Raw genomic sequence first — 57,671 nt, forward strand, 5'->3', positions numbered from 1 at the left:
GTTTTCTTTCCGTAATGCAATAAGTTCATTTTCTTCTGGAGAGCGGTTGTCCTTCTCTGAGAAGGAACCTGTTTGGTGGGCTTGTTTAATCCAGCGATCCAATGCAGATGCACTCAACTCATACTCACTTACAATGTCTGCTCTTGATTTCCCATTTTCGTATAGCTGAACCATCTGTTTCTTGAATTCATCTGTAAATGTGCGTCTTATTCTTGGCATAGTAGATCCGCTCCTTGTTATGATGTGTTAATTCTACTAGCCCTTAATTTTTCTGTCCAACTAAGTGTAGCCGATCTAATGTATCCTGTAGACAAACGAGTAACGACCATCGGGATTATTAGTACGGGATTTTTGATTGCAGGAATTGTTGGGCAAGTGATCAGCAGTTCGATTAGTGAGCAGTATGGTTGGAATGCCGTTTTTTATTTACTAGCCGTTGTGTATGCTGTGACCGCAGCTTTCGTGTTCTTCTTCCTCCCAAAAGGAATTCGCCACTCTGCCAGTGCAAGTATATGGGAGCCTATCAAGCAAATCGGACACGTAATTGTGCAAAAACAACTGGTGAATTGTTATCTAGTGGCATTCGTTCTGTTGATGTCTTTTGTTAGTATGTATACCGTGCTGGGCAGCTATTTGTTCCAATCTCCATTTGAATTGAGCAAACAAGACATCCTCTATGTTCGTTCCTTCGGCATAATAGGCATGCTCGTTTCACCATGCGCGGGGGGGATTTCCAAGCGTATTGGCATACGTGCTACGCTGCGTGGGGGATTATTGCTGGCGATTGTCGGATTGGCCACTATGGGGATGATCTCGAATCTACCATTGCTCGTTGTATTGAGCATCCTGTTTGTAGGGGGGATTGCGTTAGCCGTTCCTTCACTTGTATCTCTTGTTGGTCAGTTGAGTGGCAAAATGCGTGGGATAGCCGTATCTGTTTATACGTTTATCTTATTTGCGGGCACAAGCTTTGGCCCAATTATCTCGCTCTATTTTATGAAGAGTGGCAGTTATCTGATTACGTTTATCCTGCTGGCAATGATACTGTGCGTTGGATTGCTGGCTGCCTGTCTCATTAATCGCGAAGAGGCAGTGGAAGGGTAATGATAAGGGTGAGGTAACATTCACGTCAGGTTTGAAGAGGAAGAACGGAAATAGAATGGAGCTGCCTAGAGCTGCCCCTCTATTTCCGTTTTTTATTTATATAGTGATGGAAAATAGTATTTATCAATGATGCCGAGCTTCTTCAATTTCCTACCGCTTAAGCAGACAGCTGTTGCTGCCTCCCCACGTATAGCGCTCTTGTCATCAATCCCATGGAAGCAACGATAAGCGCAGCCGGAATCCAGAAAATTTGCGGCGTGACACCATCAATGAAGAGCGGCAGGAAATAGCCGATTAAGGATGCTGTTTGCGAAATGAACACGTACAAACTAGCGCCGAAGCCTGCTTTATGTATAAACATGCGCTGTACGTAGCCCATTGCTACGCCGTATAGAACCGAAACGAAGAAAGAGTATAGCGGCTGCATGAGGAAAAACACAGTCAAGGAATCGCTCGTGCTGTAAGCAATATAGGTGATGAGAGCGAACAATCCACCAAGCATAATAACGGGCTTGCTTCCATACTTGGCGGCCCAATACCCTGCCATGGTCATGAACAGGAGCTCGAATACGGCTTGTATGCTCCATATGAAGGACATTAATCGCGGATCGCCGAATTGCTCGTTCACCACAAGCGGCAAATACAAGCCGCGTATGGCATCTGCGCACGATAGGAGCAGAATGGCAAAGAGCATGATGAGGGAGAAGGGCTCGCCTGCTTTGGCAGATGCAATTGACGAATCGAGCGTAATCTCCTTATAGAACAAGAGCAGCAGGAACAAGGAAGCGTATCCTGCAAGATTGCCCCACAGTACGCCGTGGAAGGTCGCCAGCAAGTACAGGTTGGCTCCGACGAGCAGCCCGGTAAAGAATCCGACGCTGTACGTGGCGCGCATCCAGATTTGCGCCATCTCTACAATATCAGGAGCAAGCCGCGTGACATGATTCCGCGCCATTGCGAACAGCTGCCCCATAATCATGCCAGAAGGAGCAGTCGCGAGGGCCATTCCGATCAGCGCCTGCGCATAGCTGTCTGCATTCATATAGATGACGAGGCCGATCATACAGACGACGGACGCGAACAGTGGAATCGTCTTCTTGCGTTTCATGGAATCGCTAACAATGCCGACACCAATCGTAAGCACCATGTTCAGAAATAGGGATATTGCAAAAATAGACGCAATCTCTACCTTGCCAAGCCCTAATGATTCCCGCAAATAAATCGCGTTCATGGGGGCTAGAATACCCATGCCGATGCCGTACAGGAACAAGGTAAGGACGAGATGCAGAGCGCCTTTTATTCGCAGAAATAGCTTGAAATCGTGCCATATGCGCATGGAGAAGAACACCTCGGATTCTGAAATAGATTCAGAGCGAGAGAGGAGGTGTCTTGCGAGCTTCCGCTCTTGCTTCTGTCTTATTCTCCCATTATGCGGCAGTAGAACGGGGAGAGCAATACGTTATTGCGATAAAAAAGCAGTAGAAGCGGGATGCTTCTACTGCTTTGCTTGCTCAATATTAGATTGCCCAGTTGCCCTTGCGGAAGATTGGCTCTGTTGTGCCATCCTTAAGAATGCCGTCGATGTCCATGTCCGCAGAGCCGATCATGAAGTCCACGTGCGTAATGCTGCGGTTCACGCCGCTCTCTTCCAGCTCTTCCTGAGACATCTTCGTTCCGCCTTCTACGTTGAATGCATAGCCGCTTCCAATTGCCAAGTGGTTGGATGCATTCTCATCGAACAACGTGTTGTAGAACAAGATGTTCGATTCCGAGATTGGGGATTGATGCGGCACAAGTGCCACTTCACCCAAGAAGTGCGAGCCTTCGTCTGTGTCGACGAGCTGCTGCAGGATCTCTTGGCCTTGTTCAGCTTCTACCTTCACGATGCGGCCATTTTCGAACGTGATCTTGAAGTTGTCGATCAGGTTGCCGCCATAGCTAAGGGGCTTCGTGCTGGACACATAGCCGTTTACGCCCAGCTTATGAGGCACCGTGAATACTTCTTCTGTTGGCATATTCGCCATGAACGGCACGTCCTTCTCGTTGACGCTGCCTGCGCCTACCCACAGATGCTTCTCAGGCAATTCGATCGTCAAGTCCGTTCCAGGAGCTGTGTAGTGCAGCTTGTGGAAGTGCTTGCTGTTCAATACTTCAACTTTCTTATGCAATGTTTCGTTATGTTCCGTCCAAGCTTGAACCGGGTTGTCGGAATTCAGACGGATGGATTGGAAGATCGCTTCCCACAGCTTCTCTACTGCTTCTTCTACAGCTACGCCAGGGAATACTTTGGCTGCCCAATCGCGGGAAGAAGCTGCAACAACTGTCCAGCTTACTTTGTTCGCTTGAACGCAGCGGCGGAAGTGCTCCAGTGCTTGTCCAGATGCCTTTTGGTTATTGCCGATCCGCTGTGGATCCACACCCTTCAGCAAGTCCGGGCTGGAGGAGACGATAGAGATGAATGCAGCACCCTTATCCACGAAGGTATTGCGCTTCAATGCTTCCCATTCCGGGAATTGAGTGAACATGTCGTCTGATGCCTTCTCGAATTTCAAGCGAGTTGTAGCCTCATCCGACCAATCGATATGTACGTTGCGTGCGCCTGCTTCATATGCCTTGCTGGCAACGAGGCGGGCCAGTGGAGCGACTTCGATAGAACTATTAACGAATACATCTTGATCCTTCTGTACGTTGACGCCGACCTTTACGATAAGTTCAGCATACTTTTCTAATTGTTGCTCGAAATTTACCATGGGTAGCCACCTCTGTTCCTTGAATTCATAAATCTGAAGTCATTCCTCAGTATGTTCTCAATATACCATTATTGGAGGGGTTGCAGCAAAGTTTCTGGTGCAATAGTCTGTAGGCTGTAACATGAAAAAGGGGCTGAACCTCAGAACATGAATTCTGAGATCCCACCCCTCTACAGGCTTACACACCCATACGCTTGCGTTGATTGTTAATCTTCTTCGTATTCTGGCTCTTCATTGTTGGTTGGCCAGATTCCTGATGCTTGTGCACGCCTTGCGATTTCCCTTGGGCCTGCTTCTTCTGCTGCAGCATGCGCTTCGCGGCATCCGCCAAGCTTACTTTCTTGCTCTCCGTTGCTTCAGCATTACCCTGGTTCTCCATGTGCTCAGTCATCGTATCACCCCCGTGCGGCAAATAGATCGGTAAGATGTTGACTCCATCTCATCCCCATTATGAATGATTCTAACTGAAATGAATAGTAGGAGTTGTCGAAACTTACTTCTCAATTGTACTTTATCGGATTTTACCGTAACGGGACTTGGAATTCAAGCTCCTTATAAAAGGTCGCTTTGCGCAGCTTGCTTGAATACAGCTTAATGGGCATGTCTTTTTGGAACGGATATTCGCCAACGTACGAATATACGCCGTTGTTCACACGCAGCAGCTTGGAATTGTCGCTAAATACTCGTTTTCCGTCTTGGATGAACTCCATGGCAAGTTTCTGGCCTACAGGGTCGTTGCCGTTCACATCATATTGAATAATGACTCTGTCCTCTTCGAATGCCATGCTGTTCACCGTAACGGAGCCAACCTCTCCCTGCTGCAGCGTCAGTGGAAGCGCACTTGGATTCAGCGTGATCGCTGCATCGCCATAGCGTCTTCCCGATTTATAGGGCTTGAATATGAGCGTCTTGGAGTGCTCGGGTATTGGATCATACTTTTTCGTATGTATCATCTCTGCAATATTCGTTTGCATTTGATTGCCTGGCCCGCCTGAACCGCCTGCAGATGAAATAATATATCCGTTCTCATCCACAACCATATAGTCGCTGTTGAATCCGCTCCAGCTAGAAGAAGTCGAAGGGTAGGCTTCTGCGGTCTTGAATCGAATCTCGGTTCCTAGCGGCGAAGTAACGACGGACTGAAGCGTGATGGAGCCAATGCCGTCAGGCGCCTTATTGGTCTTACTAATAGGAATTTTTTTCGTCAGGGACGCATTCCATTTGACGGGAATTTCGAATTTCCAGTTTCCTTCCACATCTCCGACTTTCTTAATCGTGATCGGCAGTTGGAATTCTTTCGATATTTTGGCGTCTCGATCCGGTTCCGTGCCGTGCATCGACTCAAACGATAATATTCCGATGTTTTGCGTGGAGGTTTCCGAGCGCACATTTGACCAAGCATGGGACCAAATATCCAGGGCATGTGCTGGATCCTCCTGAGTTCTGTTTTTCACAATTTCATATCTGTTCGACCGATCCAAAATAATAGGAAGCTTGCTCATCGAGCTTTCCTGTATGCCAAGCTTAATTTCCACGCCGTCATACAACACCTCGGTAATGGTCAGCGTAATGCCTTGATCCGTTGCGCTCAGATTAACGGGAAGAGACAATCCTTTCCGATTCGCATCCTGCAAGGCGTTATCGCCGAGTGCCTCAAAGATTTGACCGATGAACGGCACCTTTCTAAGCGTTTCAGCCATAGCGGGTGAAATGAATCCGGAAGCTAATGTTCCCCCGATTGCGAGCACGGCTGCGGCCGCAACGAACCAAGCTTTCCGATGGCGGGAATGAGTCCGATGCTGCATCGGCATGGATTCTGTCTCAAGCAATTGCAGCGTTTGCTCCAAACGTGATTTTACGAGCTCTGGGATTTCGGAGCTGAGATTGTCGGTTAGGTGTGTACGGATTTGTTCGTCGATATTCGAATCCATTAAATCATTAGCTCCTTTCCATTCTCACGTGAGATATGAAGCATGTCCGCGAGCTTGTTTCTGGCCCGGAACAGGCGAGATTTCACAGTACCAACAGGCTGATCCAGCATATCGGCTACCTCCTTGAGCGGTAAATCCTCAATATAGAACAGTGTTACAACGATTCGCAGGTCTTCTTCCAACGCGTTGACGACTTCCAGTGTTTCGATATGCTCGTACTCGCTAGCTTCGGCTTTCGAGTGCTGAAGTTCAACGAAGGGTACGGTTTGTTTTTTCTTTCGCAGCAATGTTCGGCATTCATTCACAAGGATGCGAACGAGCCAGGTTTTAAAATATTTCGGCTCGCGCAGCGAATGGATGGATCGATATGCTTTAAGCACGGCTTCTTGTATGGCATCTGCACAATCTTCATCGGAATGTACAATTGACTTGGCCACTCTGTATAGGGGGGCTTCATAGGCGCGAATGAGTGTGCCAAATGCTTCCTTGTCCCCCTTGCAAGCTCGTGCTGCGAGTTGTTCTGGCTGCTGCACAGTGGTGATCTCCTTTATTTGTAGTGGGCGCCAAGACCCGTATCATGGTGTGCGATAGAGGCCGAGACGCAATCCCTATATGCTTGATTCATTTGTTCAGGATGCTGTTGGAGCAGTAAGGGACATGCTCCAGAACTTTCCTTTCTCATTGATCTTACCATAGACGCTTGGTTTTCCTTGTTTTGTGAATGTATACTGTTCTTGCTTGACTTGAACCTGATAGCCTTTCAAGTCTAGGTCGAAATATTGCTTGACCGTTGGAGCAGCCGCTGCAATGGCTTTGTCACTCGTATAAAAAGGCTTGGCGAATGCCTTCTTGCGTGCTTCTTCCGATGCATAACGGGTAATTTCCTCAGAGTTGGCAAAGGACATCAGCTTGCCTGTAGCAGCATTGATTTTGATAAGATAGCGGCCGCTTTCATCGGAGAAAGAGGCTGTTTTTTGGTTTTCTGCTTCCATGTTTATGTACACTTGGACGAAATTGCGGAGTTGCTTGCTTTTGTCTGCTGACAGGGATTGAATTGTTTTCTTGGCTAGCGCGCTCCACTTTGAATCGATTTTCGCCAAGTCATAATCCGTTGACACGTACGTTGCTTTGCCTGTGACTGCATCAATCACGCCTGAAATATTGCTGCCGTTGAATGTCCAATGGTTCATGTCTGTATCGGTTTTAACACGAGTAATTTGCGTAATCTTGAATTTCTGTTGTGCATCCAAACTTTTCATTGCTTTTTGGATAACGGACTGAAGCGAAGTATCGAGCTCTTGCCATGTGAAGTTGATTTCGCATGCTAAAATATCGCCCTTTGCCTTGCCGATCATGACGCGCGCCTGATTGTCTTTGTCTTCGATTAACAGCCGATCCTCTCCAAGATATTCATAGCCAGCCTCGGTACCGTTGTGCAAAGCAGCTAGTTCCATCGTTCTTTTAGGAGCTAGCTCCTGCAGAGCCTTCTTTGCTTTTTCGAGCATTGCGGGATCAAGCTTGTCCAATGCCGATGCTTCGATTGCAGCTTTTTTTGCAGCTTCGTTTGTCGGCTGTTCCGCCGCATATGCGGTATGAAGCGTGAAGTTAGCTGGCAGGCTTGTGATGAGCAAGCTTGCAGTGATAGCAGCGAGCATGAGTTTATAAGATTTCATATTGAATCCTCCTGAATCGATTGGTTTTGGTTGATGTACCCATTAGATGGCTCGAAATGGTGAGGAGGTTCACGAGAAAATAAAAAATGATTTTATAATAGAATAGATGAATGAATGGGTGCGTTTATTTTTGGTAAGGTAGAAACGGAAGGAGGATGGAATATCATGCATATACGATCATTTGAATTAGAAGATATCGCGCAGATTGTCGCCTTATTCTTCGATACGGTACACACCGTTAACGCACAAGATTATACTGCCGCACAATTACAAGCCTGGGCGCCGGCCGATGAACAGGAAGAGAAGCTGGTTCACTGGACAGCTTCGTTAAGCCAGCACATGACGTATGTAGCGATTCGGGACGGCGAATTGGTCGGATTTAGCGATATGGATGCTGGCGGGTATTTGGATCGGCTCTATGTTCATAAGGATGTTCAGAAGCAAGGTGTTGCAACGGCATTGTTGTCCAAGCTGGAGCAGGAAGCGAGGAGGCTGGGGCTGTCCGAAATGAGAACAGATGCAAGTATTACGGCCGTTCCCTTCTTCGAGCGGCACGGGTTCTGCATCCTTCAAGCTCAGACGGTGCAGCGCAGAGGGGTTGACTTGGTGAATTACAAGATGAGCAAGCGATTGTAAATCAGGTCAACAGAAGAGAAGAGGCCCAACAAAGGAAAGAAAATAGCCGCTCCCTTAATTGTAAGGAGAACGGCTATTTGTGTTGTTCGTTTGCGATATCATATCGTATTCTGATTCGAGGAGATTAGCGGCGCTCTCTTCTTGGCGCGGGTACTCCGTCTTGCTGCAATAAGCGGGTAAATGGCTTCGGAATGCCTGTATCGAATCGCATTGGCTTGCCTGAAGTTGGATGAGTGAATGCCAGGATGCGCGCATGCAGACCTAGTCGTCCCAATCCTCTTGATTTGGCGCCGTACTTCTTGTCACCTACGATCGGATGACCGAGATCCTCCATGTGAACGCGAATCTGATTTTTCCGCCCTGTTTCGAGATGAACCTCCAGCAGGGAGTAAGCGCTGTTCGCTTCCAGTGTTTTATAGTGCGTAACCGCATGCTGGCCATCGTTCTGATACGGACTGGAATACATTTTTAATGTTTTCATTTCCTTCAGCCAGGAGGAAATTGTACCTTCCGGTTGGCGAACCTTGCCTTCAACTAGCGCAACATAGGATCGTTCCTGTATGATTTCTTTCCAATTATTTTGCAGTTGCTGCTTGATGTCTTCCTTCTTAGCGAACATCATGACGCCGGACGTATCCCGATCGAGACGATGTACGACAAATATCCGGTTGCTCGGATGCTGCAAGCGGACATGCGTCGTCAACTGGTGGTAGGCAGTCAATTCCTTCTCATGCTCGGAGGCAATAGACAACAATCCGGCCTCTTTATGAATGACGATGATATCGTCGTCCTCATGCAGGAGCGACAAACCTACAAATGGAGGAGCTTCAACGATTTTCTCCTTCGACAAGCTTACAATTTGTCCAGGCTGGAGCGGATGATTATAGGCTGTTACGGCTTGTCCGTTGACAGAAATTTGACCGCGGGCAAGTACGGATTTGATGGAGTTTCGCCCCATATTTTCCACCGTATTTAATAAGAAGCTGAGCAATTCGGCCGGTTCCTGAACCGTATATTCGCGAGCCTTCGGCGGTGTATGATGGGTCGGTTTAGTTGGCTTAGTTGGTTTGACTGGTTTGGCGGATTGGTAAGCTTTCGCCGGTTGATTCTTCTGCGGGCCTTTTCTCGGTTTATGGTTCTCTCGCTTACGCATTCGTAAGACCTCCTTGATTGAGTGACAACTCTATACAGAACAGTGCGCTTCATAGATGGCGCTGATGGCGCGCTGTAGGACATGTTCTATGGAATGCTATCACTATAGCAGAAAGTTCGGGCAGATTCTATTCAGAATAGGCGAAACGGCGTACATATGGGCAGGTAACCGTGAAGTGGAAGCTATTACCTCATAGGAAAAGCTCATGTTATAATGAAGGACAGGAACAACGGGTTGCCGCAAGGGAACGGGGAAAAGGAGTCTACGTACATGTTTACAATGGACCAAGCGCGAAGCGCATTACAGCGAGTATATGGCTACGATGGCTTCCGCGATGGACAACGGAAAATTATTGAACATCTTGCCGAAGGCAAGGACACAGTGGGGATTATGCCTACCGGCGGGGGAAAGTCAATTTGTTATCAGATTCCAGCGATGCTGCTGCCTGGGGTAACGCTGGTGATCTCGCCGCTAATTTCATTAATGAAGGATCAGGTGGATGCGCTGCACAGCTTGGGGGTCAAGGCTGGATTCATCAACAGCACGCTTGAGATAGGGGAAGCGGGCCGTCTTATGTGGCAGGCGCAGGAAGGACGCATTAAGCTGCTCTATGTAGCGCCGGAGCGGTTAGAGACAGAATGGTTCCGGGAACGCGCGAAATCGATTCCGATATCGATGGTTGCGGTAGACGAAGCCCACTGCGTCTCACAATGGGGACATGATTTTCGTCCAAGCTATCGGACAATAGCACCTTTCATTCAGGAACTTGTGCAGAGTGGCCGCGAGCGTCCGATTGTGGCGGCATTTACCGCAACCGCGACGCCGGAAGTAACGGAGGATCTTATTCATTCCTTGGAACTGCTGGAACCCGAGCTTGTCGTTACGGGATTCAAGCGGGATAACTTGTCGTTTACGGTGCTGCGCGGCGAGGAGCGGAAGGCGTTCACGCTTGATTATGTCCGGCAGCGATCGAGCGAGTCAGGCATTATTTATGCGTCGACGCGGAAGGAAGTCGAGGACATCTATGACATGCTGAGACGTGCAGGAATAGCTGCTGGCCGCTATCATGCTGGACTCGAAGATGAGGAGCGGGCGAAAATGCAGGAAGCCTTCCTCTATGATGATGTGCGTATCATTGCAGCGACGAACGCGTTCGGTATGGGTATCGACAAATCCAACGTACGGTACGTGCTGCATTACAACATGCCCAAGCATATGGAAGCCTATGTGCAGGAGGCAGGACGCGCGGGACGCGATGGAGAGCCGAGCGAATGCGTGCTGCTGTTCCATCCGCAGGATATACTGACGCAGAAGTTCTTCATCGAACAAAGCGAGGCGGCTCCAGAACGGAAGGCGCATGAATATAAGAAGCTGCAAGTCATGATCGATTATTGCTATACGACCGGCTGTCTGCAAAATTATATGGTTCGCTATTTTGGAGAAGATGGAGAGCAACCATGCGGCGTATGCGGCAACTGCAAGGACGAGCGTGAATCGATCGATATCACGATTGAAGCGCAGAAAATCTTCTCCTGCATTTATCGAATGCGTGAGCGGTTCGGCGTATCTATGGTTGCTTCCGTACTGAAGGGATCGCGCAACAAGAAGGTCATGCAGTATGGATTCGAGAAGCTGTCTACGCATGGCGAAATGCGGCATTTGGCGGAAAAGGAAATTTCGGATCTCATCTATGTTCTTATAGCCGAGGGGTACTTGCAGCTTAGCGAAGGGCAGTATCCGGTTGTGCGGCTGCTGCCGCTGGCAGCGGATGTATTGAAGGGCAAGCGGACTGTTGAACAGCGGGTAGCGAAGTCGTTGAAACCGAAGGCGGGCACTGCCATTGATGAGACGATATTTGAGCAGCTGCGTCTCATTCGGCGCGAATTGGCAAGCCAAGCTGGAGTACCGCCTTACATTGTGTTTAATGACAGCACGCTGCGGGAATTGGCGGAGTTGCAGCCGACGACCGAAGCGGGCATGCTCCGTATTAAAGGGGTAGGGGAAGCGAAGCTGAAGCAGTTCGGCATACCGTTCCTTGAATTTTTCCAGCAGCGGGAAGAAGAAGCGGGTCGCTACGATATGGAATAGGGTTAGGGATTGCAGATAAGGTCGAATGTTCAACCGCGAATAACAAATGAAATGATGAAACGGAAATATTTGGGCAGAAGTGGCGTATATGGACATCCGAGGATAGATATGAGACACGACGATAGATAGGAAGCTTGAAGAACGGGTACTACCATTGACATGATGAATTGCGTGAATAAGGGGTTGAATCATGATGCATGAGTTTAATCTGGATCAAATCAAGGATGAAGCAAGCATTCAGGACTTTATGAAACTCGATATACGTGTTGGAACGATCGTGGAGGCAGAGCCGTTCGAGAAAGCGCGCAAGCCCGCGATTAAGCTGTCAATCGATTTCGGGCCGCTCGGCACGAAGCGATCAAGTGCACAGATCACAGCTCGGTATACGCCGGACAAGCTGGTAGGAAGACAGGTTGTTGCTATTGTGAATTTCCCGCCGCGCCGTATCGCCGGCTTCGATTCTGAAGTGCTCGTATTGGGTGGAGTGCCTGAGGAAGGCGATGTTGTTCTACTAAATACAGATGAGATCATTCCGAACGGCACACCAATTGCATAGTGTGATTGATTACGAGGAAGAGGTACACGATGTTGAGTAATGATCAAGAGCTTGCGCACTTTTTAGTAGATGCGAAGCAACGCACGTATGCTGCAGCGGACAATAACACATCTGTCCAACCAATATTACCTGGCTCCGTGCAGTTGGAATACCGCAGTGGAGACTACGTATATCGGGATATTTACTTTGGTCAAAAGAGATCATAGCGTTTACGAGCTGCACTATAGTGGCGGCATGATTCGATAATCCGTTTTCGATTGCATTGACACAGAATAAAGCAAGCTGCTTGCAGCTTGCTTTTCTGTTCAAGGTGGTTTCTTGGATGCATGTCGAGATCTGCCTTTACTTTGGTTATAATGGTAGAGGCTGATCGAGCAGTTCGGTCACTTTAAGGTAGTGTCTGATGAGAGGAAGGTTTAGATGAAAGTCGTACTTGCAACATTAAATGCTAAATATATTCATACCTCGTTGGCAATACGCTGCTTGAAGGCGCATTGCGAAGGTGAGTTCGATGTCGACATTGCCGAATATACAATTAAAGATCCAGTGATGAATATCGTCTCGGATCTGTACCAGCGAGAGCCGGATGTGATCGGATTCTCCTGTTATATATGGAACATTGAGGAAACGATTAAGGTCGTCAACATGCTGCGCAAGGTGCGGCCGGAGATCCGTATCGTACTTGGCGGCCCCGAGGTGTCCTATGACACGAAGGAATGGATGGAGCGGCTGTCGGATGTTGACTTCATCGTTATGGGTGAGGGAGAAGAGACGCTGCTTCATTTGCTGCGGGAGATCGAAGGCGAAGGGAAGTATCATTTCGTATTCGGGGTGGCGTATCGGAACAAGCAGGGCGAGGTCGTTATCAATCCGCCCCGCCCGAAGCTGGACTTGAATGAAATTCCATCCCCCCACCGCTTTGCGGAGGATATTCCGAGCCTCGGCAAGCGTGTTGTCTATTTCGAGACAAGCCGCGGCTGTCCGTTCAGCTGCCAATTCTGCTTATCCAGTATCGAGGTTGGCGTTCGCTATTTCGATATTGAACGCACGAAGGCGGACATCTTGTACTTGATCGACAATGGGGCGAAGCTCATTAAGTTCGTCGATCGGACGTTCAACATCAAGCGTGATTACGCAATGGAGATGTTCCAGTTCCTCATTGAGAACCATCGCGGCTGTGTATTTCAATTTGAGATCACGGCGGACATTATGCGCCCAGAGGTGCTTGATTACTTGGCTGAGCATGCACCACCCGGCGTATTTCGCTTTGAGATCGGCGTCCAATCGACGAACGATCCAACGAATGAGCTTGTGAAGCGGCGCCAGAACTTCACGAAGCTGACCCGAACCGTAATGAAGGTGAAGGACAGCGGCAAGATTGATCAGCACTTGGATCTGATTGCAGGGCTGCCGCTTGAGGATTACGATACATTCCGCAAAACATTCAACGATGTATTTGCACTGCGTCCGGAGGAATTACAGCTCGGATTCTTGAAGATGCTGCGTGGTACGGGGCTTCGTCTGGATGCTGAGAAGTACGGCTATGTCTTCATGGATCATGCACCATACGAAATGCTGTCGAATGATGTGCTTCCGTTCCGTGATGTCGTGCGATTGAAGCGTCTGGAAGACGTACTGGAAAAGTATTGGAATTCGCATCGCATGGATCGGACGATGGAGTATTTGATGCATATCGAATTCGACTCACCGTTTGATTTCTTCCAAGCATTCGGCGACTTCTGGGAAGCAAATGGCTGGCAGAAGATTGGACATCAATTAGAGGATTTGTTTGTAAGACTGCATGCCTTTTTAACCGCGTACGGACTCAAAAAGCCGCATGTGGCATTGGGGTTAATGAAGCTCGACTACTTCATGAACCATAAGTATAAGCCGCGCAAAGTATGGTGGCACAGACAGCTTCAGAAAGAGGAGGCTTCGCGCGTTCTGCAATGGGCGGCAGTACAGGCTGAGCTTGTGTCTGAGCAATTCGCAGCTCTAGGTCTTTCGGAGAAGGAGCTGCATAAGCACGCTGTTGTAGAGATGATCCCGCTTGAGGCAGTTGTTCGCAGCCGTTCACTCGGAATGTCCCAACATACGGAACATGGTTTCGAGACAACCGACGAGGGGTTAACAGATGAAGTGTACGGCATTTTCTTGTATCAGCAGACAGATGATGAAAAACCGTTGCTGTTTACGGTGAACCAATCCATGATGGTTATTGTTGAATAGGACTTTAGTAGCAATCTTAGGTATTAGACCTAAGATTGCTTTTTTTATCTCTTCTCGTCTAGTCCTATCAGCAAAAATAAAATAGGATGGGGTAGGATCTGGAAATGAAAAACATACCAAAAGTCTCAAGAAAATTACGGTTTGTCACTTTGTATAATCAAAATGTGGGCATATGTACTTATTTTCATACATTCCTTCTTCCGGTATAGTTTGTCGAGAGAAAAATAGAGAGATATTCTAGGAGGTAAAAGATTGTGATGAAATGGTTCAAAAAAACAGCCGTCATAATGGGGTGTGCTGCACTTCTTATGACAGGATCGATGCCTGCACATGCTGAGGGTACTGCGAACTACACTGTCGGGGCGGGACAGGCGGTAGAGCTTGATCAAGGCATTGCGACCGTGACTTTGAAAAAAGGAATGGAATACATAAATGGCACGGAAACGAAAGCCATGATTACGAGAAATGGCGGCAAACCTTCCGGCTCCGAAATCGGTACGGTTATACCAGAAGACGGGCGCTGGTTTTTGTATTTTGAGTACACCGATTCCGGACATATCAAAGATAGCGATAAAAATGAGATCGATGCAGATGAACTGCTGCAAAGTTACAAAGACGGACAAGAAGAAGCAAATAAAGAAATGACCCCTGAAAATCATCTATTCGTGGATGGTTGGGACGTAGCACCTAAATATGATGAAACGGCACGTAGAGTTGTATGGTCGCTATTACTGCATGACAAAGACAATGCCTCAATGGTCAATTATAACGAGCGTATATTGACGCGAGAGGGTTATGTGTCAGCGATCTTGGTTTGTGATCCCAAAAAGGTAGAAGCATCGCGCAAGGAAATGAATGATTTGGTCTTGTCTACACTGAAAATCAAAGAAGGCAAGCGCTATGAGGATTTCAATGAATCGACGGATAAGGTGGCGGAGTACGGCTTGGCTGGACTTATCCTTGGCGGAGCGGGTGTTGCTGTTGCCAAAAAAGTTGGATTAATCGCATTGGCGCTCGGCTTGTTCAAAAAGTTCTGGATCGTTATCGTGGCTGTCATTGCTGGCTTGTGGAAGCTCTTAACAGGCAAGAAGCGCAACAAGGAGCAGGAAGAAGAGGAAGTGCAATCTGCTGCAGGTGATGAACAATCAGCTTCTCAGCAATCCTCGCAGCAGCCTCCATCTCAACAGCCGCCAATGTCATAAATTCAAAATGAACAGGATCGTATCCTATATGGAAAGAGGCAGACTAGACAATGATGTCTATCTGCCTCTTTTTTCTACGTCTTTACAAGAAGCAGGATGTCTTAATAAAGCTACATGTCTTTGCGGTTGAAATAAATAAGACCACTAAGTAGAAAGAGCAGGAATCCACCGACAATGACGAACAAAAGAGTGCCGAGCGAGACATTGAATGCCCCGTATTTCTCCACGCCGTTCATCGCGAGTGCAGGCTGTGCCCAAGGATACCATGGGCCGTACTTTTCCGAATTGACGATGAGCATATTCGGCAGTGTCAGCATCACGTTAATAGCAAGCGGAGCCGCGAAGCTTGACCATGATACGGACACGAACAGCTGAAGCGCGGCAACAGGCAATGTAGCCAGCCAGCCATTGGAGAAGGCTCTCAGAAGTTCAGTCCAAGGGATAGGTGCTGTATATCCTTTTAATAAGCCGACAGCAATTGCACCTAGCAGGAACAGTACTTGTGTTAGTCCCAGCAGCAGTGTAACATGGGCGAATTTAGCCATGTATAGGCTGGAGCGGGACACAGGCAAGGAAAGCATTTGTTTCCAACCGCCTCCCGCGTGCTCGTACCGGCATATAAATGCAGAGAACACGCCAGCCAACAGCGGTAAGAACAACATCGCGTGCGCGATTGACATCGTCGACCATAAATAGAGCCACTGGATTTCGGGCGGCTGCTGCTCAGAAATGAATAGGCCGACGAGCATGGCCAGCAGAGGACTGATCAGGGTAAGCAGTCCAATATGGGATTTGCCCAACTTTAAACGTTCAGATTGAAATAATCGCAGCCATGTTGCCACATCAATCCACATCCCTTCTAATGAAGTGAACAAGGCTGAACAGAAACACGACGAAGCCGATCAAGATACCTGCGATGACGGAGTACTCTGGAATATTGGCTTCATTTACAAGCAGCGGCCACTTGTACGGCATCCAATCCGGCATTCTAATCGAATACACGGATACGATCGTGCCTAGAATTCCGCAAGTAAGTGGAATGGCTTGGTTGCTGATAACGGTAGATAACCATAGCTGCAGTGCGAGTATGGGCATAGCCGCTAAGAATGGATAGAAGCTGTTCTTGAGCAGCAGAGACCAAGGGATGTCCGCACCGAAGCCGAGAAGCAGACCGAGCAGAACTGATCCGACAGCAAGCAGCAGCGATGCAGTGAACATCATGAACAAGCTCAGAATATATTTGGATGAGAATACACTGAATCGAGACACGGGAAGGGCAAGCAGCTGCTTCCATGATCGCTGGCGATGCTCGATACTTACGATCAAGGATGTCACGAGTGTAATGCCAAATAATAGGGCGAGAACCGCCAGTATTTTAATGTCGCTGAGTAGGCCGATCCATACTTGATCCTTCAGCTTAGATACGAGGTAGTCGTAGCGCAAGCTGTAATTGATCGCTTGAAGGCTGATGACGCCGACAGGCCCTAGGACAATGAGCAGCCATATCCATGTATGGCGTATTTTCACAAAGTCAGATGACAGCAGCTTCCCGATCATCGATTGTTCCCCTCTCCAGTCATTGAGAGGAAGATCTCTTCCAGCGACTGCCGCTGTTCTTCTACTCGATACACGGACAGTTGGTTATGGACGAGCAGATCAACGAGGGAGGCGACCTGACTGTCTGGCATGTAGTTCATCAAGACGCTTCCTTCCTGCTGCTCTACAGCACATCCAGATGCAGCGAGCAGATTCGCTGCCTTGACAGGGTTCGAGACCGCGAATCGAATACGATGCTGCGCCTGATCCTGCAATACGCTGATGGAATCCTGAAAGACCATACGTCCATGCTGAATAATGCCTACGCGCGTAGCCATCTGTTCAATCTCACTCAATAGATGGCTGGATACAAGAACCGTAATGCCGTGCTGATGGGGAAGGCTCTTAATCAGCTCTCTAATTTCCAGAATCCCAGAGGGATCAAGGCCATTGGTCGGCTCATCCAAGATGAGCAGCTCTGGACTGCCCAGCATAGCTGCGGCGATGCCAAGCCGCTGCTTCATGCCAAGCGAATACCCCTTAACTGGGCGATTGGCATCGTTTGTGAGACGAACGATGGTAAGCACTTCGTCGATCCGTGACTTCGGCACATCGATAATTCTGCGTATGGCCTCTAGGTTGTCCCGACCAGTCAGATGAGCATAGTACGATGGATATTCAACCAGCGATCCGACCTTGCGCAAGATTTCCAGCTGATGGGAGTGCAAGTTCTTGTTGAATATTTGAATGTTGCCCTTCGTGGGGCGAATAAGTCCAAGCAGCATGCGGATCGTTGTTGTCTTGCCTGCGCCGTTCGGGCCAAGGAAGCCGTATATATCCCCGCGTTTAATCGTAAGCCGAAGCTGATCGACTGCTCGGCGGTCAACATATGTTTTCGTCAACCCTTCGGTTTGAATGATTGTTTCACTCAATGTATATCACCTCGTCAGTTAACGATACAGATCGAAGGTTAAAACAAAGGCGGCTGCTTGTTTAAATTCTGTTTAAGAAAGGATCTGTTTAAAAAAGGAGAAGAAGAAGCCCATGAACATGATCGCGTCCATGGGCGTAATGGGGGGCGCTTATTCATACGGATACTTTAGACTTTCGGTAGTTCAGTTTTTCGAGTGGAAGTGATTAAAAATGGTCTTCGTTAACGAGTTGGGTTCATTTGATTCTTATGGTTCCTAGTATTTATTGAGTTTATAGAATTTATAGTATATTGATTTCAATGAATTCATTGAATTTCTAATTTAATTATTCCATTGAGGTCCCTTTAGAGTTTGTTCATTAGTTTGATGTGCTCATTGCCTTCATCGGCGCTATGCTCATCCTTGTCCCTTCTGGGCTGCTCGTTACTTGCCATTGCAGCTGCATTTCTGCGGTCATCAACTCGACAATCGTCAGCCCAAGGCCAACGCCTCTACTTGTGGACGCAGCGCTCATACCGGGTCCGTGATCCTCAATCACAATTGCAGTCTCTCCATGCCCATGAATCGCAATTCCAATATATCGCCCTTCTGCGGCATGGCGCACAATATTTTGAAATAAATTATCGAGGATGCGCGTCATCCACTGTGAATCGACCCTCCAAGTAACAGGCTGCTCCGGGAGCTCAATATGAATCACAAAGCCTTCTTTCTCCCAAATCGGGTACCAGCTCGCCGCAGAAGTTCGGACAAGCCGCAGCATATCCGTTGCTTCCATCTTCAGCGAATACTTGTGAGCAGACAGCAGCGTGTACGCCAATAAATTATCAACAAGCTGTCCCAAATCATTGACCTTCTTATCGATAAGAACAAGCGACTGTTGACCTTTCTCAGACAATGGCTCTCGTTGGAGTGAATGGGCATGTCCTCGAATCGTAGTTAGCGGTGTTCGAAGATCATGGGACAAATTAGCGATCAGTTCCTTGCGAAGCGTTTCTTCCTCTTGTTCCCGTTGACGGCTGGAGGTGAGCTGCTTGATCATTTGGTTGAAGGTATGCTCCAATTGACCAATTTCATCCCACTTCGTTATCTCAATTGGCGAAGGCAAGCCATTGGCGTTATCGGGAACCATCGCCTTGCCTAACCGCACAAGCCGACCCCGAAGTCTATAGAAGAACCACCAAGAGGCAACTGTAAACAGAACAAACACGAGGGCGATGATGATAAGAGCGTGTGTTGTGCTGTATCCCTGTCTATCTGATACCATCAAATTTCGAGAAATTTGCATAACCATGAATCCTTGCTTCGGATCCTGCCCGATAAAAGCTACGACGGTGAACGGATCTCCATCGTAGCTCTTCTTCATAAAGGTGATGGCGTCACCAGCATTCCATTGTGCTGGCAGGCTGGGCTGTACAGGAAGCTGAAGGCGAGTAGTACCGCTGTTATCTACCCAGAATAATTTGGTTTCTGGGTACTCCTTCTTCAGCTCATGCAGTCTCTGATCAATCGCAGCCCGATCGGCTTGCTTGAATTGAGCAGCTTCTTGGTGCCACCTCTCTTCCAACTTAGCCGCTACCGTATAACGATTCTCGACGGGTTCCCCTCCATTCTGCAAGAGAGATACATAATACAGAATCGTAGAGGTTAATGGAAAAATAATCGGCCAGATCATGAGAGCGACAAATACAAGCGTCAAGTACCGGATCAGCAGTGATTTGCGCAGTGGAATACGGGAATTCATAGCTTCACCCGATATCCGATGCCGCGAATCGTTTCAATAATTTCCGGCTGGCCTGGATCGTTCTCGATTTTCTCCCGCAGATGTCGAATATGAACCATGAGTGTCTTATCGCCCTCCATGTAGGGTTCGCCCCAGACGCTCTCATAAATTTGTTCCTTTGTTAAGATCTGATTGGCATGACGCAGCATGAAGGTGAATATATGGTGCTGCTTGCCGGTAAGTGTGATTTCTTCACCGGTCAAGGCATGCACAATGTGATTATCGGGCAGCGAAATACGTAGATGCTTCAACTCGATGGAAGCAGGGGACTGCTTCTCGAAGCGCCGCAGCAGTACCTCCACTCTTGCAGCGAGTTCATCCGGATGGAAGGGCTTCGTTACATAGTCATCGGCAAATTGCAGCCCTTGCAGCTTATCGTCAATAGACGTGCGGGCAGACAGCAGCAAGATGGGCGTAGTTGGGTATTCGCGCTTCAGACGCTGTCCTACCGTAAAACCGTCCAATCCAGGAAGCATCACATCAAGTATGATCAGATCGCTATCAGGGACGTGCACCAGTGCATGCTCGCCGGACAGCAGCCACATCACCTGATAGCCTTTATCTTGCAAATAACTGCTGGTCCATGTTCCGATTTCTTTGTCATCTTCTATGTATAATAGCCGTTGACTCATTATGAGCGATCTCTCCCTATCGTGTCTTCGTGTCATTGAACATTATAGCTCATATGAAACCAGATGATAGAGAAAGAATGCAATAGTTGGACGATAGCCGTGTAGTCATACTAGATTCATTAGCCCTCGCTATTAGGTACCGAATAGGAGGCAGGCCGAATCTACTTCTGCTGCATCGCCGCCTGACTATTGATCGGTTGCGGGCTGTGCAGCAGGCTGCGGAAGATAAACAGGGATGCTGTATAGCACAGCATCGTAGCAACTACGATGGAAGCAAACCCCGGGACGCGCGCATAGAGAACACCAGCCAGAACGGATCCAAGCATCGTTGCGAAATACATCGTGCTGTTCGCCAGCGCGGATACGGTTCCACGTGCATTCGGTTGATCCTTCTGAAGAGTTCCCATTAAGAGAGGGAACAGCATGCCGCCGCACAAGGCGATCAGCGCATAAGCGATACCAATGAATGTAATAAGTTGGCTGGTCATAACGATCACATACATCGCAATCATGCCAAGGAGTGAATATGTAACAGTTCGCCGAATGCCGAGCGTACGTTCCACCCTCGAGACGAGAAGACTGCCGAATAAATTGCCGATCCCAAAGCCAAGGATGAATAGTCCCGTTTGCTGTACAGTAAGAGAGAAGTCATCAGCGAGCCAATTCCCCAGATAGGAGAAGGTAGAAAAAGTGCCTAGCTGATATAAAAAATATCCGAGAAAAGCAAAGGTGGTGCTGCGGCGCGAGAAAAGAGCGCGATATTGTCGTCCAAGAGAGCTCAGCGAACTTCGATGTTTCGTCGCAGGTGGGATAGAAGGGAGCTTTAGCGCCAATATGATGGTAATGAGCAGCGCAGTTACTCCGATGGCATAGAAGGGCAGTCTCCAACTGCTCGCGGCAAGCAGGCTGCCAAGCGGCACGCCGAGACATTGCGAGACGGCTAGGCCAGCCGTTGCGGCGCCCATCGCTTTTACAATTTTGTGCGGTGCTACTAATTGAGGGATGGAAGCCCATATTTGCGGCGAGGCGATTGCCGCGCTTATTCCCGCCAAGGCGCGGTAGGCGAATAAGAGGGTGAAGCTTGTTGTTGAACCGCACAGTGCTGTGAACAGAGAGAATCCCAGCATCCCTCCAAGGAGACAAGACTTGCGATCCAGTCCGTCGGATAGCGGTCCGGCGATTAGGGCGAAAAGGGCGTATCCGAGTGCATAAGCAGAAATAAGCCATCCTGATTGTTCGACAGAGATATGCAGAACTACTCGCAGTGTTGGCAGCATAGGAGAGACGATAAAGGTATCTGTACCGATGATGAACATTGTGGCAAAGAATAAAGACATAATGGTACGGAATGATGATGCGGCAAGCGGTTGATTCATCGTATTGCTCATTGTAACTGGCCTCCTGTAATGAATAAGCGATCTCATGCGGCAATGATGTACGCAAGATCGTTCTTAATCGATGATTCATAGGTTACAAATGATAGTGAATATAGGTAAGATTCACTGAATATGAAGGTGCGCACCTTTGTTCAATAGTTCGAGTGTAATCGAACTATTGAATGATGTCAATCATTTCGGTACAATAATGACATGAGAACATTATTTCATCCCGCTATCGAAGATATTGAACTTTCGCAAGTGTTCTATGCGCTCAGCGAGCCGATTCGAATGAGTATCGTGCTGCAATTGATGAACATTCCAGAGCAAACCTGCGGAGGATTCGATTTATCACTGTCCAAGTCCACCATGTCCCATCATTTCAAAGTACTGCGCGAAGCAGGCATTATTCGAACTAGAATGGAGGGAACTCAGCGATTCATCTGTTTGCGCAAGGATGAGCTCGAAGCCCGTTTTCCTGGTTTAATGCAAGTAATCCTAACCCAAGCCAAAAATATGACGTCGTAGTTCGGCAAACAGAGGAAGAGTCTCGTAAAATGCCAAAGTTGAAGAACGGAGCTCAGCATGGGTATGAAAATGCATGAACAAAGACGCCTCCATCCCACAAGTATAGTGGTTTTGGAGGCGTCTTTGTTTATCTGTCATGAACTCTCTTGTTACTACACTCTTGGAACATCAACTGTTTTTATGTGTTTATGGATCGAGCATTGGTATGGTGACATAAGTGCTTCATGACCCATACCGTAAGCAGCATATAACAGAGAATGACAACGATGCTGTTGTCTCCCGCTACATATAAAGCCATACCTGAAGCTGGAACCGCAAGGCTGCGCAGAATACTCCACATTACGTTATGTGCCGAGTGGAAGATAGAAGCTGTCCATACGCTGGATGAACGTAATCGAATATAACCGATGACAGGGCCTAGGAACAGGCAGGATACGACAGTGAATAGGCATGCGAGAATCGGATTTTGATCTTGGTGGTAGATGGAGGACAGCAATATAATCGGGATATGCCATAGTCCGTGAATCAGGCCGGTGGCGAATAACGCCTTTCTCTCTCCCAAGCTGTTTACAAGAAGCGGAAGCAAATAACCTCTCCAGCCAAGTTCTTCACCAAGTGAGCTGATAAGTACGGCGCTGACAAATTGTATCGCAACAACGAACGGGAAGGCGGACCAATCATAACCTGCATAGTTGGGGGGAACCTTGATATCTAGGGCACCAACTCCCCAAGCGAATCCATAGCTCAGCGCTACAATGCCAGCTGGAACCGTGATACATAGGAGCCACCATTTGAACCCATATTTTCGTAATCCAAGCGCGGCCCATCCGGATCGCGATCGACCGTCCTTCGTCACGAACAGGAGCATAATGAAGGCAGCCACTGTTGGAGTCAGCATATAAAGTAAGGAATTGGTGTTCGGAACGATACTGACGCCTATAGCTAGAATGAAGACGATTGCTGTGTAAATCAGTGCTTTTGTATGGCTGTGTAAATTAGAAAACATGCTGCATTCCTCCGGTTTCGCTTTTTTTCATGGGCCTATCATATTACAATAAGGATGGTGCTCCCAGTGAGGAACATCTGAAATGCTGTCATATGAATATCCTATCTATCTTGGATGTAGAAAATGCCGTAAATATATCTGGCTGAGTGATTAGAGAAGTATGTTACTTACGTGGAAAGAGGCAAGTGAATGGAGCAACGACAATGGCATTGGATCGACACAGCACTAATGGGCTTATACATTCTCTGGATTGTATCAGGGGCAGTTTATATTGCCATATCACCGGACTTTAGTACGGTTCATACCGGACGTACAATCGTACCGTTTATATTGTGTTCTGCGCTGCCTTTGTGGTTCTGGAGACCTGGCAGCATTCACCCGTCGAAATTTATTGCCTCGGAAATAATTTTGTCGGGAGGCATTAACATTTCCATGCATTTGTCGATGCCTGTGTATCTCGACAATATGGTGCTGCCCGCACTTCTCATTGGATTTATGACGTCAAGGAAGAATGTATGGTGGGGAGGTTCGATTGTAGGACTTTTTCCTTTCATTGGTTTATGGAGTGGCAAGTTATCTTGGCTTCAGGCTTTGGACTCGTCTGTTAATCATTTCATATTGTTCGGGATCGGTGTTGGCTTTCATGTGTTTCTGCATTCGCAACGAAGAATGAAGCAGCTGCTTCAAGAGAATGAGCATCAATTCAATATTATTCGTCAATATGCGGAGCAAGTGGAGCGGCTTACCGTTCAGGAGGAGCGCAATCGTGTAGCTGGCGAATTGCATGATACATTAGGTCATTCACATGCATCGATTGTTATGGGGTTGGAATCGGTCAAGGTTCTTATGGGGGACGACCCTGAACAAGCAAAAAGTAGGCTTGAGAGTGTGATTGTACACGCACGGAGCAGCTTTGAAAAAATACGACATCACATTCATGATATCGCTCCTTCTGAAGAAGGGGAGCGAACATTGGATGAGGTATTGAAGCACTTGCTGGACACGCTTGGCAATCAAACTGGTATTGCATGTAAACTCAAAACAGAAGGCATCATCTATTCTATTCCTTATGCACACCGTATGGTATTAGAGCGTTGTGTGCAGGAAGCCGCTACAAATGCAGTGCGTCATGGTAGAGCATCATCGATCGAGGTTAACCTTGTCTATGACGAGACAGAAGTATGCTTATCGATTCGGGACAATGGGCTAGGCAATGAGAAGCTAACCTTTGGCTATGGTCTGTCATCAATGCAGGATCGCCTGCATGCTTATGGTGGGCACTTAATGGTACGTACTTCATTAGGGAACGGCATGGAAATTGTATGCAAGGTTCCGCGCAAGTTGCATATAGAGGGCGATCAGCCGATCCGCTTGCTCATTGCTGATGATGAGCAGCTCTTTTGTGAGAGTTTGTGCTATTTATTCAGCCAAGAAGATGATGTCTATGTCATAGGTGCAGCGGTGGATGGGAAGGAAGCGATTGAATATATGGAGTGCGAGCATCCTGATGTCGTGCTCATGGATATTCGAATGCCGCGAATGGATGGCTTGGCTGCTGTTCGTGTGATGAAGGAGCGATGGCCGGATGTGAAGATCATTCTGCTGACAACGATTGAGGAATCAGATTATGCCGTACAAGCGATTGATTCGGGAGCGGAAGCGTATCTGCTAAAGTCCATGCATCCGAAGGAGCTGCTTGCCAGCGTCCGTCTTGTACATCAAGGGGGAACGCTCCTATCGCAGCCGATCGCACGATTGATGGCCGATCAATTATTGCAAATGGATCACGCTGAGGATCGAAGTGAAGCGGCAGGGAGTATGGGGCCGTGCATAGAAAGCAGTGAAGATCCATTCGGCTTAACTGAACGTGAGAAGCAGGTGCTCTATTATTTGGCGCAAGGAAAAAAATACCGTGAAATTGCTCAGACTCTCTATTTGTCCGAAGGAACGATCCGCAATCATATCTCAAGCCTATATGCCAAGATGGGAGTAAACGATCGGATGTCCGCCGCGAATGCAGCACGGAATGCACGTCTTGTATAAAATGAGAGAAAGCGCTTAGTGAAGTCACTAGGCGCTTATTTGTATATTTGGACAGTTATTTTCGTACTCGTGCTACAATAGCTTGATTGACACGCACCATTTCTTGAACGGAGATTCGCGTCAGTGAATAGGGGGAGCCACCACCTGTATATACGAATTCCTGTTCCAGAACCTTCGGATCGATTAGAAATGTGGCTGTGAAGCCAAAGGAAGGAATCCCGCCAGCAGGATATCCAGCAAGCTGAAGCATTTCTTGTTCGAGCGCCAAGCGTGGAGGAGGAATAAGCAGTGCCTTGCCAACTCTGCTGGTGCTTGCTCGGTCTTCGCCCTTAACGATGGCTACAAGTAATTGACCTTCACCATCGATCATGCAGACATTTTTAACAAAATCAGCTTTATCGGCTTGCACCGCTTGAGCAGCATCCTCAACGGAATGACACAGTGTATGTAGGCGCAGATGTTCCGCAGCCATTTGATTCGCGCGGAGATAGGAAATAAGCTTGTTATCATATTCATCTGTTGACTGTGGTGGTTCCGGATTTTCTAGATATTCCTTATTCGCATTCATCTATGTTCCTCCATTCAAAGAAAAATAGCTCGTGTAAATGCAAGTGAACGTGTAAGAGTAAGTGCAGGCCGCTTGCTAATAAAATGGCATCCGGTCTCCCCGTAAGGAATCGGATGCCGAGTCAATTATGCGCGCATTAAGGAGCGACAGAGCGCAATACAGTGCAGTTGCCATCAAGCGTATATTCACCAAGGTTGGCAGGAAGCAGGAAGCATTCGCCTGCTTTGAAAGCGATCTGCTCGTTAGCAGTTGTAAGTGTGCCTGTTCCTTCGCATACAACAAGAATGACGAAGCTCTCTTCTGTTGTTGCGAGTGCCCATGGCTTCTCAACGATGCCTTTTTCTACACGGAAGTACGGAGACTCCGCAAGCACCAGCCACTCGTTAGCGACAGCGCCATTTGTAGACATGCGAGTTGCGCCCGCGCCTTCGTAGGCGATGACATTCAAGGAATCCTCAATATGCAGCTCGCGCGGCTTTCCGTCGAGACCTGGACGATTGTAGTCGTACAGGCGGTAAGTCGTATCGGAGTTCTGTTGAATCTCAGCGACTACGACACCTGCACACAGCGCGTGAACCGTACCAGCTGGAATGTAGAAGGTGTCCCCGGCCTGGACGGATACTTCTTGCAGAACTTCCATAATGCGGCCTTCTTCGATCGCCTCTGCCATTGCTGCGCGATCAATGCCTTCCTTCAAACCGTAAATGATTTTCGCGTCTGGCTTCGCATCAAGCACATACCACATCTCTGTCTTGCCCAGTTCGCCTTGCGGCAGACCTTCATACGTGTCAGTAGGATGCACCTGAATAGAGAGATCATCATTGCAGTCCAACAGCTTGATAAGCAATGGGAATCGGCCGTTCTTCTCAGAGAAGCCCTTGGAGCCGAACCATTCCTTGCCGTATTGTTCACGTACTTCGTCCAAGCCAAGTCCAGCCAGTTCACCGTTAACGACTTTCGTCGTACCGTTCGGATGATCGCCGATCATCCAACCTTCACCGATATGTCCTTCTGGCAAATCCAATCCGAATTGCGTCAGAGCACGGCCGCCCCATACGCGTTCTTTGAATTCTGGTTGAAACTTCAATGGATAAGGTCTTGTCATGTTCTCTCACTCCCGAGTTGTCTAGTATCTAGTTGATTGGAAAAACTCAAGTCTCTCGCCGTCCGGACCCTTAAAGAAAAAATAGCGGCTGCCGTTCGGCAAGGTAACCAGTTCTTCATCAATAAGCTCAACTTGAGGCAGGCTCTTCATTCGAGCCAACTCAGCCTCTATATCGTCAACAGTGAAGGCGATATGGTGAACCCTGCCTTCTTCCGTTAAGCTTCCAGAATAACCTTCTACAAGTTCAACTTCCGTTTCGTCAGCACCGTCCCATCCGAGAAAGGCGAGGCGAATGACACCATTCGTATGAAGAAGGGTTCCTTTCAGCTTCAAGCCGATGACTTCCTCATAGAATCGAATGGATAGTTCTATATTGCGTACCATGATCCCAACATGTTCCATTTTGCGAACTGCCATTTCACAACAACTCCTTCAACATGGTGAACAGGATGGTGGGACAGATATCGAAGCGGAAGCTGCAATTGCCAATCCAAGTGGGAAAGGCTCTACACGCGATCAGATGTTATTTTCGTTTCTCTACCGCAATGACATAAGGTGCATCTGGACGCTGCAGCATTCGATAAATAACGGCTTGCCCAAGACGAGCTGGAAGAGACTCCGCCCAAGCTCGCACTTGATCGGCCTCATCATCGCCGCCACTGTGTCCAGGATAGAGTACAATACTAAGCACTCCGCCAGGACGCAGCATAGATAAACCGTTGTCGAGTGCTGTAAGTGTCGTCTCAGGGACGGTCATAATGCGCTTATCTGCCTCATTCGTAGGCAGATACCCAAGATTGAACATGATGGCAGCGGTTGTACCGGACCATTCTTCGCCCAGCACTTCATTCATGGCATGATGGCTTGCCTGAAGCAAGCTGACATGTGCGTATTCGTCTTCGCCCAGCTCACGATGAAGCCGCTTACGAGTCAGCTCAAGCGCTTCTTCCTGGACATCGAAGGCGGCTACTGAGCCGCGCGATCCAGTTAGGCGGGCGAGAAATAAGGTATCTACACCTGTTCCCATCGTTGCATCAATTACGCGTTCACCGGGCTGCACGCGCTCCTTCACCACTTGCTGAGCATAGCCAAGTACAGATAGAAATCCCATCTTATGATTCCCTCCAATACTTGCCCTGCCACGTGTTGCGCCGTTTCAGCTCCGCATCGATGCCATTGAGCACTTCCCATTTTCTCATGCTCCACATCGGTCCAATAATTAAGTCCCGCGGTGCGTCACCTGTAACTCGGTGAACGATCATCTCCGGAGGAAGCATTTCAAGCGAATCGACGATAAGCTTGATATACTCATCCATCTCCAGAAAGCGCAGCAATCCAGCTTCATATTGCTTCACCATCGGCGTCTTTCGCATGAGATGAAGCAGATGAAGCTTAATGCCCTGCACATCCATCTGAGCGACAGCTTGGGCCGTCTCGAGCATCATACTGTGCGTCTCTTGCGGTAGTCCGTAGATGATGTGAGTGCAGACGCGGATATTATGCTTGCGCAGCTTCTCTACGGCTTCGATGTAGCATGCCGTGTCATGCGCGCGGTTAATAAGCTGAGATGTCGATTCATGAATTGTCTGCAGTCCCATCTCGATCCATAAATACGTGCGCTTATTAAGCTCTGCCAAGTATTCGACAACATCGTCCGGCAAACAGTCAGGCCGTGTCGCAATGGACAAGCCGACGACACCAGGCTGCTCAAGAATGACTTCGAAGTAATCTCGCAATACGTCCACTGGTGCATACGTATTCGTATAAGCTTGAAAATAGCCGATATATTTGGCGTTTGGCCATTTCGCATGTTGTCTGTCTCGAATGGTGTTGAATTGAGTGACCAGATCGTCGCGCCGACGACCGGCGAAATCTCCGGAACCACGAGAGCTGCAGAACGTACAGCCGCCAATTGCGATGCTTCCGTCCCGATTCGGACAGGTAAACCCAGCGTCGAGCATCACTTTGAATACCTTTTCTCCGAATTGCTCGCGCATCTCATAATTCCATGTATGAAACCGCTTGTCTCCCCACAAGAGGGGGGAAGTCGATTGTGTGTGTGTTAAGCCGTCCAATGGCATACAAGCCCTTTCAATTGCAGTGTAAGTTGATTGTTATGCAAAACGTACGCCGTCCATAACGGAAGCTTATCGATAACAATCCCATTGTATTATTGTAGCAGATTTAGCCGTAAAAGCGAAGACAGCGGGCAAGCTCTGTTGTTCTTATTTGCCTGCATCGCCGTCTTTACTTTTTATCGCTTGTCATGCACAATAAGGGCTTGGAGCATAATCAGTATGGAGGAAAGCACACATGCGCTTACGTGGGAAAAGAGGAGCAAAAGAGCTGCTTGCAGAGCAAACCGACTTGGTCGTGCTTGAGCCGGAGCAGTTGAAGGGCAAATGGAGTGAGGCGTTCGGAAATGACCGCCCCATATATGTTGAGCTGGGAATGGGAAAAGGGCAGTTCATCAGTAAGATGAGCTTGAAGTACCCAGACATCAACTTCATCGGCGTGGATATGTACGATGAGTTGATCGCTCGCGGATGTGAGAAGGCTCGCTTATTTCGAGAAGAAGCAGGAATGCAGGAAGCGTCCAACCTGAGGCTGGTGCGCGCGAATGTCGAATTTTTGGAGCAAATTTTTGCAGAAGGCGAACTTGAGCGCGTATACTTGAACTTCAGTGATCCGTGGCCGAAGAAGAAGCACGCACGCCGTCGCTTGACCCATTCGCGTCTTGTTGAGAAGTATCGTTATGCATTGAGCAATACAGGTGAGATTCATTTCAAAACGGATTCAGAGACCTTGTTCGAGTTTTCCTTGAACTCCTTCGCAGAGATGGGGCTTCAAATGCGGAATATCTCCTTGAACCTGCATCGTGATGGCATCAATGAAGAGCATGTTATGACAGAGTACGAAGAGAAATTTATGGGCAAAGGCATGAATATTCATCGTGTCGAGGTGCTCGTTGGGGATCAGGCGTACAAGCAGTACCGCTCTTCCTTGCCTCACAATGAGCCTTACGCATCCCGTTAATTACGGGTCGAAATCATATATGGACGTTCAAAAAAGCCGCTATTCTGCATGAATGATGGATGACAGTGCTTCATCATTCGCATGCTTGATAGCGGCTTTACTGTTATTCGATTGAAGTAAATGGCACATTCATCATTTGTAGGATTGCTTCCGCACATACCTTAGGATGATAACGAGATGCCTTCTGCTCATGCTCTAAGCGGCGTGCGGAGACCTCATCATAATGATGTACAAGAAGATTCATCCACTTCGTAATCGTATGTGCAGACTCGATCGACTCGCCATATCCCTTCTCCGTGAAGTAGTGGGCATTCTCTTCCTCTTGGCCGGGAAGCGGCTGATAGAAGAGCATCGGAATTCCCTTGGCCAGCGCCTCGGTACAAGTCATCCCGCCTGGCTTGGTAACGAGCAGGTCGGACACATCCATCAATTGGTCAACTTCCTTGGTATAACCCATCAGATGAATATTCTCATACTGGAAGCGAGGATTCTCCAGCATACGACGGCGAAGTTTCTCATTATTCCCGATACAAAAAATAAACTGTACATCTTTGCGCCAGCGGGTGAGCAGCTCTGTGGATTGTGTCGAATCCATCATTCCCCAGCCGCCGCCCATGACGAGCACAGTCGGCATGTCTTTCAGCCCGAAGCGGGCGCGGATGGATGATTTGCCCATTCCATCATGCGGCTCCCAGAAATTCGGATGGACAGGAATCCCTGTCACTTGTATGGAATCGCTGCTTACGCCATGCAGTTCTAGCTTCTCCTTCACCTCTGGCGTTGAGACGAAATAGCGATTCACAGCCGGACTCACCCAGGCTGCATGCGCATCATAATCGGTAATGACCGTACAGAGCGGGACATTAAGTCCAAGCCTGCGCAATCGGGAAATGACAGCGCTTGGGATCGGATGAGTGCATACGATCATATCAGGCTTAAGCTGACGCATAACGGACATAGCATGAGTGTAGAATACCCGGTGCAGCGCCATTGTAGTCAGTCGATTTAGCGATCTATTGTACTGTGTCTTATACATAAAGCCTACCAGCTTCGGCTGTACAAGCACAGTCTTGCGATATGCTTCTATAATGAGCGGAGCTGTCTTTGGGTTAAGGAAGCTCCCAAGCTCCATCACACGAGTTTGCACATGCGGAGACAGCTTGCGAAGGCTGACAGCAAGTGCATGGGCAGCTTGGGTGTGACCAGCTCCGAAACGCTCTGACAGCAGCAGTATACGCTTCTTTCCTTCGTGCTCGGCACCAAGAGTGATGCCGGAGGGAAGTGTAAATGTCATTGCTTGATGCACGGTATTTCACCCTTCTATTCGATCTTCTAGATATATCATAATTTCTATACCCTACTATACCCGATGTCCGTGATTACACAATAGGCCATAAAGCAACGGTGCTTACGGCAGCGCCTGTACCGATGAATGCGCCAGCAAGACAGTCGGATGGATAGTGAAGTCCTAAGTACATACGGGACAGTGCGACGATACATGCAATCGGCAGAAGTCCCCATGACAGAGTCGGGTTAGCTATTATGAGCGGGACAACGACTGAGAATATGGCTGTCGTATGTCCAGAAGGAAATGAATGGTCAACAAGCGGCTTGCGGAATGTGCGTATATTAGGCAATGCTAAGTGTGGACGCACACGCGGATACCACTTCTTAATTAAGGCGACAGGCAGATGGCTAACGGCAAGTGCAGCAACACATTGCCAGCCAACGATATTCCATGGATTAGGCGCCAGCCAGGCAAGCAGCAAGGTAAAGGCAATCGTAAAGGTTGCCCCACCCAGATGGGTCAATGTATACAATATAATATTCATGCTCCGGTGATGCAGCCGGTGATTAATCCAAAAGAATAATTGACGCTCACGATTACCCAGCCACGCGATAACACGGGTCATGTCGGTTCCTCCGTTATCCGGTATTTAATAATATGATCGTAACAGCGTAACATTAACAGAAGATGATGGGTTTGTGAATTTTATCTGAAGTCGCTACAAGTTCAAAGAGCATCTTTAATCATATTTTCAAATGCCGAGCATTTCAACAAGTTATTCCTATTTTACCTTGAAGTGATACTGCCTGCAAAATCGCGAATTACGCACGTAGAATGCCTATTTCTTCGATTATCTTACTGTAGTGCCCTGTAATGAAAGGTGTAGCATGTACGGTAGGATTATGTGGTGAATCCGCTATGACAGAGGTTATGAATGGTAAGGGTTCTATTCATCAGCATCTTTGGCAATGCTGTATGAAGATAATGCCAGAGACATGTTTTCCATATATTCCAAACGGGTAATAAACATTACCTGAAACTTTCTTCCGTTGTAATACGTCCATAATAAAGAGAGGGCATATCCCAGCACAGAAAATGTAAATTGTTCCATTCTCATTGTCTTTCGGATCCTGGCTCAACTTTGAAAGAACAGCAAATTTTGACGAAAAGGGGGTCAAAAGCCATAATTTCTTAGCATTTGGATGAAAATATAACATAACCTTGCGGGAAAGCATGATTCGATGCGACTTCGCACAGTAACTTCGGCGATAATGTTCATATTCAAGCGTTGAAAGCCAATAAAAGGTTTTGACAAATGAAAGCAAACATTAGAAAATCGTGATCGACCGTTTTCAGCGGGGTAAACCATATATAGAGTTGATGAGCATGCGTTCATACATAAAAAGAGAGCGCCGTGTTCGTTGACGCAACAATGAAATTGAAGTAGGGGTTATTTAAAAGGGGGACACCAAGCATGGTGGATACGTTATTTATCGTCTTGCAGGTTCTGCTGGCCGCGATTGGGGTGTACCAGTTTACCTTGTCGCTGTTCGGTATTTACCGCAAAAAAGAGAAAAAAGTATACGAACCGCAAAAATCCTTCGCTGTGCTCGTAGCAGCGCACAATGAAGAAGCCGTTATTGGAGCATTGGTTGAAAATCTGAAGGCGCTGGATTATCCGAGAGAAATGTACGACGTGTTTGTCATCTGTGACAATTGCACGGACGGTACAGCCGATATCGTAAGAGAGCATGGCGTATATGCTTGCGAACGGCATAATCCGCATCAACGAGGCAAGGGTCATGCCATCGAATGGATGTTGAAGAATCTGTGGGAAATGCCGCGTCAATACGATGCAGTTGTTATGCTTGACGCTGACAACTTGGTAAGCAAAGACTTTTTGACTGAAATGAACAACGATCTGTGCTCGGGGGCACGCGTTATTCAAGGATACATCGATACGAAGAATCCAGAGGATTCTTGGATTACAGCCGCATATGGCGTAACATACTGGTACTGCAACCGTCTGTGGCAGTTGTCCCGTAAGAACTTGAACATGGCTAACTTCCTCGGCGGTACAGGAATGTGCTTCGAGAGCAAGCTGCTGAAGGAAATGGGCTGGGGTGCAACGAGCTTGGTTGAGGACTTGGAGTTCACTGCCCGCTGTGTTAAAAACGGCATCAACCCAGTGCTGAACTACAATGCACGCGTGTTTGATGAAAAGCCGCTTACATTCAAGGCATCGGCTCGTCAGCGTTTGCGCTGGATGCAAGGTCACTTTACCGTAGCGCGTCGTTATTTCTTCCCGCTGCTGTGGCAGAGCATCAAGGAGCGTAACTTGGCGAAGTTCGATATGGCGCTGTACACAATTACGGTGTATACCGTGTTGGTTACCTTCCTCATGACTGCGTTCATGTGGGTAGATGCAGCATTCTTCAATGGGCCGAATGTGGCAACGTTCTTCCAGTACCTGCCTGAGTGGGTTCCGGTTGTGTCACTTGTGCTGTCCTGTGCTGTATTCGTACTTGCATTGATTTTGGAAGGCGTCAAGTCTTGGCGCATCTATGCATCTCTGATTACATTCCCAGTATTCTTGCTGTCCTGGTGGCCGATTACGTTCTACGCGTTCTTCACTCAGAACAACAAGGTATGGAGCCATACTGAGCATACACGAGTTGTGCGCTTGGAAGAGATGCAAGGCAAACAAGTGTAAGGCGTAAAAAAAATAATAACAGTGGCTTGACTTGCTCCAGTTCACTGTGATATATTATTCAAGTATTTGAAACGCATATTGCAATTGGAAAGAAGAAGCCCACGCTTCTCACCTGACCGACATGTTGTTGGCTGGTTATGACTCGCACTGCCTAGGCAGTGCTCACTAGATTAGAATGTCTATGTGAGGGATGTGGGCTCGATGAGCTTGCATCCCTTTTTTATGCGATAACCAGTTAGATGCAGGAAATTCGATTATGGAGGTGGCACACCATTAGCAAGGATCATTTGATTAACGAGGACATTCGTGCAAGAGAGGTTCGCTTAGTTGGTGCAGCTGGGGAGCAGATTGGCATTACGCCGTTCCGCGAAGCACTGCAAATGGCTTACGACGCTAACTTGGACTTGGTAAACGTGGCTCCGCAGGCAAAACCGCCTGTATGTCGTATTATGGACTACGGAAAGTTCCGTTATGAGCAACAGAAGAAAGAGAAGGAAGCGCGCAAGAACCAGAAGATCGTCGATGTAAAAGAAGTATGGTTCCGCGCCAATATCGAGGAGCACGACTTCAATACGAAGCTCCGCAATGTCTTGAAGTTTTTGCGTGACGGAGATAAAGTAAAATGCTCTGTTCGTTTCCGCGGACGTGAAATCACGCATGCTGATATCGGGAAGAAAGTGTTGGAGCGCGTTCTGAAAGAAGCAAATGAGCTTTGCATCGTTGAACGTACACCGAAGCTGGAAGGCCGCAGCATGATTATGATTTTGGCGCCGAAGACGAACAGCTAATTCGGCCCGCCGCGCAGAAGAAGGCGGCGGATAAGAATACCGAACTTGAGGAGGAAACGATAATGCCTAAAATGAAAACGCACAGCAGCTTGAAAGGCCGCTTCAAAATTACGGGAACAGGTAAAGTGCGCCGCTACAAAGCGTACCGCAATCACTTGCTTTCCCACAAATCGAACCGCACGAAGCGCGTTCTTGCTACTAGCCCAGTAATGGCAGCAGGCGACGTTCGTCGTATGAAGCAACAATTGGCTAACTTGAAATAAGCAATTATACGGAAACATCGAATCGATTGGGAGGTTAATACGAAATGGCTCGAGTAAAAGGCGGATTTACGACACGTCGTCGTCATAAAAAAGTATTAAAATTGGCAAAAGGGTACTTCGGTTCCAAACACAGATTGTTCAAAACAGCTAACGAGCAAGTGATGAAATCCTTGCTGTACGCTTACCGCGATCGTCGCGTTAAGAAGCGTGACTTCCGCAAATTGTGGATCGCTCGTATCAACGCAGCGGCTCGCATGAACGGCTTGTCCTACAGCAAATTCATGCACGGCCTGAAATTGGCTGGTGTTGAAGTGAACCGCAAAATGTTGGCTGACTTGGCAGTGAACGATATCAACGCGTTCAACTCCTTGGCTACAGTTGCAAAAGAAAAAGTTAACGCGTAAGAGTGCGTTGATATAAGAAAAGCAGCGATTTCGAAACTAATTCGAAACGCTGCTTTTTTTCATATAGGGATAAGAAAGCATCATTTGCAGATCGTATGCTTCCTTTTCTCGTTATTGAAAGGAGTAAAGTGTTGTGTTGTTTACTCCCAGTACTTGCTCGTTGTTAGCTTATCCGCTAACTGTTTACTCGCTATACGTCTTACTTTGCGAAGCTCTGCTCGCTCTGTGGCCGATTCATGAAGCAGCTTCTCTTCCTCTGTATCAGGGATAACAGGGGGCACAAACGCAGCTGAGCCGTCCTCATGACGTGCTACGAAGGTCAGGAAGGAGGTAGCGGCAACAACACGCTCGCCGGTATATAGCTGCTCTGCAATGACCTTGACGAATACTTCAATGCTAGTCTTGCCTGTCCAAGTGACGAAGGACTCTAGGCAGACGGAATCTGTGGGACGAATCGGCCGTAGAAAATCTACGGAATCCGTGGATGCAGTCACGACATTATGACGGCAGTGACGCATCGCGGAGATGGATGCTGTCTCGTCAATCAGACTCATCAGTTTACCGCCGAACAGCGTCTGATGGTTGTTGACATCGTTAGGGAATACACGACCGGTCTTGAAGACGCGGGATTCCTTGCAGTGTTTGGGTGCAGGAAGTGAAGAAGTTGTTGATTGTTGTTCTGACATAGCCTTCATTACGCCCTTTCTAAGAAGTCATAGGTATATTATAAAGGGTTCAGTCTCATTCATGCGGAAGAAAAAAATGACATTCGAGGTCGGAGAATAGACAATAGCCTGTAAGCAATCAGATTCGTATACTGTATACAAAGAAAAGGACTGACACAAGGAATGCCAGTCCAACAAAATTTGCGGTTAGAGTATGCTTATTGCTGCTTGTTCGTGTGCTCGATTGGCTGATGCGGCGTTATGCCTTCTTAAGCCCTCATTAAGCCTTCAGTGCTTGCTTGAAAGAGTCAGAAAGCTTCGATTGAATCGCAGCAAGCTGGATTTTGAAGCTTTGCGATCCATCTGCTCCAGGAGCAATTTCATAACGGTCAAATGTCAGCACGAGGTACCCGTTCGATACATAGAAGTTTTGTGTTTCTTTAATTTGATCGAAATTAAAATCGTCTTTGTTTTTCTTCAGAGCAATTTGATTGCGAACGACATTGCCAAGCATGGCTTTATAATCGGTATCCTTGTTGAACAGATCGCCAAGCTGCAGGGCGTGCGCATTCTCTTCATTCAGGAAGGTATATGTGTCCGTACGGCTGGTGCCGTTAGCCTCTGCGCTCGTGATTTTGTACGTGTCGGCAATCAGGGACATGACATTGCCGCTCTTTACGAAGCGGAAATCAGAATTCAACACAGCCGGTTCGAAGGAAGCCTTTTGTTTTTTCGCAGTTTCAGCGGCTTTTTTGGAAGCTTCATAGACTTCAGCTTTTTCCTTCATCGCATGACGCATCAAAATATCATTTAGCTGCTCCTCGTATTTGCTGTCTTTCAAGCCCGATAGAACAGGTACACTCATATTGACATGCACAAATTTATTTGTGGCTTTAATCGGTTGCTTCGCTGCCTTTAGTGTTGGAATTGCGGATATGTACATTTCGGACAATTTGCCAAAGCCTTGCAGATCAAAGAGTACGCCGTTCGTTTTCCAATTTGCCGCATAATCGGAAGGTGCCGATTTATCCAAAACTGGCTCAGATGCTTTGCCCAGCTCTTTGGAAATTTGCGGAGTCAATTGTTTTGCCATCTCATTGTCAAATACGAGCGTAACTTGGAACACTTTTTGGTTATCGTCCAGCATGTACTGAGCAGTAATCGGCTGTTTCAAGTTGAACCATTTTTCTTTGTACTCGATCATCGTAGCTTTTTTGCCTGAATATTCGATTTTCCCTTTGCCTTTGCTTTGCTGCAATTGTTTCAAGGTAAGACCAAGACCAACTTTGTTTGTTGTATATGTATTGTTCAATGGAGTCGCTGTTGTTTGAGTAGGAGTGACTGCTTTGCTTGCAACGGGGGCCGCGTAAGCTGCTGTGCCCATGTTTGCGATCATTGTGCAGGAGAGTGCAAGTGTAACAACTGTCTTTTTTGTGTTCATTGATGTTTCAATCCCTTCGTGTGTACGATCTTCTGTGATGACTGCTCTATTAGTATAGACCTTTGTGAGATCGAAGACTTTACAGCAGAATAACAATTACGCGGGAAAAAGAAACAAACTATTCATTGAAAGCGCCTTATGTATGACGATGTATTCATGATTGATGAACAACGTAGGGAATAGGGGGATTGTGTATAGATGTGTATAAACGCATCCATAGTTGAGAATAATTATCACTGTGAGTGATTCGTGCGTAAGCAAGGGCGGCGTGTCGGCCGCCCCATTCTCCTTACAGCTTTGGTTCGAATGTTTTGCAGTCCGTGTCACCGGAATCGCCAGCTTGCTTGCCACGATTGTTCACCACATAAATAGAAGTTGCAGCGCATTTGTTGCCTGCTGCCCAGTACTTGCAAGAGTTTACTTCACATAGTACGTCCTTAGCCATCGTTATTCACCTCCTCTCCTTACTAACTTCGCCAGCGGGCACCTCTTTTTATACATCTAGGAGAAGTTTCTATCATTTTGTAGTTTCCGAATCCTATCCTTTTTCGTTACAATAGAGGAATGTGACTTCGAGAAGAGGAGTGGGAATTACATGATCGATCTATCCAAGGTAGACATTCACCAGATGGTGATTCATAAGGTGGGCAACCAATCCAAAGATGAAGGAGTTCGTGTATCGAACGAACTGTACCATATACCGAATGACGACGTACGCGAGACGCTGCTTAAATATTTTATCTCCAGCTTTAAGTTTGACATGCATTATACGTTCCATCATGAAGCTGAGTTACCTTTAAATGAAATGTATACCTATGCGAGCCGCACATTCCAGCAGGCGGGCTCGTTCCATGAACAGTCGGTTCATATGCTGAATCATTTGTATGAGCAATCCTCGCATCCGCAAATTAAGGCTGGCGAGCTGTACGTTGTGCACCTAAACAATATTTTGTACAACAATTTCAGTATTGATGCGATCGGGATCTTTAAGTCCGAAAATAAGGATGTATATATGCGAATTGATGAGCTAGCATCCGATGACTTGGGACTCCAGGTGGAGCAGGGCATTAATATTCGCAAACTCGACAAGGGCTGCATTATTTTGAACGTGTATGCGGACTCTGGTTACGTATTGGGCATCGTTGACACGTCAGCGGGCAAAGGCGGAGAGGCAGCACAGTATTGGATGGAGGACTTCCTCAATGTGAAGCTGCTTGAGGATGAGCATTATTTAACGGACAAGGCAATCGATATGTGCACGCAATTCTATGAAGATGTCATCGTTCCGGCTGCGGAAGAGCGCCCTGAGAAGAAGGACAAGCTGATGTTCATTAATAGTACAATGGAGTACTTTGCGAAGCATGAGCAATTCGAAGAGGAAGCATTCGCGGAAGAGGTTATCGGGCAACCTGAGCTTGTACCGTTGTTCAAGGCATATAAGGAAACATTTGAGGAGGCCAATGAGCTGCCTCCGATTACGGAAATTCCAATTTCGCAGCCTGCATTGAAGAAGGCCAAGCGCTCTCATAAGAACAATATCCGTACAGACACGGGGATCGATATGAAGCTCAAGCCAGAGAGCTTTCCTTTCATTGAAAAGGGTTATGATGAAGAGCGTGGCATGCACTATTACAAAGTATTCTTTAACGAAGAAGAATAGAGTGAGTATGATTCATTCCACTACATCCATACCAGAATTGGTATGGATTTTTGTTTGATTGCATGGATATTTGTAGTTTTAGAACAAAAAGCCGAATTTATTGCAATATATTTAAAATGTTAATTTCACAGATTGAATATAATGTAACCCTAGGAAGCAGCAGAGATCACAATTCAAAACAATAGGTACGAATGTAGTATCAAGTCATGTCATCGATGATTTTTTCCTTGAAGTGGGCAGACAGGAAGGGAAAGAATAAGAGGAGGGCTTGAGGTTATGAGAAAATTGAAAACGCTGTCAATTATGCTGGTCACGCTATCGATGCTGCTCTTATCTGCGTGCGGCGGAGCGGGAGGAACAACAGAAGGAGCGAAGCAGCCGGAGAAGCAGGAGGCGCAGAGCCAAGGGACTGAGGAGAAGAAAGAGACACCAGCCGTTCAAGAGCCAGAGAAGAAAGAGCTCCCTGCATTTGATATGGGCGGTGAACCCGTCAAATTTATGGCTTGGGGTGGCTTGCCGAAGGAAGGCGAATCCAATGCGGGCGATGAGCGCCTGAAGCGAATGAAGGAGATGGAGAAGAAATACAACACAAAGATTGAGTGGATCGTTGTTCCATGGGGCGAGGGGCAGAGCAAAATTGCTGCTGGCGCACTGTCGGGTGAGGCTCCGGCAGACTTCGTGCTGATGAACATGTACTTGGCCTTCCCAAGCTTAGCGGAAAAAGGGTACTTGCGTACAGTCGATGATGTATTCAACTTCGATGATCCGAAGTGGCCGTCCTCGCTGCGCAGCTCTGGCGCTTATAAGGATAAAGTATATGGAGTTGTCGAGAACATTGATTCCGGTGCAGGGATGTATTATAACCGAACGATGCTGAAAAAGCTTGGTCTGACCGATCCGCATGAACTCGTGAAGAAGGATGAATGGAACTGGGATCATTTTAAGGAAATGACCCAAAAGGCGACACAGGATTTAAATGGCGACGGAAAAATCGATCAATGGGGAATCGTATCATATGCGCCAATTTTCGCCCGTCAGGCCATCTATTCGAATAACGGGAGCATTGTGGAGACGAAGGACGACAAGCTTACTTTTACAATGGGTGAGCCAAATGCGATGGAAGCGCTGCGTTTCGTTTATGATTTATTTGCAACAGACAAGGTTATTATGCCCAATAAAAACGGCAGCATGGCAGACTATGAGGATACCCAGGCGATGTTCAATACAGGCAAGGCGCTATTCGTGACCGGAGAAATTTGGGAGGCATGGGGCCGCAAAGAAATGGCCGATGAATTTGGCTATGTATATTTCCCGAAAGGTCCGAAAGGAACTGATTACACAAGTCCAAACCCGGGCATGGCGATGTGGTTCATGCCGGCGAATGTGAAGAAGGCGAAGGAGAAAGCGCAAATTTATGAAGATTGGATTTTGTGGGATAAATTGAAGGACAACCAAAGAGAAAGTAACGAGTCGGTGTTCCAGACACCTGAGGATGTGGATGTTGCTATGGATATCCCTACGAAAAATATTACACTCTATCATGATGGCATTGGTGATGTAGGGAAAATGTACAATGAAGCCATCGTGTCATTTACCAAAGGCAAAGATACGCCTGAATCGGCAGTGGAGAAAATGAAAAAGCCCGCGCAAAATATTATTGATTCCGTGGTAAATACGAAGTGAAGTGACACAGATTCATAGATTCAAGGCCAACATCCAATCCGTATGTTCGTAACGGACATACCATGTAGGGTACACCGGTGAAGGAGGGAGTATTATGCGTGGTGTGACGAAAGAACAGGCTAGAAGCTTAATCGGCCAGAAAATCTATGTGAAGCATAAAGACGGTAGCGTCGTAAGCGGCAAGCTGCTTGAGGTGAAGGGCAACCGGCTTGTGCTGGAACAAGGCAAAGGGAAAAAAGTAAAGACGAAAGCGATTATCCCGCTTGTCTTATTTGACTTGCTGGCAATCGGCACGGCGCCTTTTGCATTTGGCGGCTATGGTGGCTATGGAGGCGGATATCCGTATAGTGGCGGCTACGGATATTCCGGGTACGGAGGACCAGGGTCATATGGCGGATTTTATGGAGGATATGGATACTATAGATAACATGCGGACATAAGGAAGATCTGCAAATAGAAGAGCGTAGTTACCTGCTAAGCAGAGAAGAGTCGACAGTGAGCCCGGGCAAATGCCCGGGCTACTCGCTCTTACAATTTCTTTCCCATCTCATGGCACACCACGGCGGGAACAAAGCGAATGAACCGATACCCTCTGCGTTCATAGAATCGTTCTGCCTGCACATTACCGTAATCGACCATCATGCGTGCTTGGGCACAGCGCTTGTATTTCCCGTATTGCTCAGCCTTTCTCATTAGTTGCCTTCCGATGCCTCGATGCTGCGAATCTTGAGCAACGGCCAGCATATCGATAATGAGTGTATCTTCTCTTACATATACATGAACAAATCCTATCGTTCGATTATGACGATCAACGGCGACATACGTTGGCCCTACCTTCAACCGTTCAGGAATTTCCTTCAATAATTGCTCATGGCTCGCAATCAGATGGGAGTGTGGGAGCAGCTCCCGCTTCACAAGCTGTATAATTGCTTCATCGTCCAGTGCAGGGCGGCGAAGTCGGATCATAGGCATTCCCTCTGTTCCGTTTGTTTTTCTTAGTTTATGACTTTAATGATCGAGCGGTGATCGTCGATTATTTTTTCATGAGATTTCGGAAAAAAAGCCGACTACTGTGAACTATAGTCAAAATGCTTCCAGAGATAAAAGCATATAATGTGAATAACCTTAAGGGGGATACATCCAAAATTTATAGACATTATGGATGATCATTCTAAATAGAGAGAAGCTGTTGGGGATGAATCGAGGCTAGCGGTTATTGTCTATCGCTATCTAGCAGATGAATAGGCTTCATAATAAGCAGGGGGGGATACCAATGAAACCTAAAATGAAAGCGTTCGCAATTATGCTTGTTGCACTAACGATGCTATTCGTCACCGCATGCTCGGGCTCTGGGGGTAATACAGCTCAATCGCCGCAGGAACAGCCCAAAACAGAGGTTCCGAAGGAAGAACCAAAAAAAGAGGAACCAAAGGAAGAACCCAAGTCAGAGAAAAAGGAGCTGCCCGCGTTTGATATGGGTGGAGAGCCAGTACGATTCCTGACATGGGGCAAAGGGCTAGAGGAAGGCAAATCAAATGCTGAAGATATTCGCTATAAGCGGATGAAAGAAATAGAGAAGAAATACAATACGAAAATTGAATGGATTACCGTGCCGTGGGGCGAAGGAGCAGAGAAGATTGCACAAGGCGCACTATCGGGAGAAGCGCCGGCGGACTTTGTTATCCTCGATTTATATTTGGCATTTCCTAACTTGCCGAACAAAGGCTATTTGCTGCCGGTAGACGATTTATTCGACTATAACGATCCGAAATGGCCGAAGCGAATTAAGGAGTTCTCCTCGTTTGCAGGAAAATCCTACGGGATCTTAGAAGATTCGGGAGCAGGAGCAGGCATATTCTTCAATCGCTCCATGCTGAAGCGCGAAGGTCTGGAAGATCCGCAAGAGCTTGCGAAGAAGGGCGAGTGGACATGGGATAAATATTTGGAAATGGCCAAGAAAGCAACGAAGGATACGAATGGAGACGGTGCAACCGATCAATGGGGAATTGTATCCTACGCGCCGGTGCAAGCTCGTCAAGCGGTGTACTCGAATGCGGGAAGCATTATTGATTACAAGGACGGCAAGCTGCAATTTACACTCGGTGAGCCGAATGCAATGGAAGCGCTCCGATTCCTAGGCGATTTATACACAACACACAAGGTGGCAATGCCGAACCGCAATGGCAACTTCGAAGATTACAACGAATCGCAGAAGGTGTTCAACAGCGGGAAAGCGCTATTCGTGCCGGGAGAGATCTGGGAAGGCTCTACACGGCAAGATATGACGGATGAATATGGATTTGTATATTATCCGAAAGGGCCGAAGGCAACCGATTATGCGAACCCGATTACAAACTTCACGATGTGGTTCATGCCGGCTAACGTGAAGAAGGCCAAAGAGAAGGCGCAAATCTTTGAAGACATGGTGCCATGGGATCAATTAGAAGAATTCCGGATGGAGGGCTTCGAGAGTTCGCTGCAAAGCCCAGAGGATGTGGAGATTGCTCAGGCGCTGGCAGAGAAGGTTCAACCACTCTATTACGACAATATCGGCGACCTTGGCAAGAAATACACCGAAGCGGTTCTAGCTTTTGTCAAAGGAAAGGATACACCGGAATCCGCTATTGAGAAGATAAAGAAATCGTCCCAAGAGCAGATTGATACTATAATGAACAAAAAATAGTTGTGCGGTTATTCATCCCCCGCTGCCTCACAGCGGGGGTTTTATGTTGGAAGCGTTAGAAGATTGGAGAGAGAAAGGAGAGACCGTCGTGGGCAAGCACATGGATTCAACATGGAAGCGGCGAATCAGCATGATGCTGGGAGTCGCAGTTGCCGCAGGGGCCATTTGGACAGGAGCAGCCCTGTTCTCGAATGACTCGCAGAGCTCAACAATTGAACCAGCGTTAGCAAGCGGTGCAGTTAAGCCGCTAAGTGCTTCTTCGGACTCCAATCCGAAAGGGCTGCTTCGTTATGAGTCGTACCAGAAGAAAGTGGGGAATCCATCTGCAATCGCATCGCAGCCGATTGAACTCTTAGCGAGCGAATTGGATCATTCGCTAAGCGAGGGAAGTCCTATAGAGTCGTCGTACGAGGGCTCAACAGGACAAGTGATTCGCAGTGGGGAGATGGGGACGTTCGGCTGGACGTTTCATGTGGAGGAAGATGGATGGTACGATGTAAAGCTTCGTTATTTTCCTGTGAGTGGAACAGGATCTCCAATCGAGAGAGAACTGCGGGTGGACGGAAATATTCCATTTGCAGAAGCGGAACGGATGCTGTATCCGCGAATTTGGGGCAATGAGAGAGAGGACATCGAACGTGACAGCAACGATAACGATATAAGACCGCGTCAGGTCGAACAGCCTGGTTGGACGGAACGAAGCTTGAATGACGCAGAGGGATACTATGCCGACACACTTGCCATTTATTTGGCGAAGGGGAAGCATACGCTTCAATTTATCGGAATAAGAGAACCGATGATGGTAGGGCGCGTGACATTGGAACCGCGTGTAGCCAAGTCATATGCAGACATAGAGAAGGAGTATGCAGAGAAAGGCTATCAACAGGCAGACGATGCACTGATTAAAGTACAAGGAGAGTCGGCCTATCATAAGTCAAGCCCATCGCTATATCCGATTAACGATCGCTCTGGGCCGGATGTAGAGCCCTACGATGCATCCCGCATTCGCATGAATGCCATTGGAGGCGACCATTGGAAGGCACCTGGGCAATGGATCGCATGGAACGTAGAGGTGGCTGCGGATGGATTATATGAGATTGGATTCAAATACAAGCAGGATTTAGCTCGTGGCCTTAAGGTGACACGCAAGCTGATGGTTGATGGCGAGCTTCCATTTGCCGAAGCGGCTAAGATTACGTTTCCTCCGAGCACTTCATGGGATGTGAAGGCAGCAGGCGATGAGCGTACGGGGAAGCCCTATTTGTTCTATCTGACGAAGGGTAAGCATGAGCTGCGGCTGGAAGTAACGATGGGCGATCTCGCAGATATGGTTCGCATCGTGAAGGATAGCATTCAAGAGCTGAACGGATTGTATCGCAAAATTATTATGATTACGGGCACTGCTCCAGATCAATTCCGCGATTACCCGCTTGAGGATTTGATCCCGACGATGGCGGATACGTTCCATGCGCAGAGCAAGCAATTATCGCTTGTTGCAGATGAGATGGATCGTCTAGCAGGGGGAGCCAGTGTAAATGCAACTGTGCTTCGAACGACAAGCTATCGCTTGCAGGATCTCGGCGAGCATCCAGATACGATTACATCCCGGCTGACCAGCTTCAAAGATGGCATCATGTCGCTAGGAACGTGGATGCTTAGTGTGAACACGCAGCCGCTAACGCTTGATTATCTGTTTGTAAGCTCGCCGAAGACGGCATTGCCTGAAGCGGGAGCGGGATTGTGGGCATCCGTAAAGCATGAATTATCGTCGTTCTGGTATTCCTTCACCGATGATTACAATCTGGGAGGCGGCGGGAAGAAGACGGACATTACGGTATGGGTAGCTGGCGGACGCGATCAGGCACAGTTGATCCGGACCTTAATTGACAGTTATTTCACGCCGGAGACCGGCATTCAAGTTGACCTGCAGCTTGTCGGGGAGAATGTGCTGCTTCCTGCAACACTTGCAGGCAAAGGGCCGGACGTGGCGATTGCAACTGCCAACGTGATTGACTTTGCGATGCGAAATGCGCTAGAGGATTTGAGCCAATATCCGAATTTCCAAGAGGTATATGGACGATTCCATGACAGTGCATTTGCGAGCTTCAAGTTCAAGGACGGTGTATTTGCCATTCCGGAAGCGCAGTTGTTCCCGATGCTGTTCTATCGCAAGGATGTACTTAGCGAGCTAGGCATGAAGGTGCCGGATACGTGGGAAGAAATGATGTCGCTCGTGCCGGAGTTGCAGAAGCGAAATATGCAGATCGGACTAATGCCGAATCCGACCTTCGATACACTCCTCTATCAATTGGGCGGCAGCTATTACGAAGGTGATGGCATTGCAACTGCGATTGGCAAGCCGGAAGGAATGGAGGCATTCCGTCACTGGACAGAGCTGTATACCCATTACAAGCTGCCGCGCGAATTCGAGTTTGTGAATCGCTTTCGAACGGGGGAAATACCGCTTGGTATTGCAGACTACACGACATTCAATACCTTAGCTGTATTTGCTCCCGAGATTCGCGGGGAATGGGGGTTCGCTCCAATTCCGGGTGTTAAGGGAACAGACGGTGTTGTACATCGGGAAAGTCTGTCGTCAGCAACGGGCTCTGTCATGTTCAAGAAGGCCAAGAATAAAGAAGCGGCTTGGAAGTTCATAAGCTGGTGGACGAATGCGGATACGCAATCATCCTTCGGAAGAGAGATGGAGTCTATACTCGGCGAATCTGGCCGATATACGGCAGCTAATGTTGAGGCGTTGAAGCGGCTGCCATGGTCTGCGAAGGAAGTGGCGACACTGAATGAGCAGTGGAAATGGATTGTTGGGAAGCCTGCGGTTCCGGGTTCTTACTCCTTCGATCGCCACTTGCAGAATGCATTCTTCGAGGTATTCAATAACGGAACGGATGTACGGGAAACGCTAGAAGAATATGTACGCATTATTAATCAGGAATTGACCATTAAGCGCAAAGAATTCAATTTGCCAATCCGAGAGGGGGAGCAATAGCCGATGGAAGTGAATCGACCTGTTCCAGCATCTGCGAAGTCGGTGCAGCCTGCCTCTAAGCTGCGAATGCGCCTGAATCATAAATTGGCAGAGGTGCGGCGCAATCGAACATTATATGCAATGATCGCGCCGTATTTCCTCATTTTCTTTACTTTTACGGTCTTGCCGGTAGTGTTGTCGCTCATTATTAGCTTTACAAATTTCAACATGCTGGAACTACCGAAATGGGTGGGCTGGCAAAACTATGCTCGGTTGTTCGTACAGGATGATGTGTTCCTCATTGCCCTGAAAAATACGCTGATGTTCGCAGTAATCACTGGCCCAGTCAGTTATATTGCCTGTTTTGTCCTGGCTTGGATTATCAATGAATTATCGCCGAAGGTGCGTACATTCGCGACCCTCGTGTTCTATGCTCCAGCGCTATCCGGCAATGCGTTCATCGTCTGGACACTGTTGTTCAGCGGCGATGCTTACGGGTATATCAACGCTTTCCTCATGAAGTGGCGCATCATTCTGGAGCCGATTCTCTGGCTGAAAGATACGAAGTATATTATGCCGATCATTATTATCGTACAGCTATGGTTAAGCTTAGGCACCAGCTTCCTAGCATTCATTGCAGGCTTGCAGGGTATGGATAAGAGCTTATATGAAGCGGGAGCTATCGATGGGGTAAAGAATCGATGGCAGGAGCTATGGTACATTACACTGCCTTCCATGAGACCCCAGCTGCTGTTCGGTGCAGTCATCCAGATTACCTCATCATTCGCTGTGGCAGAAGTGGCGACGACGCTTGCCGGATTCCCAAGCGTGCAGTATGCAGGGCATACGATTGTAACTCACTTAATGGACTTCGGATCGCTGCGCTATGAGATGGGCTATGCCTCCTCCATTGCCACGGTGCTGTTCGGGATTATGCTTGGCTCGAACTTGATTGTGCAGAAGCTGCTGCGGAAGGTGGGGGATTAAGATGGGACGTATATTTCGATGGAGACTGCGTATCGGACGCAAGGTGAATCGTTCTCGTACCGGTGATGTGTTTCTGTTCTTATTCTTGAGCTGCATCGGTGTTTTTATGGCGATGCCGCTTGTGTTCGTCATCAATAATGCGTTCAAGCCAATCAATGAAATTTTACAATTTCCACCTAACTTCTTTGTTCGCAACCCTACGTTCAATAACTTCGCGGATTTATTTCATCTCATGTCGGGCACATGGGTGCCCTTTTCCAGATACATTTTCAATACGCTGTTCATCGCATTTGTCGGTACTGCGCTTCATGTCATTATTGCCTCACTGGCGGCATACCCGCTTGCGAAGAAGAAGTTCCCCGGAAAGGGGATTCTGTTCACGGTTGTCGTCTTGTCCTTGATGTTCTCTGCGACCGTAACGCAAATTACGAACTACATGACGATGTCATGGCTTGGTTTGGTTGATACGTATTGGGCCATTATTTTGCCGGCGGTTGGCTCCTCGCTCGGCTTGTATTTAATGAAGCAGTTCATGGAGCAGGTGCCGGATGCGCTGCTGGAAGCAGCTCAGCTGGACGGATGCTCAGAGTGGAGAATCTTCTGGAGCATTGTCATGCCAATCGTGAAGCCGGCATGGCTGACTTTGATTATTTTCTCCTTCCAAGGATTGTGGAATGTAGGGGGAGCCGGCGGGGCCGGTTCACTGTTCCTGTACAGTGAGACGCTCAAGACATTGGATTATGCATTCAGCCAAATCTTAGCGGGAGGCATTATCCGTACAGGGCCATCAATGGCAGCAACGCTCATTCTCATCTCTGTTCCAATCTCGATCTTCATCATTACACAGAGCAATGTGCTGCAGACGATGTCGACGTCCGGCATGAAAGAGTAAGCCAAGGAGGGAACGTATGTTACATCAACCCAACCGAACACCGCCGTTCCGCCTTGTGGAGGCGGGATATCGAATCGTGCTTGCCTTCGTCATCTACGCCATGCTGGGAACTTCTTTGTTCGATGCAACAGCATCTGCGGCTCCCTATGAAGGCTACAACTATGGGTATGACGGCAAGCCGATCAAGGCGCCGCTCCCATATGAACCTTCGCGGAGCTGGACGGGTGAAGCGCTTGGCGTTGGCGCATTGAATTCGCCGGAGGATATGACTATTGGCCCTGATGGGACGATGTATGTTCTTGATACGGGCAATAACCGATTGATCGCATTGAACGATAGGCTGAGGCCCAAGTGGGTTGTAAGCAAGTTCACGAATCAAGGGATAACGGATACGTTCGAACGCCCGCAAGGCCTCTTCGTGACGGAAGACAATCGCATCTATGTGGCGGATACCGGCAAGGCGAGAATCGTGGAGCTGACACCGGAGGGGAATTTCGTACGTGCACTTGGAACGCCGAAGTCGGACATGATACGGGCGGATCTGCAGTATGTTCCGATTAAGCTGGTCGTTGACCGAACGAAACGATTTTATGTCGTGAGCAAGGGCGTTTTCGACGGCATTATGGAGTTGTCGCCTGAAGGGGAATTCAATGGATTTATTGGCGTGAACCCTGTTCTGTATAACCCGATTGAGCTATTCTGGAAGCAGTTTGCGACGAAGGAGCAGCGCAAGCAGATGGCACTGTTCATCCCAGTCGAGTTCAATAATATATCACTGGATGATGAAGGCTTCATGTACGTAACCACTGCCGATGAGATGTCTACCGAGCCCGTTCGCCGCCTGAACCCTTCTGGGGTGGATGTATTGAAGCGCAAGGGCTACGAAAAGCCGATGGGGGATCTGTACTTCAGCAACAGCGCCACAATGGGCGGATTCTCCACCTTAATTGCGGTTACTGCTGATAAGTTCGGCATGTATAGCGTGCTCGATAATAAGCGCGGCCGCATTTTTACGTATGACAAGGAAGGCAAGCTGCTGTACATCTTCGGGCAGAATGGCGATAAGTTTGGCCAGTTCAAGGCTCCAATTGACTTGGAGATGTCAGGGGATAAGGTGCTTATTCTTGATAAAGGATCGAATCAGATTATTGTGTTCGAGCCAACTCGATATGGACGCGTACTGCGCAAGGCGGTTGAATTGACGGAGGTTGGCAATGAGGAAGAAGCCGAGGCCGCGTGGGAAGAAGCATTGAAGCTGAATAATAACTTGGATATGGCGCATGTTGGCCTTGGCAAGGCGAAGCTGCGGGCTGGCGAATCTGAGGAGGCCATCCATGAATTTCGCCAGGGGATGCGCCCAGACTATTACTCGCGTGCATTCAAGAGTTATCGCAAGCAGTTGATCTGGGATCAATTCGGACTCATCGCAACCTTGTGCATTGTGCTCGTTGTTGGCCTGATAATCGGGAATCGGATGTTGAAGGGCAGACTTGCTTCTGAACCAGGTAAGATTCGATTTGCTTGGAAACTGATGTTCAGGCCATTCAAGTCCTTCTGGGAACTGAAATATGAACAGGCAGGTCATTGGGGCTTTTCCCTGCTCTTGCTTCTCATCTTCATCATTTTATCAGTTATTAAGCGGCAATTTACCGGGTTTATTATTTTTCAGAGCTTGGAGACACAGTTCAGTATATGGATGGAAGTCCAGGTTGCCGTTATTCCATTCTTCCTCTGGTGTATTGCGAATTGGTCATTGACTACGTTAATGGATGGAGAGGGCAAGTTCAAGGAGATTGTAACTGCAACGGGTTACGCGCTTATGCCGTTAATTGTCATGCAAATTCCACTATTGATTCTATCCAACATCATGACGCAAGAGGAAACCTCGTTCTACTACTTGCTGGAATCGATCAGCTATATATGGTGCGCCCTGCTCTTGTTCGTCGGTATGCTGACGGTTCATCAGTATACGGCATCAAAGACAGTTGCTACGATGGGCCTGACCTTCGTCGTTATCGGGATCATCCTGTTCCTCGGTCTGTTAGCATTCAGCTTGGGGCAGCAAATGGTGATGTTCGTATCCACCGTATATCAAGAAATCTCATTCCGGATCGGAGAGGGGTGACGACATGAAAATCTCATTACGCAAGTCTCGTGATTCCGGAACTGTCGCACCCACACGGCGACGGAAGTGGAATTGGAGAACCATAAGCATAGCTGGGGCGATTATGGCTGTGCTGCTGCTCCTGTTCGTTCTGTTCCAACCAAGAAGCCTGCCGCGCACAGGAGATGCAGCGATGCCGGACTTCGGTGTATCCACATCGCTAGGAGCGGTCAAGGGAACGGTTGCGCTCGCATCGAATACCCAGTTATCAGCAGCCCGTCAACAGGTAGCAGGCATGGATCGAGTGGCAGCAACAGATGTCCTGGAATTATACGTAAACAAAAGCACGGCAGAAGCTGCCGTCGTAGATCTTCGAAGTGCTGCGGTGTGGTGGACGAATCCACAGGATCGAGACCAGGACGGTATGGCCAGCCCGTTAATCAAGGGCAAGCTTGGCGCCCAATTGTCGCTTACCTACTTAATGCCGAATGGACAGACGAAGGATTATGACAGCTTCAATGACAGTGTTGTCCATAAGACCTTCACCATCCAATCGGAGTCAGACGGCATGACCGTCGTGTATGAATTTGGTAATCCGGAACGCGGCGCAGAAGCGATTCCACTCAAGATTAGCAAGCAGCGGCTGGAAGAGAAAATATTGAATAAGCTCGACCAGAAGGATCGGAATCAGATGTTGACTCGCTTCCGTCTAAATGAGGATACGGGGATCTATGAACGTAGAGAGATTCCGAAGTCAGCGCTCAAGAAAGTGCTCGATCTAATAGAGAAGGCTGGATATACCGAAGAGGATCTGAAGTCCGACAATGAGCAGAACGGTGTTATTGAAGGAGAGGGCGGAGGCAGTGCATCCTTTACGGTGCCGCTTCGCTACAAGCTTGATGGGGAGCACCTGCTGGTAAGTGTGGATGCCTCGGCAATCAAGGCGCAGCCCCCATACCGGCTGCATACCCTCGATGTTCTATCCTCCTTCGGTGCGGCAGGTAAGAAGGAGAACGGCTATTTGTTCGTGCCGGATGGTTCGGGCTCGCTTATTCATTTCAATAATGGCAAGAACTACGCCCAAGGATTAGTCCTTCCTGTATACGGCGAGGATCCAAGCTTCTTCAAGACAGAGCAGTTGAATACGTATGAGACGGTTCGTATGCCTATATACGGCATGAAGCGGGACACGAGCTCTTTTCTAGCGGTCATCGAGGACGGAGACGCGATGTCGACCCTTTATGCAGATGTCAGTGGAAGGCAGCATGAATATAACTGGATTGGCCCCCAGTTCACCGTATTGCCGAAGGACAAAGTTATGCTGAATGCCAGGGAGGAGCTTATTAAGACGCCTGCAGAGCCATACGCAGGACAGCTGCAAATTCGCTACATGTTCCAGAATCGCGAAGAGGCAGGATATTCGGGGATGGCGAATGCATACCGGGATTATTTGATGCGCAAATACCAGCTGAAGCCGCTGCGCGAACAGGCTGATAAGGCTGTTAAGCCAGCGGATGCGCCATTTTACGTAGAGGCGATCGGTTCGATTTCTAAAGTAAAGACCTTCTTGGGCGTTTCTTATGATTCGCCAGTGCCGCTCACCACATTCGATGAAGCCGGTCAGATGGTGGAGGAGCTTGCAGCTAGAGGAGTCTCCAATATTCAGATGAACTATGCCGGATGGATGAACGGAGGGATTCAGCATAAGCTGCCGAACAACGTGAAGGCGGTTCGTGAGCTGGGTGGAAGAGATGGACTGAACCGGCTTCGTGAACAGCTGCAGGCCCGAGGGGGAACCTTGTATCCGGAGTTCTCGCTTGGACGTGTATACAATGATGATGGGTGGAACGCAACCAAGGACAGCGTACAATCGCTTGGCCGAATCTCGTTGAAGTTTTTCCGATTCAATGCAGCTAATTTCAAGAAAAATTACGAAGCATTCTCCCATTCATTATTGTCGCCAGCGTTGTACCCAACCGTCATGAGCCGTTACTTGGAGTATGCAGAGCTGCTAGCGGATGATGGTGTCTCTATTCAGGATTCAGGAAGCGAGATCTACTCCAACTTCAATCTGAATGAACCCATATTGCGTCAGAAGTCAATTGCCTTCGTCAGCAAGGCGCTGAAGCAAGCGGCGGATCGGGGCAAGGTCATGCTGCAAGGCGGCAATGCGTATGTGCTTCCTTATGCGAGCCAGATTATCCGCGCACCGATGCAGAGCAACAGATTTCAGATAACGGACGAGATGATTCCTTTCTATTCGATGGTTATGCATGGCTTGATTCCTTATGCAGGTGAAGCATTTAACGGGGTGGAGAATCAGGATGTGAACAGGCGGATGCTGCAAGCGGTAGAGACAGGTTCTAACATATTCTTCAGCTGGCTTGCGGCGAGTACAGAACAGCTCCGCGATACGATGTGGGATGACTTCTTCGCCGCAGAGTATTCGCAATGGCTCGACGAAGCAGCTTCTGCGTACCGGCAGCTGAATGAGCTGCACCATAAGGTTGGGGATGCATTTATGATCAAGCATGAGCGTCTGGCGGATGATGTGGTGCAGACGACTTACAGCAACGGTGTGCGCGTCATCGTCAACTACGGCAATGCGCCTGTTCAGGTAGGCGCAGCGGCGGTGGAAGCGGCCAACTATCGCATAGAGGAGGGGAGCAAGTGAAGCTGTCGATTGGAAAACGAAGAAGACCCTCGCTTGAACGAAAGAAGGCGATGTTTGGCTGGCTTTTTATCTCACCATGGTTGATCGGATTTTTGCTTCTCATGGCTGTTCCGCTCGTACGATCGCTGCTCTTCAGCATAAGCCATTTGAGTCTGACAGAGACGGGCTACAAGCTGTCATCTGTTGGATTTGAGAATTATACAAAAGCATTCACCGTTGATCCCAACTTCAATCGGCTCTTAATTGAAGCGACAATGAACATGCTTGCGAATGTGCCGCTAATTATCTTTTTCAGCTTATTTTCAGCAGTGCTGCTCTCTCAGAAGTTCCGCGGGAGAATGCTTGCCCGTGCAATCTTCTTCCTGCCGGTAGTGCTTGCTTCCGGTGTTATTCAGGGCATAGACAGCTCGAACTATCTTGCCCAGATGCTAGGGGATGTTGCATCAAGCGTAGAGGGCAATTTCTCAGGACTTCGCAGTATGGGACTGCGTTCTTTGCTGATAGAGATGGGGATGAGCGGCGATATCGTATTTTATCTGACTAGCGCTGTTGATCGCATCTATTACATTGTAGCGGCGTCGGGTGTGCAGATATTGATATTTTTAGCTGGGCTGCAGTCCATATCGCCTTCCTTGTATGAGGCTTCCAAGATTGAAGGAGCAACGGGCTATGAAGCATTTTGGAAGATTACATTCCCGATGATGTCGCCGCTTATTTTGACAAATACGGTCTATACGGTCGTAGATTCGTTCACGAATAATGGAGTTACAGGTTATATTCATCGGATGGCGTTTAGGGAGAATAACTTTGGCTTAAGCTCAGCGATGTCTTGGGCATATTTCCTTATCGTATCTATTATGCTCGGAGCGTGTGTCTACTTTATTTCCAAACGGGTCTTCTATTATGACTGAGAAAGGGGAGAGAAGCATGTCTTCTATCGCAAGACAAAAGGCAGACGCAATAGGTCGACGTATGGAACGATGGAATGCGGAAGTTCGTCCCCTTGACCAGCTGAAGAAGTGGCTGTGGATTTGTGCGCGAACCTTGCTTATCGTTGGGATCTGCTACATCATCCTGTACCCGCTCATTACGAAGCTGTCCATGGCGATTCGGGATCGGATGGATTTGTTTGATACGACGATCGTATGGATTCCGCGTCATTTTACATGGGACAATTTCAAGACGGCATTTGATATGCTGGAATATCCCGCCGCGTTCTGGAATTCTGCGATGCTGAGTCTAGGGACTTCCGTTCTGCAAATGGTCTCCTGCGCTTTAGCCGGGTACGGCTTCGCGCGGCTGAAATTTAGGGGAAGGGGCATTCTGTTCACGTTAGTAGTGTTCACGATTGTCATCCCGCCGCAGACCATTATGATCCCGACGTATTTGAATTATCGATTCTTCGATATTTTTGGTCTCTATGAGCTGTTCACCGGCAAGCAAGGGGTTAACTTGCTGGAAAGCTATTGGCCGTTCTTTATTTCCTCTACATTAGCAATGGGGATGAAAAACGGGCTGTTCATTTTTATTTTCCGTCAATTTTTCCGCGGCCTGCCGAAGGAGTTAGAGGAAGCCGCTTATGTGGATGGAACAGGGGTTCTCGGTACGTTCTGGAGAGTCATTATTCCGAATACCGTGCCGGCAATCGTAACGGTGCTGCTGTTCTCTATCGTCTGGCAGTGGAATGACAACTACTATGTCTCTCTATATATGAATTATACGCAGGTGCTGTCCTCGACGCTTGCCAGCATGCCAGGGGCATTAGGGCGGATTACGACAGATCCTTCCTATATTTCGCAGCTTATGAATACAGGAGCACTGCTTGTCATGATGCCAATGATCATTTTGTATGTATTTGCCCAGAAGTATTTTGTAGAGAGTGTTGAGCGTACGGGGCTTGTCGGATAGTATTACAAACCATACCTTTTCCGCAGCACGAGTAATGTGCATGCACGAGAATGATGGGGTGTTTACTATATAATGGGATTACTGCCTTAGAAGAAGAGGAGATGGAGTTATGTGCAAAGGGAATATGCATATGCAGGCTGAGGAAATCCAGCACAATTGGGCGCATGGAAGCTGGAGCGAGTTGCTGCAGGCGGAATGGAAGCAGATGATCGAAGAAGGCAAGGAGACACAGGGCATTGCGGAAGCCTTAGAGGACTGGATCCATCATCATTCGCATGATGAGGAGGCTGCCGCAAAGCTGTATTGCGACATGTCCAATCGCCGCATTCGCAGCGATTTCCCCTTTACTGAGCCATCTGACTTGGAGAGCATCCGGGAGCTGAGACCTACGAACGCTCCATTTCGCTCAGAAGAGGAGCTCAAACGGGAATCGGCACTGCGGGATGACGAGTTCTGGCATGATCGTTTTCATGGGGCATGGGTTGGGCGCGCAATCGGCTGTGCGCTCGGCAAACCGTTAGAGGTGCCTCCATTTGTTGACGGAGCGGGTGGAATTCCGGGTTGGAAGTGGATTCGAACATGGCTTCAAGATGCCGATGCTTGGCCATTTCGGAATTACGTGCCGGGACATTCGCGCGCATCATCTATTGAGTTTCGTCCAGGTGAGAAACTGAGGATTTTCTTTCCAGACAGCCAGCTCGAGCAGATTCGCTTCATGGAGACGGATGACGATATGCGTTACGCGGTTCTTAGTCAGCTCTTAATGGAACGCCATGGATTGAAACTGAAGACGGAGCATGTCGCAGCGGTATGGCTGGAACGGCTCAGTCTAAAGCAGGTATTCACTGCTGAATGCATGACCTTCGTGAATTTAGAGCAGGAGCTGGCCGCCGTGCAGGACTGCAAGATGTCAGCTTCCAGTAATAAGCGGGAAGTAGACTGGGAACGAGTGCGTATGCACCTGAATCCCTACCGGGAATGGATTGGCGCCCAGATACGCGCGGATGTATACGGCTATTCTGCTCCTGGACGACCGGAATTAGCAGCAGAGCTAGCTTGGCGTGATGCCTCCCTATCCCATGTGAAGAATGGAATTTATGGTTCTATGTTCGTAGCAGCAATGATCGCTGCGGCTTTCTATGAACCGGATCCTGAACGCATTGTTCGGGCGGGGCTTGCTCAGATTCCAGACACGTCGCGTCTGGCTGCTGATATCGTCCAAGCGATTGAGATTGGCAAGACGTCGAAGAGTGAAGAGGAAGTAGCTGAGCGAGTTTGGAATTCGTTCGGTCATTATTCATGGGTGCACACCAATAACAATGCCGCGCTCGTTGCCGCTTCGTTGATTTTTTCTAAAGGAGATTTCGCGCGTGGTGTAACAACGTCCGTGCTGGGTGGATTCGATACGGATTGCAATGGAGCGACAGTAGGTTCCATTTTAGGAGCTTCTATGGGACATCAGCAACTTCCCGCACATTTCGTGCAGCCATTGAACGATACTTTATATGCGGATGTCGAAGGGTTCCATCCTATTGATTTTACTGCGTTAGCGCATCGTTCCGTTGTATTGTTCAGGGGGATTGAAAACGCTTTAGTAGGGAAGTGAAAAGGCGTATATTATTACGTTTTTCCAAATATAAAGTTCGGATATAAACTGTCCACTGAGCGAAAACAGGAACAATCATGCAAAAATGAGCAGTAATCCATAATGATTCACAAAAGAAAAAAATAAAGAATGCCCTATTGACTCCTGATAGGTGTAGGAATATAATGTTTCTAAACATTTGAAACATGACACATAATACCAACGGCAATGAAGAGGACGAAGTAGTAAGGGCTCTTATGAACAGAGAGCAGTCGGAGGTTTTGCTGAAACCGACGCCTTAACCCCTTATATGCGAGCTCACCTCGGAGCTGTTCTCCTGAACAGATGATTAGGACGCTAGAATGTATCGTTCTATCATGCGAGTAGGGAGAATCGTAGGGCGCGCGTTAGACGCTATGAGTATTCGTTATTGTCTATGGCATACGAATACTTGCTGAGATTTCATATTGCGAGATATGAAATGAATGCGGGTGGTACCACGGAAGCACAACCTTTCGTCCCTAATGCAGCAGTTTGCTGCGTGGGATGGAAGGTTTTTTTGTATTTGCCAACTCTCTCATTTCTCATCTTCATGTGATGAGTTGGCATAGTATGTGCCTGGCCAGGCAAGACATATCTTCACAAATGTAACCTAGAGCCCGAGTATGGAAATGAGTAAATATGCGTAAGGAGGATGTCGAATGAGCTCACATCGTACGGCAATGAGGTCAAAAGAAGAATTAAGACAGAAATGGATGCAGCCTGAAGTCATTACAGGCTCGGATATTTTGCTTCGCAGCTTGTTGTTGGAAGGTGTGGAGTGTGTGTTCGGATATCCAGGCGGCGCGGTGCTCTATATTTATGACGCCATGCACGGCTGTGAGGATTTCCACCACGTTCTGACCCGGCACGAGCAAGGAGCGATTCATGCAGCGGACGGATATGCCCGTGCAAGCGGCAAGGTCGGTGTATGTATCGCAACATCTGGACCAGGCGCGACAAACCTGGTTACAGGAATTGCTACTGCCTATATGGATTCGGTTCCGCTCGTTGTTATTACAGGCAACGTAGCGACGACCTTGA

54 protein-coding genes (1 of these 54 running past the window's edge) are annotated in these 57,671 nt (G+C 48.1%); 27 read left to right on the plus strand and 27 right to left on the minus strand.

The features are described 5' to 3' along the window. A partial coding sequence (locus BP95_RS0107245) for a transposase (RefSeq protein WP_028531791.1) occupies nt 1-219 on the minus strand: 219 nt, incomplete at its 3' end. Between the two features lie 24 nt (nt 220-243). Here BP95_RS0107245 and BP95_RS29845 point away from each other — a divergent pair. Then, nucleotides 244-1,104: an MFS transporter gene (locus BP95_RS29845; protein WP_269321436.1), complete on the plus strand. Its 861-nt coding sequence runs from the start codon at nt 244-246 to the stop codon at nt 1,102-1,104. A 157-nt stretch (nt 1,105-1,261) separates the two neighbouring features. Here the strand turns inward: BP95_RS29845 and BP95_RS0107255 are convergent, their stop codons facing one another. From BP95_RS0107255 to BP95_RS0107280, 6 genes are all read right to left on the minus strand, one after another. Beyond that, entirely contained in the window at nt 1,262-2,440 is a 1,179-nt protein-coding gene (locus BP95_RS0107255; RefSeq protein ID WP_021254429.1) for an MFS transporter, read from the minus strand. 181 nt (nt 2,441-2,621) lie between these two features. Beyond that, a complete protein-coding gene (locus BP95_RS0107260) occupies nt 2,622-3,854 on the minus strand; it encodes an aminopeptidase (RefSeq protein ID WP_021254430.1) in 1,233 nt (410 codons plus the stop codon). 178 nt (nt 3,855-4,032) lie between these two features. Then, on the minus strand, nt 4,033-4,245 hold the full coding sequence (locus tag BP95_RS0107265; RefSeq protein WP_021254431.1) for a hypothetical protein: 213 nt from the start codon (nt 4,243-4,245) through the stop codon (nt 4,033-4,035). Between the two features lie 130 nt (nt 4,246-4,375). Then, nucleotides 4,376-5,785, minus strand: coding sequence for a DUF4179 domain-containing protein (locus BP95_RS0107270; RefSeq protein ID WP_021254432.1), 1,410 nt, complete (start codon nt 5,783-5,785; stop codon nt 4,376-4,378). Beyond that, nucleotides 5,785-6,318, minus strand: coding sequence for an RNA polymerase sigma factor (locus BP95_RS0107275; protein WP_021254433.1), 534 nt, complete (start codon nt 6,316-6,318; stop codon nt 5,785-5,787). Before BP95_RS0107275 ends, BP95_RS0107270 begins: the two co-directional genes overlap by 1 nt. 96 nt (nt 6,319-6,414) lie before the next feature. Further along, nucleotides 6,415-7,458 (minus strand): hypothetical protein, encoded by a 1,044-nt coding sequence (locus BP95_RS0107280; RefSeq protein WP_051614019.1) that lies wholly within the window; start codon nt 7,456-7,458, stop codon nt 6,415-6,417. A 165-nt stretch (nt 7,459-7,623) separates the two neighbouring features. Between BP95_RS0107280 and BP95_RS0107285 the strand changes: the two genes are divergently transcribed. Continuing rightward, nucleotides 7,624-8,094, plus strand: a complete 471-nt coding sequence (locus BP95_RS0107285) for a GNAT family N-acetyltransferase (RefSeq protein WP_028531793.1) — start codon at nt 7,624-7,626, stop codon at nt 8,092-8,094. Nucleotides 8,095-8,218: 124 nt separating this feature from the next. Here the strand turns inward: BP95_RS0107285 and BP95_RS0107290 are convergent, their stop codons facing one another. Then, nucleotides 8,219-9,247 carry an RluA family pseudouridine synthase gene (locus BP95_RS0107290; protein ID WP_028531794.1) on the minus strand — a complete coding sequence of 343 codons (1,029 nt, stop codon included), beginning with the start codon at nt 9,245-9,247 and terminating at the stop codon, nt 8,219-8,221. Between the two features lie 270 nt (nt 9,248-9,517). Between BP95_RS0107290 and recQ the strand changes: the two genes are divergently transcribed. The 5 genes from recQ (at nt 9,518) to BP95_RS29850 (ending at nt 15,322) form a co-directional block, all read left to right on the plus strand. Then, entirely contained in the window at nt 9,518-11,335 is a 1,818-nt protein-coding gene (gene recQ, locus BP95_RS0107295; protein ID WP_028531795.1) for a DNA helicase RecQ, read from the plus strand. A gap of 193 nt (nt 11,336-11,528) precedes the next feature. After that, nucleotides 11,529-11,891 (plus strand): chaperone CsaA, encoded by a 363-nt coding sequence (gene csaA, locus BP95_RS0107300; RefSeq protein WP_021254438.1) that lies wholly within the window; start codon nt 11,529-11,531, stop codon nt 11,889-11,891. Nucleotides 11,892-11,920: 29 nt separating this feature from the next. Continuing rightward, the gene (locus tag BP95_RS32950; RefSeq protein WP_021254439.1) at nt 11,921-12,097 is read left to right on the plus strand and encodes a hypothetical protein; all 177 of its coding nucleotides are present in this window, start codon (nt 11,921-11,923) and stop codon (nt 12,095-12,097) included. A 214-nt stretch (nt 12,098-12,311) separates the two neighbouring features. Further along, nucleotides 12,312-14,120: a B12-binding domain-containing radical SAM protein gene (locus BP95_RS0107310; RefSeq protein ID WP_021254440.1), complete on the plus strand. Its 1,809-nt coding sequence runs from the start codon at nt 12,312-12,314 to the stop codon at nt 14,118-14,120. Between the two features lie 257 nt (nt 14,121-14,377). Continuing rightward, nucleotides 14,378-15,322 (plus strand): DUF2167 domain-containing protein, encoded by a 945-nt coding sequence (locus BP95_RS29850; protein WP_036591453.1) that lies wholly within the window; start codon nt 14,378-14,380, stop codon nt 15,320-15,322. A 110-nt stretch (nt 15,323-15,432) separates the two neighbouring features. Here BP95_RS29850 and BP95_RS0107320 read toward each other — a convergent pair whose 3' ends face one another. The 6 genes from BP95_RS0107320 to BP95_RS0107350 form a co-directional block, all read right to left on the minus strand. Further along, nucleotides 15,433-16,164: an ABC transporter permease gene (locus BP95_RS0107320; protein WP_028531797.1), complete on the minus strand. Its 732-nt coding sequence runs from the start codon at nt 16,162-16,164 to the stop codon at nt 15,433-15,435. Nucleotide 16,165: 1 nt separating this feature from the next. Beyond that, nucleotides 16,166-16,879: an ABC transporter permease gene (locus BP95_RS0107325; protein WP_021254443.1), complete on the minus strand. Its 714-nt coding sequence runs from the start codon at nt 16,877-16,879 to the stop codon at nt 16,166-16,168. Continuing rightward, complete coding sequence (locus tag BP95_RS0107330; protein WP_021254444.1) at nt 16,876-17,790, minus strand: ABC transporter ATP-binding protein; 915 nt, start codon at nt 17,788-17,790, stop codon at nt 16,876-16,878. The genes BP95_RS0107325 and BP95_RS0107330 overlap by 4 nt, the downstream gene beginning before the upstream one ends. 358 nt (nt 17,791-18,148) lie before the next feature. Continuing rightward, nucleotides 18,149-19,531: a sensor histidine kinase gene (locus tag BP95_RS0107340; protein WP_021254445.1), complete on the minus strand. Its 1,383-nt coding sequence runs from the start codon at nt 19,529-19,531 to the stop codon at nt 18,149-18,151. After that, nucleotides 19,528-20,202 (minus strand): response regulator transcription factor, encoded by a 675-nt coding sequence (locus BP95_RS0107345; RefSeq protein WP_021254446.1) that lies wholly within the window; start codon nt 20,200-20,202, stop codon nt 19,528-19,530. The genes BP95_RS0107340 and BP95_RS0107345 overlap by 4 nt, the downstream gene beginning before the upstream one ends. 161 nt (nt 20,203-20,363) lie before the next feature. Beyond that, nucleotides 20,364-21,590, minus strand: a complete 1,227-nt coding sequence (locus tag BP95_RS0107350; RefSeq protein WP_021254447.1) for an MFS transporter — start codon at nt 21,588-21,590, stop codon at nt 20,364-20,366. Nucleotides 21,591-21,791: 201 nt separating this feature from the next. Between BP95_RS0107350 and BP95_RS0107355 the strand changes: the two genes are divergently transcribed. Next, entirely contained in the window at nt 21,792-22,106 is a 315-nt protein-coding gene (locus BP95_RS0107355) for an ArsR/SmtB family transcription factor (protein WP_021254448.1), read from the plus strand. Nucleotides 22,107-22,284: 178 nt separating this feature from the next. On the opposite strand, the gene BP95_RS0107360 is transcribed toward BP95_RS0107355, so the two are convergent. Further along, entirely contained in the window at nt 22,285-23,112 is an 828-nt protein-coding gene (locus BP95_RS0107360; protein WP_021254449.1) for a type II CAAX endopeptidase family protein, read from the minus strand. Between the two features lie 189 nt (nt 23,113-23,301). On the opposite strand from BP95_RS0107360, the gene BP95_RS0107365 reads away from it, so the two are divergent. Next, entirely contained in the window at nt 23,302-25,155 is a 1,854-nt protein-coding gene (locus BP95_RS0107365) for a helix-turn-helix transcriptional regulator (RefSeq protein WP_021254450.1), read from the plus strand. 55 nt (nt 25,156-25,210) lie between these two features. Here BP95_RS0107365 and BP95_RS0107370 read toward each other — a convergent pair whose 3' ends face one another. The 5 genes from BP95_RS0107370 to BP95_RS0107390 form a co-directional block, all read right to left on the minus strand. Next, complete coding sequence (locus BP95_RS0107370) at nt 25,211-25,723, minus strand: aminoacyl-tRNA deacylase (protein ID WP_021254451.1); 513 nt, start codon at nt 25,721-25,723, stop codon at nt 25,211-25,213. A 136-nt stretch (nt 25,724-25,859) separates the two neighbouring features. Continuing rightward, complete coding sequence (locus BP95_RS0107375) at nt 25,860-26,828, minus strand: type I phosphomannose isomerase catalytic subunit (RefSeq protein ID WP_021254452.1); 969 nt, start codon at nt 26,826-26,828, stop codon at nt 25,860-25,862. Nucleotides 26,829-26,849: 21 nt separating this feature from the next. Next, nucleotides 26,850-27,245: a VOC family protein gene (locus tag BP95_RS0107380; protein WP_021254453.1), complete on the minus strand. Its 396-nt coding sequence runs from the start codon at nt 27,243-27,245 to the stop codon at nt 26,850-26,852. 106 nt (nt 27,246-27,351) lie between these two features. Then, entirely contained in the window at nt 27,352-27,939 is a 588-nt protein-coding gene (locus BP95_RS0107385; RefSeq protein WP_028531800.1) for a tRNA 5-(aminomethyl)-2-thiouridylate-methyltransferase MnmM, read from the minus strand. Between the two features lies 1 nt (nt 27,940). Then, on the minus strand, nt 27,941-28,903 hold the full coding sequence (locus BP95_RS0107390; RefSeq protein WP_028531801.1) for a tRNA modification radical SAM protein MnmL/YtqA: 963 nt from the start codon (nt 28,901-28,903) through the stop codon (nt 27,941-27,943). 238 nt (nt 28,904-29,141) lie between these two features. Between BP95_RS0107390 and trmB the strand changes: the two genes are divergently transcribed. Beyond that, nucleotides 29,142-29,864 carry a tRNA (guanosine(46)-N7)-methyltransferase TrmB gene (gene trmB / locus BP95_RS0107395; RefSeq protein ID WP_021254456.1) on the plus strand — a complete coding sequence of 241 codons (723 nt, stop codon included), beginning with the start codon at nt 29,142-29,144 and terminating at the stop codon, nt 29,862-29,864. Between the two features lie 103 nt (nt 29,865-29,967). Here trmB and BP95_RS0107400 read toward each other — a convergent pair whose 3' ends face one another. The 3 genes from BP95_RS0107400 to BP95_RS32955 form a co-directional block, all read right to left on the minus strand. After that, nucleotides 29,968-31,158 (minus strand): UDP-N-acetylglucosamine--LPS N-acetylglucosamine transferase, encoded by a 1,191-nt coding sequence (locus tag BP95_RS0107400; RefSeq protein ID WP_044353883.1) that lies wholly within the window; start codon nt 31,156-31,158, stop codon nt 29,968-29,970. 85 nt (nt 31,159-31,243) lie between these two features. Continuing rightward, entirely contained in the window at nt 31,244-31,777 is a 534-nt protein-coding gene (locus BP95_RS0107405) for a phosphatase PAP2 family protein (protein WP_021254458.1), read from the minus strand. Nucleotides 31,778-32,098: 321 nt separating this feature from the next. Beyond that, nucleotides 32,099-32,269: a hypothetical protein gene (locus BP95_RS32955; RefSeq protein ID WP_155987209.1), complete on the minus strand. Its 171-nt coding sequence runs from the start codon at nt 32,267-32,269 to the stop codon at nt 32,099-32,101. Between the two features lie 357 nt (nt 32,270-32,626). Here BP95_RS32955 and BP95_RS0107415 point away from each other — a divergent pair, with 357 nt between their 5' ends. The 4 genes from BP95_RS0107415 (at nt 32,627) to rplT (ending at nt 35,320) form a co-directional block, all read left to right on the plus strand. Continuing rightward, on the plus strand, nt 32,627-33,865 hold the full coding sequence (locus tag BP95_RS0107415) for a glycosyltransferase family 2 protein (protein WP_021254459.1): 1,239 nt from the start codon (nt 32,627-32,629) through the stop codon (nt 33,863-33,865). A 287-nt stretch (nt 33,866-34,152) separates the two neighbouring features. Further along, nucleotides 34,153-34,653, plus strand: coding sequence for a translation initiation factor IF-3 (infC, locus tag BP95_RS0107420; protein WP_021254460.1), 501 nt, complete (start codon nt 34,153-34,155; stop codon nt 34,651-34,653). Between the two features lie 62 nt (nt 34,654-34,715). Continuing rightward, nucleotides 34,716-34,916 carry a 50S ribosomal protein L35 gene (gene rpmI, locus BP95_RS0107425; RefSeq protein ID WP_005548700.1) on the plus strand — a complete coding sequence of 67 codons (201 nt, stop codon included), beginning with the start codon at nt 34,716-34,718 and terminating at the stop codon, nt 34,914-34,916. 44 nt (nt 34,917-34,960) lie between these two features. Then, complete coding sequence (gene rplT / locus BP95_RS0107430; protein WP_021254461.1) at nt 34,961-35,320, plus strand: 50S ribosomal protein L20; 360 nt, start codon at nt 34,961-34,963, stop codon at nt 35,318-35,320. Between the two features lie 140 nt (nt 35,321-35,460). On the opposite strand, the gene BP95_RS0107435 is transcribed toward rplT, so the two are convergent. The 3 genes from BP95_RS0107435 to BP95_RS32270 all read right to left on the minus strand — a co-directional run bounded on the left by BP95_RS0107435 (nt 35,461) and on the right by BP95_RS32270 (nt 37,871). After that, a complete protein-coding gene (locus tag BP95_RS0107435) occupies nt 35,461-36,015 on the minus strand; it encodes an acyl-CoA thioesterase (protein ID WP_021254462.1) in 555 nt (184 codons plus the stop codon). A 250-nt stretch (nt 36,016-36,265) separates the two neighbouring features. Then, a complete protein-coding gene (locus BP95_RS31820) occupies nt 36,266-37,426 on the minus strand; it encodes a DUF3298 and DUF4163 domain-containing protein (protein ID WP_051614020.1) in 1,161 nt (386 codons plus the stop codon). A 289-nt stretch (nt 37,427-37,715) separates the two neighbouring features. Then, the gene (locus BP95_RS32270) at nt 37,716-37,871 is read right to left on the minus strand and encodes a DUF1540 domain-containing protein (RefSeq protein WP_005548696.1); all 156 of its coding nucleotides are present in this window, start codon (nt 37,869-37,871) and stop codon (nt 37,716-37,718) included. 150 nt (nt 37,872-38,021) lie between these two features. Here BP95_RS32270 and BP95_RS0107450 point away from each other — a divergent pair, with 150 nt between their 5' ends. The 3 genes from BP95_RS0107450 (at nt 38,022) to BP95_RS0107460 (ending at nt 41,196) form a co-directional block, all read left to right on the plus strand. Further along, nucleotides 38,022-39,086: a nucleoid-associated protein gene (locus tag BP95_RS0107450; RefSeq protein WP_021254464.1), complete on the plus strand. Its 1,065-nt coding sequence runs from the start codon at nt 38,022-38,024 to the stop codon at nt 39,084-39,086. A gap of 276 nt (nt 39,087-39,362) precedes the next feature. Beyond that, nucleotides 39,363-40,769, plus strand: a complete 1,407-nt coding sequence (locus tag BP95_RS0107455; RefSeq protein ID WP_028531803.1) for an extracellular solute-binding protein — start codon at nt 39,363-39,365, stop codon at nt 40,767-40,769. A 94-nt stretch (nt 40,770-40,863) separates the two neighbouring features. Then, on the plus strand, nt 40,864-41,196 hold the full coding sequence (locus BP95_RS0107460) for a hypothetical protein (protein WP_021254466.1): 333 nt from the start codon (nt 40,864-40,866) through the stop codon (nt 41,194-41,196). A 101-nt stretch (nt 41,197-41,297) separates the two neighbouring features. Here the strand turns inward: BP95_RS0107460 and BP95_RS0107465 are convergent, their stop codons facing one another. Next, nucleotides 41,298-41,735 (minus strand): GNAT family N-acetyltransferase, encoded by a 438-nt coding sequence (locus BP95_RS0107465; RefSeq protein ID WP_028531805.1) that lies wholly within the window; start codon nt 41,733-41,735, stop codon nt 41,298-41,300. Between the two features lie 307 nt (nt 41,736-42,042). On the opposite strand from BP95_RS0107465, the gene BP95_RS0107470 reads away from it, so the two are divergent. From BP95_RS0107470 to ilvB, 10 genes are all read left to right on the plus strand, one after another. Then, on the plus strand, nt 42,043-43,452 hold the full coding sequence (locus tag BP95_RS0107470; RefSeq protein WP_028531806.1) for an ABC transporter substrate-binding protein: 1,410 nt from the start codon (nt 42,043-42,045) through the stop codon (nt 43,450-43,452). Between the two features lie 43 nt (nt 43,453-43,495). Beyond that, the gene (locus BP95_RS0107475; RefSeq protein WP_051614021.1) at nt 43,496-46,459 is read left to right on the plus strand and encodes an extracellular solute-binding protein; all 2,964 of its coding nucleotides are present in this window, start codon (nt 43,496-43,498) and stop codon (nt 46,457-46,459) included. A 66-nt stretch (nt 46,460-46,525) separates the two neighbouring features. After that, nucleotides 46,526-47,425 (plus strand): carbohydrate ABC transporter permease, encoded by a 900-nt coding sequence (locus BP95_RS0107480; protein WP_227774342.1) that lies wholly within the window; start codon nt 46,526-46,528, stop codon nt 47,423-47,425. A gap of 1 nt (nt 47,426) precedes the next feature. Next, entirely contained in the window at nt 47,427-48,317 is an 891-nt protein-coding gene (locus tag BP95_RS0107485) for a carbohydrate ABC transporter permease (protein ID WP_021254471.1), read from the plus strand. Nucleotides 48,318-48,333: 16 nt separating this feature from the next. Further along, on the plus strand, nt 48,334-50,442 hold the full coding sequence (locus tag BP95_RS29860) for a YIP1 family protein (RefSeq protein ID WP_051614022.1): 2,109 nt from the start codon (nt 48,334-48,336) through the stop codon (nt 50,440-50,442). Between the two features lie 4 nt (nt 50,443-50,446). Continuing rightward, nucleotides 50,447-53,095, plus strand: coding sequence for a DUF5696 domain-containing protein (locus BP95_RS0107495; RefSeq protein WP_036666834.1), 2,649 nt, complete (start codon nt 50,447-50,449; stop codon nt 53,093-53,095). Next, the gene (locus BP95_RS0107500) at nt 53,092-54,006 is read left to right on the plus strand and encodes a carbohydrate ABC transporter permease (RefSeq protein ID WP_028531809.1); all 915 of its coding nucleotides are present in this window, start codon (nt 53,092-53,094) and stop codon (nt 54,004-54,006) included. The genes BP95_RS0107495 and BP95_RS0107500 overlap by 4 nt, the downstream gene beginning before the upstream one ends. Nucleotides 54,007-54,022: 16 nt before the next feature. Beyond that, nucleotides 54,023-55,003, plus strand: a complete 981-nt coding sequence (locus BP95_RS0107505) for a carbohydrate ABC transporter permease (protein WP_021254475.1) — start codon at nt 54,023-54,025, stop codon at nt 55,001-55,003. A gap of 109 nt (nt 55,004-55,112) precedes the next feature. Then, nucleotides 55,113-56,609: an ADP-ribosylglycohydrolase family protein gene (locus tag BP95_RS0107510; protein ID WP_231515071.1), complete on the plus strand. Its 1,497-nt coding sequence runs from the start codon at nt 55,113-55,115 to the stop codon at nt 56,607-56,609. 680 nt (nt 56,610-57,289) lie between these two features. After that, a protein-coding gene (gene ilvB, locus BP95_RS0107515; protein ID WP_021254477.1) for a biosynthetic-type acetolactate synthase large subunit crosses the window boundary here: on the plus strand, nt 57,290-57,671 show its 5' end (the start). The gene runs 1,364 nt beyond the window's last position; the window shows 382 of its 1,746 coding nt (coding positions 1-382); its start codon is at nt 57,290-57,292; the stop codon falls past the right edge of the window.

The sequence above is a fragment of the Paenibacillus sp. UNC217MF genome, assembly GCF_000686865.1.
GTDB lineage: Bacteria > Bacillota > Bacilli > Paenibacillales > Paenibacillaceae > Paenibacillus_B > Paenibacillus_B suaedae.

What these genes read in the sequence shown, in the direction of transcription:
- BP95_RS0107485 (WP_021254471.1), top strand. Translation starts at nt 47,427, where the DNA reads ATGGGACGTATATTTCGATGGAGACTGCGTATCGGACGCAAGGTGAAT.
- BP95_RS0107355 (WP_021254448.1), top strand. Translation starts at nt 21,792, where the DNA reads ATGAGAACATTATTTCATCCCGCTATCGAAGATATTGAACTTTCGCAA.
- BP95_RS0107510 (WP_231515071.1), top strand. Translation starts at nt 55,113, where the DNA reads ATGTGCAAAGGGAATATGCATATGCAGGCTGAGGAAATCCAGCACAAT.
- BP95_RS0107450 (WP_021254464.1), top strand. Translation starts at nt 38,022, where the DNA reads ATGATCGATCTATCCAAGGTAGACATTCACCAGATGGTGATTCATAAG.
- BP95_RS0107480 (WP_227774342.1), top strand. Translation starts at nt 46,526, where the DNA reads ATGCGCCTGAATCATAAATTGGCAGAGGTGCGGCGCAATCGAACATTA.
- BP95_RS0107495 (WP_036666834.1), top strand. Translation starts at nt 50,447, where the DNA reads ATGAAAATCTCATTACGCAAGTCTCGTGATTCCGGAACTGTCGCACCC.
- BP95_RS0107505 (WP_021254475.1), top strand. Translation starts at nt 54,023, where the DNA reads ATGTCTTCTATCGCAAGACAAAAGGCAGACGCAATAGGTCGACGTATG.
- BP95_RS0107270 (WP_021254432.1), bottom strand. Translation starts at nt 5,785, where the DNA reads ATGGATTCGAATATCGACGAACAAATCCGTACACACCTAACCGACAAT.
- BP95_RS0107405 (WP_021254458.1), bottom strand. Translation starts at nt 31,777, where the DNA reads ATGACCCGTGTTATCGCGTGGCTGGGTAATCGTGAGCGTCAATTATTC.
- BP95_RS0107345 (WP_021254446.1), bottom strand. Translation starts at nt 20,202, where the DNA reads ATGAGTCAACGGCTATTATACATAGAAGATGACAAAGAAATCGGAACA.
- BP95_RS0107465 (WP_028531805.1), bottom strand. Translation starts at nt 41,735, where the DNA reads ATGATCCGACTTCGCCGCCCTGCACTGGACGATGAAGCAATTATACAG.
- BP95_RS0107385 (WP_028531800.1), bottom strand. Translation starts at nt 27,939, where the DNA reads ATGGGATTTCTATCTGTACTTGGCTATGCTCAGCAAGTGGTGAAGGAG.
- csaA (WP_021254438.1), top strand. Translation starts at nt 11,529, where the DNA reads ATGCATGAGTTTAATCTGGATCAAATCAAGGATGAAGCAAGCATTCAG.
- BP95_RS0107285 (WP_028531793.1), top strand. Translation starts at nt 7,624, where the DNA reads ATGCATATACGATCATTTGAATTAGAAGATATCGCGCAGATTGTCGCC.
- BP95_RS0107415 (WP_021254459.1), top strand. Translation starts at nt 32,627, where the DNA reads ATGGTGGATACGTTATTTATCGTCTTGCAGGTTCTGCTGGCCGCGATT.
- BP95_RS32955 (WP_155987209.1), bottom strand. Translation starts at nt 32,269, where the DNA reads ATGAGAATGGAACAATTTACATTTTCTGTGCTGGGATATGCCCTCTCT.
- BP95_RS29860 (WP_051614022.1), top strand. Translation starts at nt 48,334, where the DNA reads ATGTTACATCAACCCAACCGAACACCGCCGTTCCGCCTTGTGGAGGCG.
- BP95_RS0107325 (WP_021254443.1), bottom strand. Translation starts at nt 16,879, where the DNA reads ATGATCGGGAAGCTGCTGTCATCTGACTTTGTGAAAATACGCCATACA.
- BP95_RS0107435 (WP_021254462.1), bottom strand. Translation starts at nt 36,015, where the DNA reads ATGAAGGCTATGTCAGAACAACAATCAACAACTTCTTCACTTCCTGCA.
- BP95_RS0107365 (WP_021254450.1), top strand. Translation starts at nt 23,302, where the DNA reads ATGGAGCAACGACAATGGCATTGGATCGACACAGCACTAATGGGCTTA.
- BP95_RS0107260 (WP_021254430.1), bottom strand. Translation starts at nt 3,854, where the DNA reads ATGGTAAATTTCGAGCAACAATTAGAAAAGTATGCTGAACTTATCGTA.
- BP95_RS0107475 (WP_051614021.1), top strand. Translation starts at nt 43,496, where the DNA reads ATGTTGGAAGCGTTAGAAGATTGGAGAGAGAAAGGAGAGACCGTCGTG.
- BP95_RS29850 (WP_036591453.1), top strand. Translation starts at nt 14,378, where the DNA reads ATGAAATGGTTCAAAAAAACAGCCGTCATAATGGGGTGTGCTGCACTT.
- BP95_RS0107370 (WP_021254451.1), bottom strand. Translation starts at nt 25,723, where the DNA reads ATGAATGCGAATAAGGAATATCTAGAAAATCCGGAACCACCACAGTCA.
- BP95_RS32270 (WP_005548696.1), bottom strand. Translation starts at nt 37,871, where the DNA reads ATGGCTAAGGACGTACTATGTGAAGTAAACTCTTGCAAGTACTGGGCA.
- BP95_RS0107380 (WP_021254453.1), bottom strand. Translation starts at nt 27,245, where the DNA reads ATGGCAGTTCGCAAAATGGAACATGTTGGGATCATGGTACGCAATATA.
- rpmI (WP_005548700.1), top strand. Translation starts at nt 34,716, where the DNA reads ATGCCTAAAATGAAAACGCACAGCAGCTTGAAAGGCCGCTTCAAAATT.
- BP95_RS0107280 (WP_051614019.1), bottom strand. Translation starts at nt 7,458, where the DNA reads ATGAAATCTTATAAACTCATGCTCGCTGCTATCACTGCAAGCTTGCTC.
- BP95_RS0107340 (WP_021254445.1), bottom strand. Translation starts at nt 19,531, where the DNA reads ATGAATTCCCGTATTCCACTGCGCAAATCACTGCTGATCCGGTACTTG.
- BP95_RS0107470 (WP_028531806.1), top strand. Translation starts at nt 42,043, where the DNA reads ATGAAACCTAAAATGAAAGCGTTCGCAATTATGCTTGTTGCACTAACG.
- BP95_RS0107360 (WP_021254449.1), bottom strand. Translation starts at nt 23,112, where the DNA reads ATGTTTTCTAATTTACACAGCCATACAAAAGCACTGATTTACACAGCA.
- BP95_RS0107265 (WP_021254431.1), bottom strand. Translation starts at nt 4,245, where the DNA reads ATGACTGAGCACATGGAGAACCAGGGTAATGCTGAAGCAACGGAGAGC.
- recQ (WP_028531795.1), top strand. Translation starts at nt 9,518, where the DNA reads ATGTTTACAATGGACCAAGCGCGAAGCGCATTACAGCGAGTATATGGC.
- BP95_RS31820 (WP_051614020.1), bottom strand. Translation starts at nt 37,426, where the DNA reads ATGAACACAAAAAAGACAGTTGTTACACTTGCACTCTCCTGCACAATG.
- BP95_RS0107400 (WP_044353883.1), bottom strand. Translation starts at nt 31,158, where the DNA reads ATGACATTTACACTTCCCTCCGGCATCACTCTTGGTGCCGAGCACGAA.
- trmB (WP_021254456.1), top strand. Translation starts at nt 29,142, where the DNA reads ATGCGCTTACGTGGGAAAAGAGGAGCAAAAGAGCTGCTTGCAGAGCAA.
- BP95_RS0107350 (WP_021254447.1), bottom strand. Translation starts at nt 21,590, where the DNA reads ATGAGCAATACGATGAATCAACCGCTTGCCGCATCATCATTCCGTACC.
- BP95_RS0107455 (WP_028531803.1), top strand. Translation starts at nt 39,363, where the DNA reads ATGAGAAAATTGAAAACGCTGTCAATTATGCTGGTCACGCTATCGATG.
- BP95_RS0107255 (WP_021254429.1), bottom strand. Translation starts at nt 2,440, where the DNA reads ATGCGCATATGGCACGATTTCAAGCTATTTCTGCGAATAAAAGGCGCT.
- BP95_RS0107375 (WP_021254452.1), bottom strand. Translation starts at nt 26,828, where the DNA reads ATGACAAGACCTTATCCATTGAAGTTTCAACCAGAATTCAAAGAACGC.
- BP95_RS0107310 (WP_021254440.1), top strand. Translation starts at nt 12,312, where the DNA reads ATGAAAGTCGTACTTGCAACATTAAATGCTAAATATATTCATACCTCG.
- BP95_RS0107290 (WP_028531794.1), bottom strand. Translation starts at nt 9,247, where the DNA reads ATGCGTAAGCGAGAGAACCATAAACCGAGAAAAGGCCCGCAGAAGAAT.
- rplT (WP_021254461.1), top strand. Translation starts at nt 34,961, where the DNA reads ATGGCTCGAGTAAAAGGCGGATTTACGACACGTCGTCGTCATAAAAAA.
- BP95_RS0107460 (WP_021254466.1), top strand. Translation starts at nt 40,864, where the DNA reads ATGCGTGGTGTGACGAAAGAACAGGCTAGAAGCTTAATCGGCCAGAAA.
- BP95_RS32950 (WP_021254439.1), top strand. Translation starts at nt 11,921, where the DNA reads ATGTTGAGTAATGATCAAGAGCTTGCGCACTTTTTAGTAGATGCGAAG.